The following is a 57671-nucleotide window of genomic DNA, read 5'->3' as shown; positions in this document are numbered from 1 at the left end:
TTCAGTTTATATTCCAGGATCCTTATGCGTCGCTGGACCCGCGCCAGACGGTGGGGTATTCCATTATGGAGCCGCTGTTGGTGCACAAGGTCGCTGGACGGGCGGAGGCGGAACAACGCGCCGCCGCGCTGCTGGAGCGTGTGGGCCTGTTGCCAGAGCACGCGCAGCGCTATCCGCATGAGTTTTCCGGCGGTCAGCGGCAGCGTATCTGCATCGCAAGGGCGCTGGCGCTCAATCCCAAGGTGGTAATCGCCGATGAGTCCGTCTCGGCGCTGGACGTCTCCATTCAGGCGCAAATCGTCAATTTGATGTTGGATATTCAGCGTGAATTCGGCACCGCATTTTTGTTTATTTCCCACGACATGGCGGTGGTAGAGCGCATCAGCCATCGTGTCGCGGTGATGTACATGGGACAGATTGTCGAGATTGGCACGCGACGCGACGTATTCGAAAACCCGCAGCACCCCTACACACGCAAGCTGATGGCGGCGGTGCCCAGTCCCGATCCTTCCCGGCGTCATCAGGATCTGGCGCTACCGGTTGACGAAATACCCAGCCCGATCCGGGCATTGGGCGATGAGCCCGCGACTGCTCCGCTGGTGCAGGTGGGAGAGCGACACTTCGTCGCCCGCCACCGCATCGCCGGCGCCTACTGATAGGGAACACAAGGAGAATGCACAACATGAAAACAGTTAAGACGCCTCACTGGCTGTTGGCCGTGGGCATCGCGGCTTCGATGACCGCAGCGCCGGTATGGGCGGCGAAGGATGCGGTGATCGCCGTCGCCTCCAACTTCACGACGCTCGATCCTTATGACGCTAACGACACGCTGTCTCAGACGGTGGCTAAATCGTTCTATCAGGGCTGTTCGGCTTTGATAAGGACATGAAGCTGACGAACGTGCTGGCGGAAAGCTACCAGGCCAGCCCCGACGGCACCGTGTATACCATCAAATTACGGCCGGGCGTGAAATTCCACGACGGCACCGATTTCAACGCTGAAGCGGTGAAAATCAACTTCGATCGCGCCAGCAACCCGAACAACCACCTCAAGCGTTACAACCTGTTTAAGTCTATCGCCAGCACGGAGGTGGTCGATCCGCTGACGGTGAAAATTACGTTGAAAACGCCGTTCTCCGCGTTCGTCAACAATCTGGCGCATCCGGCGGCGGTCATCATCTCACCGGCGGCGCTGAAACAGTACGGCAAAGAGATCGGCTTCCACCCGGTCGGAACAGGGCCTTATCGCTTTGTGACCTGGAATCAGACCGACTTTGTGAAGGTGGAAAAATTCGCCGGTTACTGGCAGTCCGGCCTGCCTAAGTTGGACAGCATCACCTGGCGTCCGATCGTCGATAACAATACGCGCGCGGCGCTGTTGAAGACCGGCGAGGCGCAGTTCGCTTATCCGATCCCATTCGAGCAGGCCAAGCTGCTGGAAAACGACAAGGCTATCTCGCTGGTGGCGTCGCCGTCGATCCTGCATCGCTACATCAGCTTCAATGTGACGCAGAAGCCGTTCGACAACCCGAAGGTCCGTCAGGCGATCAACTACGCCATCAACAAGGATGCGCTCATTAAGGTCGCGTTCTCGGGCTACGCGGTGCCGTCCGAAGGTCCGCTGCCCGCCGGTATTGACTACGCGGTGCAGTACAAGCCGTGGCCGTACGATCCGGCCAAAGCGCGCGAGTTGCTCAAAGAAGCCGGTTATCCGAACGGTTTCACCACCACGTTATGGTCTTCACATAACCACAGCACAGCGCAGAAAGTGTTGCAGTTCACCCAGCAGCAGCTGGCGCAGGTAGGCATCAAGGTGCAGGTAACGGCGATGGACGCCGGACAGCGCGCTGCTGAAGTCGAAGGCAAAGGCGTGAAGGAGAGCGGGGTAAGAATGTTCTATACCGGCTGGTCCGCTTCCACTGGTGAAGCCGACTGGGCGCTAAGCCGCTGTTCTCGACCGCCGCCTGGCCTCCCGCGCAGTTTAATACGGCGTTCTACAGCAATCCGGCGGTGGACGCCGATCTGGCGAATGCGTTGAAAACGACGGATCGCGCCGAGAAGCAAAAACTCTACGCCGATGCACAGGACAAAATTTGGGCGGATGCGCCCTGGGCGTTCCTGGTGACGGAAAAACTGGTGTCAGCCAATAGCAAGAAACTGACCGGCTTCTACATGATGCCGGACACGTCGTTCAGCTTTGATAATGCCGACCTGACTGAGTAACCAACCTGAGCCGCCGGCTTCCGTCCGGCGGCTTTTCCGTCCGGCGTATGGGCCGGTCGGCGAAATACCGTATGTGGAAAGGCGTCAATGCTGAATTATTTTCTCAAACGTTTACTGGGACTGATCCCAACCTTATTCATCGTCATGGTGCTGGTGTTCCTGTTTGTTCACCTGCTGCCGGGCGATCCCGCGCGTCTGGTGGCCGGACAAGATGCGGATGCCGAAGTGGTGCAGATGGTACGTCAGGAGCTGGGGCTAGACCGGCCGCTACCGCAGCAGTTTTTGCATTTCATGGGGAATGTCTTGCAGGGCGATTTTGGCCATTCAATGGTCTCCAAACGGCCGGTGACCGAAGAGATCGCCACTCGTTTCATGCCCACGTTTTGGCTGACGGTATGCAGCATGGTCTGGGCCACGCTGTTTGGCATGAGCATGGGGATCGTTTCGGCCGTGTGGCGCAACCGCTGGCCGGATCGGGTCGGCATGACGCTGGCGGTGTCGGGCCTCTCTTTTCCTGCCTTCGCGCTGGGTATGCTGCTAATGCAGGTTTTTTCGGTGCAATTGGGCTGGTTGCCGACCGTTGGGGCCGACAGCTGGCGGCACTATATTCTGCCGTCCATCACGCTGGGTGCGGCGGTGGCGGCGGTGATGGCCCGCTTTAGCCGCGCGTCTTTCGTCGAGGTGATGCAGGAAGACTATATGCGCACCGCCCGCGCCAAAGGGGTGAGGGAGTCGCTGGTCATCGTTAAGCACGGGCTGCGCAATGCGCTGATCCCGGTGGTGACGATGATGGGGTTGCAGTTCGGCTTCTTGCTGGGCGGCTCTATTGTGGTGGAAAAAGTGTTCAACTGGCCGGGGCTGGGCCGCTTGCTCGTGGACGCCGTGGAAATGCGCGATTACCCCGTGATTCAGGCGGAGGTGCTGCTGTTTTCGCTGGAGTTTATTCTCATCAATCTGTTGGTGGATATGTTGTATGCGGCCATCAATCCGTCTATTCGTTATCAGTGAGGAACACGATGAAAAACTGGCGACGTAATGCCGCGATGGCGGCGATGCCGACGGCGACGGCGCGGACAAATCGGACGCCGCTGCGGGAGTTCTGGCGGCGCTTCTGCCAACAGCGGGTCGCGCTGGTCGCGGGCCTGTTTGTCGTGCTGCTGGTGCTGGTGGCGGTATTTGCCCCGTATCTGGCGCCTTTCGACGCGGAAAACTACTTCGACTACGACCGCCTGAATGAGGGGCCGTCGGCGCTGCACTGGCTGGGCGTGGATTCGTTGGGGCGGGATATTTTCAGCCGCATCCTGCTGGGCGCGCGGATATCGTTGGTTTCCGGCGTGTGTTCCGTTTTGATTGGTATGGCGATCGGCACGGCGCTGGGGCTCTTGGCTGGCTACTACGAAGGGATGTGGGACCGCATCATTATGCGTATCTGCGACGTGTTGTTCGCGTTTCCGGGGATCCTGCTGGCGATTGCCGTCGTGGCGATTATGGGCAGCGGCATGGCCAACGTGGTGGTGGCGGTAGCGATTTTCAGCATTCCGGCCTTTGCCCGTCTGGTCCGCAGTAACACGCTGGTATTGAAACATCAGACATTTATTGAATCGGCGCGCAGCATTGGGGCATCCGACTGGACCATCGTGCTGCGCCATATTCTGCCTGGCACCGTGTCATCCATCGTGGTGTATTTCACCATGCGCATCGGGATGTCGATTATCACCGCCGCAAGCCTGTCGTTTCTGGGGCTGGGCGCGCAGCCGCCGATGCCGGAGTGGGGCGCGATGCTCAACGAGGCGCGTTCGGATATGGTATTGGCGCCGCACGTGGCGATTTTCCCCAGCCTGGCGATCTTTCTGACGGTGCTGGCTTTCAACCTGTTGGGCGATGGACTGCGCGATGCGCTGGATCACAAGCTCAAGTCCTAGTCGTCTTTTCACCGGTCTGCCTCAGACTGGCTCGTAGGAAAACAAAAACGCCGCGTCGAACAGGACGCGGCGTTTTTCATACATAAAGTCCGCGCGGCGAAGGCGACGCGGACGGACGACATCAGAACGAGGTACGTTTGTAGGTACGGTACTGCGGCTGCCAGAAGTTGTGCTCGATCGCCTTGATCAGCGCTTCTTCAGAGGTGACTTCCGCGACGCCATCTTCTTGCGCCATTTTGGCGACTTCCAGCGCAATGTGGTGCGACACTTCCTGAATTTTCTCGATCTCTGGCAGCAGGCCGCCTTTACCGTCGTTCGCCAGCGGCGAACAGTCGGCCAGCGCGCGACTGGCCGCCATCAGCATACCGTCGGTGATGCGACGCGCGCCGCAGGCCAGTACGCCCAGACCGATCCCTGGGAAGATATAGGAGTTGTTGCACTGGGCAATCGGGTAAATCTCGCCTTTATGCGTCACCGGCGCGAACGGGCTACCGGTCGCAACCAGCGCGGTGCCGTCGGTCCAGTTAAAGATATCTTCCGGACGCGCTTCCACGCGTGACGTCGGGTTAGACAGCGGCATGATGATAGGACGGGCGCAGTTGCTGTTCATTTCACGGATGATCTCTTCCGTAAACAGACCCGGCTGGCCGGAGACGCCGATGAGCACGGTCGGCTTGGCGTTCTGCATCACTTCCAGCAGAGAAATGGCATCGCTGCTGACGTCCCAATGCGCGATTCTCTCGCTCTTCTGTACCAGCGGGCTTTGGAAGTTAAGCAGGTTCGGCAGTTTGTCGGTCAGCAGACCGAAACGGTCGACCATGAAGACGCGAGAGCGGGCTTCTTCATCGGTCAGTCCTTCGGCCACCATCTGGGCGATGATCTGTTCGGCGATACCACACCCGGCGGAACCGGCCCCGAGGAAGGCGACGGTCTGGTCACGCAGCTGGCTGCCGGCGGCGCGGCTGGCGGCAATCAGGCTGCCCAGCGCCACGGCGGCGGTGCCCTGAATGTCGTCGTTAAAGCTACAGATTTCGTCGCGATAGCGGTTCAGCAGCGGCATGGCATTGCCCTGCGCGAAGTCTTCGAATTGCAGCAGAACGTTCGGCCAGCGGCGTTTTACCGCCTGAATGAATTCGTCCACAAAGGCGTAGTATTCGTCGCCGGAAATGCGCGGGTGACGCCAGCCCATGTACAGCGGGTCGTTCAGCAGCTGCTGGTTGTTGGTTCCGGCGTCCAATACCACCGGCAGGGTGTAAGCCGGGCTGATGCCGCCGCAGGCGGTGTACAGCGACAGCTTGCCGATAGGAATGCCCATACCGCCGATGCCCTGATCGCCGAGGCCCAGAATACGCTCGCCGTCGGTCACCACGATGACTTTGACGTTTTGTTTGGTGGCGTTCTGGAGCATATCGTCGATGTGTTCACGGTTCGGGTAGGAGATGAACAGGCCGCGCGCGCGACGATAGATATCGGAGAAGTGTTCGCAAGCTTCGCCGACGGTCGGGGTATAGATGATGGGCATCATTTCGCTCAGATGCCCTTGCAGCAGTCGGTAGAACAGGGTTTCGTTGGTATCCTGAATATTGCGCAGATACACGTGTTTTTCGATATCGTTCTTGAAACCTTCATATTGGCGCCAGGCGCGTTCGGCCTGTTCCTCTATGGTTTCAACCGCTTCCGGCAGCAGACCGGTCAGGTTGAAGTGCGATCGCTCTTCTTCGGTGAAGGCGCTGCCTTTGTTCAGTAACGGAAATTCGAGAAGGATAGGGCCAGCATAAGGTATGTAGAGGGGGCGTTTGCTTTCGTATTCTAATTCCATGACTTTTAGCTCTTTTTTTTAGGGGTAACAGAAATGGGTTCTGGTGCAGCTACGAAACGAAGTGTCTTTAAAATCTTAAAGAACCCAGTGAATATGTACAGGCAATGTTAATTAAAATAATTACATATGGCTTGCATTCAACTAAAAAGTGAGCAAGCTCACACCCTGTTTGGCATTGGGCAACAATCACGCAATAACAACGTACCGTAAATCAACATCTCCCAATGCCCCCAGCATCGACTGTGTCGCGCTCCATTGACTGATGACGGCCTGCTTCTGCTCGACCAGCACCGCATGCCGTAAATCGCTGATTTTTTCCCCTGACAGATTCATCAGATTCAGCGCCGCCTGTAGCGGCGGGAGGCTGGGGTTGAAGGCCGCATTTTCCGCGTAGCAGCCGGTGTAAATCGCCCCGGAGTGAGTTTGCAAGGCGACGCCGCTATAGGCTTCGGTATAGGGCGCGTGACTCCGATTGGCCGCCGCCAGCGCGGCCTGCACCAACGTATCCTCGCTGTAGACTCTCAACCCATGATGAACCTGGTCCATCAGCAGCGTGGCGACATTCAGATCGCGCGGGCCGAAGGCGTCGGGCAGATAATGGGAGAGGGACTGAGGCGTGCGTTCGGGCAAGCTGATAGTGAGCGTCGTCGCCGAGTTCAGTTCGTTGATGAACTGGCGACAGTGCCCGCAGGGTGAATAGTTGACGGTCAGCGTACGCAGCGCGCGTTCATGACGCAGCCAGGCATGAGTGATGGCGCTTTGCTCCGCATGCACGCTTTGTTGCAAGGGCAGGCCGGGGAACTCCATGTTGGCGCCGAAGTAGAGGTTGCCGCTGGCGCCCTGAGCGACCGCACCGACCTGAAAATGCGAGATGGGCGCATGGGCGCAGGCCGCTGCCAGCGGAAGCAGCATCAGCGCGAGCTGAGCCTCATCGACCTGACCGGCGAGACAAAGGCGTCCAACGTCAGCGGCAGACAGCCAGGCGGCGAAATCTCCCCGATTGAGTATTGGGGTGAGTACCGCCTTTATTGCCTCGGGCAGCGGGTTGAGTGCGGCGTGAAACCGTGATTGCATTGACGTCCCCCTTTTCATTGTTCTTTTTTCAAGCATAGCGGACAGCCGAAGTTGAATCGCTTAAATGTGATCTTTAGCACAATGACATGAAATCGAATGAAAAGTTGAGCGCCATTTTTGATCAAAATATGACATGCGCGAGCGCTCATCCGTGCAAGGCGGAGAGCGCTCCTGTCCTTAGTGCGCCATCAGCAGCAATAGCGGGAAGACGAACGGCGCGAGCAGCGACGTCATAATGCCGCAGATCACCAATGCCAGCGAACTGAACGCGCCTTCCTGAAAGTCGACTTCCGCGCAGCGGGCGGTGCCCAGCGCGTGGGACGCGGTGCCCATCGACAGCCCGCGCGCCGACTTCACTGTAATCTTCAGGCGGTTGAGCAGCGCATGGCCCATCACCGCGCCGAGAATGCCGACGAAGATCACGCAGACGGCGCTGATCGCGGGGATGCCGCCTATCGAGCTGGCGACCGCCATCGCGATGGGGGTGGTCACGGATTTGGGCAGGACCGACGCGGCGATTTCCGGCGTCGCGCCCAGCCACAACGCCACCAGCGTGCCGCTGACGATAGCGGTCAGGCTGCCGACAAAGCAGACTGTGATAATGGATTTCCACCGGGCGCGAATTTGATGAATTTGTTCATACAGCGGGAACGCCAGCGCAACCACGGCGGGCTGCAACAGGTTGTTCAGCACCTCGCTGCCTTTGAAATAGTGTTCGTAGGGGATACGCAGCAGCAGCAGAACGGGAATGATGATGAGCATGGACACCAGCAACGGATTCAGCAGCGGCATGTTCAGTTTTATCGCCACCCGGCGCGCGCCGAAAAACACCAGCAGCGTCAGCGGCAAGGACCACCATAAATAGGTCAGCATTGCTCTTTTTCCTTAGTTGCCTGCGTCGCTCCCGGCAGCGTTCTTTCCCTGTGCATGATCTGAGTGCAGTAACCGACCACCACCATCACAACCAGCGTACTGATCAAACACGAGACGACGATAGGACCAAACTGGCTGCGCAACAGATCGAAATAGCTCATCACGCCGACGCCAATGGGGACGAACAGCAAAGCCATATAGCGGATCAGCAGGTGACAACCGGGTCGGACCCAGTCGGCGGGAAGGATTTGCGAAGAGAGCAGGGCGAAAAGGATCAGCATGCCAATGATGCTGCCGGGGATAGTGATAGGCAGTAACGCGGATATCGTATTGCCTGCGTAAAGGCACAGGTAAATCAATACGAAAGCGCGTAAATACTGCCAGCAGAGTGTGATCGTATTACGCATGGGAGGATTCCTGATTAACTGAGGGGATTTATGATAGCGCTAACCGAAAGCCGGTGCTACGGGTTGCGCAGCACCGTTTCCCACAATGTAGAAACCGCTGTATTTTCACCAAGAAAAGCGGATTTAGTCGAACAATTCACTCTGCGATAAGGCTTCGGCGATGGCATCCGTCAGTCGGGATAACGCCTCTGCTGAAATAATATACGGCGGCATGAGATAGATCAGTTTACCGAAGGGGCGTATCCAGACACCTTTGTTAACAAAAAAGCGCTGCAGCCGCGCCATATTCACCGGCGCGACGGTTTCCACCACGCCGATGGCGCCGAGCACGCGGACGTCGGCCACGCGCGGAGAGGCTAGCAGCGGTAGTAGCGCGGCGCGCAGCTGCGCTTCGATGGCGGGCACCTGGGACGACCAGTTCCCTTCCTCTAGCAGCGCCAGGCTGGCGTTAGCGGCGGCGCAGGCAAGCGGGTTGCCCATAAAAGTGGGACCGTGCATGAAGCAGCCCGCGTCGCCGTCGCTGATGGTGTCGGCGATATGCCGGGTGGCGAGCGTCGCCGACAGCGTCATATAGCCGCCGGTCAGCGCCTTACCGAGACAAAGAATGTCCGGCGTGATGCCCGCATGTTCGCAGGCGAACAGCTTGCCGGTGCGGCCGAAGCCGGTGGCGATCTCATCGGCGATCAGCGGAATTCCGTACTGGTCACACAGCTGGCGTACCCGACGCAGATATTCGGGATGGTAGAACCGCATGCCGCCTGCGCCCTGCACGATAGGCTCCAGAATGACGGCTGCGATGCTGTCCGTCTGCTTTTCGATGAGCGCGACCAGTGAATCGGCATCCTCTTCTTGCCAGATATCGTCAAAACGACACTGCGGGGCATCGGCGAACAGGTGCGGCGGCAGATACCCCTGATAGAGGCTGTGCATCGAATTTTGCGGATCGCACACCGACATCGCGCCCAGCGTATCGCCGTGATAGCCGTGACGCAGCGTGACAAACTGGCGACGCGACTGTCCCTGCGCCTGCCAATACTGCAACGCCATCTTCATGGCGACCTCGACCGCCACCGAACCGGAATCCGCCAGAAACACGCACTCCAGCGCGTCCGGCGTCATCGCCACCAGCCGACGACACAGGTCGATGGCGGGCGCATGGGTGATGCCGCCGAACATGACGTGGGACATGTGGCCCAGCTGTTCCGTGACGGCCTGATTGATGCGGGGATGGTTATAGCCGTGGATCGCGGCCCACCAGGAGGACATGCCGTCCACCAGCGTGCGGCCATCCTCCAACTGGAGTTCGACACCGTGCGCGGCGCTCACCGGATAGCAGGGCAGGGGGTGGGTCATGGACGTGTAAGGGTGCCAGATATGGCGTTGGTCAAACTGGAGATCGTCTGGAGTGATCATAACTTGTCAACTAAATCTGTTTCAATTTGGTTGACAGTATATCCGCATAAATTACACTGACGAAATCTTTTTCACCCGGAGTTGTAGTGATGTCAGAACGTGTTCAATGGACGTTGGAACAGGCGCAAGACCTGTTTAATAAGCCCTTTCTGGAGCTGATGTATGAGGCGCAGACCGTTCACCGGCAGCATTTCGATCCGCGCCAGGTTCAGGTCAGCACGCTGCTGTCGATCAAGACCGGCGCCTGCCCCGAAGACTGCAAATATTGCCCCCAGAGTTCCCGTTATCGCACCGGCATCGAAACCGAACGTCTGATGCAGGTGGAGCAGGTGATGACCTCGGCCCGTCAGGCCAAGGCGGCGGGCTCGACCCGTTTCTGTATGGGGGCCGCCTGGAAAAACCCGCATGAGCGCGACATGCCCTATCTGGAAGAGATGGTGCGCGGCGTGAAAGAGCTGGGCATGGAAACCTGCATGACGCTGGGGACGTTGCAGGGCGATCAGGCGGAGCGACTGGCGGAAGCGGGGCTGGATTTTTACAACCATAACCTCGACACCTCGCCGGAATTCTACGGCAGCATCATCACGACCCGGACTTATCAGGAGCGTCTGGATACGCTCGGCAAAGTGCGCGAAGCGGGGATCAAAGTCTGTTCCGGCGGGATCATCGGTCTGGGCGAAACGGTACGCGACCGCGCCGGTCTGCTGGTGCAGCTGGCTAATCTGCCGACACCGCCGGAAAGTGTGCCGATCAACATGCTGGTCAAAGTCAAAGGCACGCCGCTGGCGGAAAACGATGATGTCGATCCGTTTGATTTCGTCCGCACCATCGCCGTCGCCCGCATCATGATGCCGACATCGCACGTCCGTCTGTCCGCCGGGCGCGAGCAGATGAGCGAGCAGACGCAGGCCATGTGCTTCATGGCCGGGGCGAACTCGATTTTCTACGGCTGCAAACTGTTGACCACCCCGAACCCGAAAGAAGACAAAGATTTGCAGCTGTTCCGCAAGCTGGGACTGAACCCGCAGCAGACCAGCACCGAGTACGGCGACAATCAGCAGCAACAGCATCTGACCGAGCAGTTGATGAACGCCGACACCGAGCAGTTCTACAACGCGGCGGTCTGAATGGGCTGGCAGCAACGAATCGAACGAGCGCTGACGCAGCGGCGCGAGGAGGGAGCCTACCGCCAGCGTCAGGTGAATGAATGCGGCGGCGGGCGTTGGCTGGAACGCAATGGTCACGGCTACCTTAATTTTTCCAGTAACGATTATCTCGCATCAGCCAGCATCCCGCGATAGTGCGCGCGTGGCAGCAGGGCGCTGAGCGTTTTGGCGTAGGCAGCGGCGGTTCGGGACATGTGACCGGCTACAGCGTCGCGCACGAAGCGCTGGAGCAGCAGCTGGCGGACTGGCTCGGCTACGATCGCGCGCTGTTGTTTATCTCCGGCTATGCCGCCAATCAGGCCGTGATCGCCGCGCTGGCGGAAGCCGGGGATCGCATCCTGGCGGACAAGCTGAGCCATGCGTCGCTGCTGGAGGCCGCCGCGCTGTCGCCCGCGACGTTACGCCGCTTCCCGCACAATCAGCCGGAGGGGCTGGAGCGTCTGTTGCGCTCGCCGTGCGACGGCCAGACGCTGGCGGTGACGGAAGGCATCTTCAGCATGGATGGGGATGCGGCGCCGCTGCCTGAACTGCAGGCGGCGAGCCGTCAGCACGGCGCGTGGCTGATGGTGGACGATGCGCATGGTATCGGCGTAGTGGGCGAGGAGGGGCGCGGCAGCTGCTGGAATCAGGCATTCAGCCTGAGCTGCTAATCGTCACCTTCGGTAAAGCGTTCGGCGCCAGCGGCGCGGCGGTGCTGTGTCGCCACGACGTCGCGGAGTATCTGACGCAGTTCGCCCGCCACCTCATCTATAGCACCTCAATGCCGCCCGCTCAGGCCTGCGCGCTGAGTGCGGCGCTGGACGTCGTGCGTCATGGCGACGACCTGCGGCAGCGTCTGACGGACAACATCGCCCACTTTCGTCACGGTGCCGCCGGGTTGGCCTATCAACTGCAAACGTCCCAGAGCGCGATCCAACCGCTGATCGTCGGCGACAATCACCACACGCTGGCGCTGTCCCAGACGTTGCGCGATCAGGGGCTGTGGGTCGGCGCGATGCGGCCGCCGACGGTGCCGCCGGGCACCTCTCGTCTGCGTATCACCTTGACCGCGAGTCATACGCCGCAGGACATCGACCGGCTGCTGGAGGTGTTGCATGACGCAGGCTGAGTCCCCCCATAAGCGGGCGATCGCGCGGGCGTTTGGCCGCGCCGCCACCCACTACGACCGCTTTTCCGAGCTACAGCGCGATAGCGGGGAGCGGCTGATGTCGCTGCTGGATGGTCACGCCGGGGTGGAATTGCTGGACGCGGGCTGCGGGACGGGCTATTTCAGCCGCCGCTGGCAGGCGCAGTGCAAACGCGTTACCGCGCTGGACCTGTCGTCGCAGATGTTGGCGGAAGCGCGACAGCAGGCGTCGGCGACCCACTATGTCTTGGGCGACATCGAACATCTGCCGTTACCGACGGCGAGCGTGGACCTGTGCTTCAGCAATCTGGCGATCCAGTGGTGCGACGACCTGTCGCGCGGGCTGGGCGAGCTGCATCGCGTGACGCGTCCTGGCGGCGCTATCGCCTTCTGTACGCTGGCGCAAGGCACGCTGACGGAGCTGGAAAGCGCATGGCAACGTCTGGATGGATCGCGTCGGGTCAATCGTTTCTTGACGGTGCCGGAGATTGAAGCGGCCTGCCAGCCCTATCGCCATCGGTTGGTCAGCGCGCCGATCACCTGCTATTTCCCCGATGTGCTGAGCCTGATGCGCTCGCTGAAGGGCGTCGGCGCGACCTGGCTGCACGAAGGACGCTCTTCCCGAGCCATTAATCGGGAACGGCTGCGGGCGCTGGCGGAGGTCTATCCGCGTGAGCCGCAAGGTTACCCTCTGACTTATCAACGGATGTTGGGAGTGATTGAACATGACTAAGCGCTGGTTCGTGACCGGCACGGACACCGACGTGGGCAAAACGGTCGCCAGCGCCGCGCTGTTACAGGCGGCCGGACGCGACGGGTATCTCACCGCGGGTTACAAGCCTGTGGCCTCCGGCTGCGACATGACGCCTGACGGGCTGCGCAATCGAGATGCATTGTGGCTACAGGCCAACAGTCGGCTGACGATGGCCTATGACGAGGTCAACCCGCTGGCTTTCGCCGAGCCGACATCGCCGCATATCGTCAGCGCAGACGAAGGGCGCCCGATCGAATTCGACGCGCTCAGCGCGGGGCTACGCGCGTTGACGGCCCGTTCGGAGTGGGTGTTAGTGGAAGGCGCTGGCGGATGGTTCACGCCGCTTTCGCCGTATCAGACGTATGCGGACTGGGTCGTGCAGGAGCAACTGCCGGTCATTCTGGTCGTTGGCGTCAAGCTGGGCTGCATCAATCACGCCATGCTCACCGCGCAGGCTGTGCAACAGGCCGGGCTAACGCTGGCGGGATGGATAGCCAATGACGTCGCTCCGCCCGGCAACCGTCATCAGGCTTATTTGCAGTCGCTTCAGCAGCAGATTCCTGCGCCGATGCTGGGTGAAATTCCGCATTTGACCGATCCTGAGCCGGGGCAGAACTTGGGGCAGTATCTGAACCTGGCTGCGCTCAGCACGTAATCGGCGACGAAAAGACTAAAGGTGCTAAAAATTGATAGGAAAAAGCATCTTGAAAAAAACTTTTTCAGGGTGATTTTGGGTGGTTTTTTTGACGTTAATCAACACACAAGCGCCTTTTTTCGCCTCGCCGGATCATCATTACGTCAGAAAATAAAGTTTAAAAAAATGGTTGCATCCCCATACAGTGAGTTCGGGTCTCTATCTCCAACTCAGGACCACCGGGCTCTTGTGGGAGTTATCCACCATTTCTGTGGATAACCGTGTGTATGAGGATTAGAAAAACGCATCCAGACGAGAGCTGGCGCGGGTTTTGCTCAGGTTGACGGTATTCTCGGCTTTTTGGTCAATGTAATAAAAATCAATAGCTTAATTAAAATCAAGCGTCATTTCTCGCGCCGCTGGCGAGTTGTGTAAATTCCGGTCAACGTTCAATACATTTTAATGTCACTGCGGTGACAGCTGGGGATAAGATGCATTTTCGCGCTGGCTAAGGCCATCGCAATATGCTATCGCGGCACACAAAACTTGAGGCTGGGGTTATATCCAGTATCATGTGGCTGGCATTCAACCCGATCGCTTTCCATACTGAGGAAGTCGACTTCGTGACCGACCGTCGTTTCTTTCATCTTCTCCAATCAGGTAGCCCAGCTCATGAGTAAAGAATTTAAACTGCATTCCGCCTACAAACCTGCAGGCGACCAGCCGGAAGCCATTCGCAGGCTAAAGGAAGGTCTGGAAGACGGTCTGGCACACCAGACGCTGCTGGGCGTTACCGGTTCAGGCAAGACCTTCACGGTGGCTAACGTCATCGCCGACCTCAACCGGCCCACGATGGTGCTGGCGCCCAATAAAACCCTGGCGGCGCAGCTGTATGGCGAAATGAAAGAGTTCTTCCCGGAGAACGCGGTGGAATATTTCGTCTCCTACTACGACTACTACCAACCGGAAGCCTACGTACCGAGTTCTGACACTTTCATCGAGAAAGATGCCTCGGTGAACGAGCATATCGAACAGATGCGTCTTTCCGCGACCAAAGCGCTGCTGGAGCGTCGCGATGTCGTGGTGGTGGCCTCCGTCTCGGCAATCTATGGTCTGGGTGACAAGGCGCTGTATCTGAAAATGATATTGCACCTGTCTCAGGGCATGTTGATCGGGCAGCGGGATATCCTGCGTCGATTGGCGGAATTGCAGTATGCCCGTAACGATCAGGCTTTCCAGCGCGGTACCTTTCGGGTACGCGGCGATGTCATCGACATCTATCCGGCGGAATCGGACGACGTGGCGCTCCGCGTGGAGCTGTTTGACGACGAAGTGGAACGGCTGTCGCTGTTTGATTCCCTGACCGGGCAGATCATCAGCAACGTGCCGCGTTTTACCATCTATCCCAAGACGCACTACGTCACGCCGCGCGAGCGTATTCTGCAGGCGATGGAAGAGATTAAGGACGAGCTGGGCGACCGTCGCAAAATCCTGCTCGCCAATAACAAGCTGCTGGAAGAGCAGCGCATTATGCAGCGCACTACGTTCGATCTGGAGATGATGAACGAGCTGGGCTACTGCTCCGGCATCGAAAACTACTCCCGCTATCTGTCCGGTCGCGGCCCGGGCGAGCCGCCGCCGACGCTGTTCGACTACCTGCCGGCGGACGGCCTGCTGGTGATCGATGAATCCCACGTCACAATTCCGCAGCTGGGCGGGATGTATCGCGGCGACCGGGCGCGCAAGGAAACGCTGGTCGAGTACGGTTTCCGTCTGCCGTCGGCGCTGGACAACCGACCGATGAAGTTTGAGGAGTTTGAGGCGCTCGCGCCGCAGAGCATCTATGTGTCGGCGACGCCGGGCAAGTACGAACTGGAGAAGTCTGGCGGCGAAGTTATCGATCAAGTCGTGCGTCCCACCGGTTTATTGGACCCGATCATCGAAGTGCGGCCGGTGTCCACGCAGGTGGACGATCTGCTGTCGGAAATCCGCAAGCGCGTCGCCATCAACGAGCGCGTGCTGGTCACGACGCTGACCAAGCGGATGGCGGAAGACCTGACGGAATATCTGGAGGAGCACGGCGAGCGTGTCCGCTACCTGCACTCGGATATCGATACGGTTGAGCGGGTGGAAATCATCCGCGACCTGCGACTCGGCGAGTTCGACGTGCTGGTCGGGATCAACCTGTTGCGAGAAGGGTTGGATATGCCGGAGGTCTCGCTGGTGGCGATCCTGGATGCGGATAAAGAAGGCTTCCTGCGTTCCGAGCGCTCATTAATTCAGACCATCGGACGTGCCGCGCGTAACCTGAACGGTAAAGCCATTCTTTACGGCGACAAGATCACCCCGTCGATGGAGCGTGCGATCTCGGAAACGCAGCGTCGTAGAGAGAAACAGCAGGAGCACAACGAACAGCACGGCATCGTGCCGCAGAAGCTCAACAAGAAAATCGGCGATATTCTGCAAATCGGCCAGTCGCCGAACCACAAGGGCAAGGGCCGTGGCCGTCAGGCCGCCGAGCCGGATGCGAGTTACGCACTGCTGACCCCGAAGGCGCTGGAGCAAAAGATCGCCCAGTTGGAAGCGCAAATGTTGAAACATGCGCAGAATCTGGAATTCGAGGACGCCGCCAACCTGCGCGACGAGGTTCAGGCGCTGCGGGCGCAGTTTATCGCCGCCTCGTAATGGCGGCATGATGACCTAGACGATCAAAAGGACCCGCGATGGATACGTTAACGTCAGGTATCGATGTGCTGTTTATCGCGGGCTTTGGCCCGATCACGACGTCGGCACCGGACAGCGCCGCGTTTTACGTCGATATGTTGCAGCTCCCTCTAAAACCCTATCCCGACAACCCGGACTATTTGCTCACCGATGCGCTGGATGGGGCGAAGCACTTTGCCCTCTGGCCGTTGGCGCAGGCCAGTGAGTCTTGCTTCGGCGACGAGCGTTGGCCGGAACAGTATCCGGTTCCCCAGAGCTGGCTGGAGTTCGAGGTGAGCGATCTCGCCGAGGCCACACAGCGCCTCAAACAGCAGGGCATTTCACTGCTGGTGGAAAACCGGCTGGAACCCTGGCAGCAACGGGTGACGCGATTCCTGAGTCCCGAGGGGATTTTAGTGGGACTCACCGTGACGCCGTGGCTGTGTCAGCCTGACGATACGCAACGCTAGCGCGGCGAGTCGTCCCGCATGCGCCGGGCGGCCTCCGCCTTCAGCGCGCTGCGGTCAATCTTATTGGTGCCCGCCAGCGGAAAACGGTCGAGCAGCCAGATGCGGCGGGGATGCAGGTAGGCCGCGCCGTGCGTCAGCGCAAACGCTTGAGCGTCTCTTCGTCAGACTGCCGTCCCGGACGTAAAATCACCCAGGCGACCGGCTTGGCGCCCTTGATCTCATCGTCCACCGGCACCACGCAGGCTTGTTGTACGTCCGGGTGGCGTTCCAGCAGTTGCTCCACCTCGCTCGGGTAGATATTTTCCCCTCCGCAGACAAACATATCGTCGTGACGACCCACAAAGGTGTAGAACCCCGCCTCGTCGCGCCGAAATATGTCGCCGGTGCGGTAGAAGCCATCCGGCGTGAACGGTGGGGGAATGTCCGGCCGCTGGTGATAACCCTGCATCAGCGCGGGGCTGTTGATCTCCAGTACGCCGTAGTCCGACAGCGTTCCATGCGCATCTCTCAATCGCAGCTGCACTTCCGGATGCGGATAGCCGGTCGCCAGCGGGGGCGGTTCCAGCCCGTCGGGAGGCGGGCCGAAAACCACCGGACCGCCTTCGGTTGTTCCGTAGGCGTTGATGATGCGGGCGGTGGGCAGTAAACGACGAATTTGCGTCAGCAGGCTGGCGCTGACCGGCGCCGATCCCATTCGCACCACGCGCACGCAGGTCATGTCGCTGCTCGCCAACAGGGCTTTCTCGTGCAGCATCATGGCGATCATCGGCGGCACGGCGGTCAGCCAGCTACAGCGAAAGTCATGAATGGCGCGAATGTAGGCCGGGGCGGTGAACTGCGGCAGGATCACCGCGCTGACGCCGCTTGCCAGCGATAACAGGATCAACGCCAGCGCATTCATATGGTAAAACGGCGCGGCGATCAGCAGCCGTTCCCCCTCAAGTTCGCCTGCGTCGCGGCGCGTCTGGACGACCCACCGGTGGCTGTCGTGCGTCAGACGCACGCCTTTGGGCATCCCGCTGGAGCCGGAGGTATACAGCAGCAGCGCCAGATCCTGCGGACGCGCCTGATACGGCGTCAACGGTCCGGGGTCGGCAAACGCGTGCCATGCGTCATCGCTGAAAGAGACGTACGGCAGCGCGGGCGGGAGACGGTGTCGCTGCGCCTCGTCGGCGAAGGCCAGCACGGCGCCGCTGTCTCGCACAATCGCGTGCAGGGTGTTGGTCGGCAGCTTGATGTTGATCGGGACCGCCACCAGCCCGGCGCGCAGGATGCCGAGCAGCGCGGTGATATAGGGTATGGAATTCAGTCCCAGAATCGCCACCCGACAGCCCGGTTCGAATCCACGCGCCAGCAGCGCGCGACCGATCGCATCGGCCTGTTGATTGAGCTGCTCATAGCGGTAGGTGAGGGCGGGCCCTTCATCCTGCGGGGCGATGAGCGCCGTCAACGGGCTGTTGCGTAGATTGGTGTCCAGTACGCCGAGGTTACGAGCGGTCATGGCAGAAACTCAAGTAGGTGGTTGAACATCGGGAGCGCGACGACCAGTTGTTCGGGCCGTTCGCTGACCGGCAAGCCGAGCGCCCGCGCGTTTTCAGCGATTTGCGGACGGTCGCCGCCGTGAAAACGAAGCGCCGCGAACTGGCTGTCTCGCGCGTCGTCGAGGGCGATCAGCGAGGGATAGCGTTGCGCAAAGGCGTCATGAGGGAGAAACGCCAGCGAGAATGACGGCGTCAGCGCGCCCAGCCCCCGATACTGCTGCGCCAGCGCGTCCGGATCGCGGCCCACCACGGTCAACTGGCCGATGCGCGTGACGCCGTTCGGATGCCGTAGCCACGGATCGCGCCAGACCAGCTCCGGCGTATGGTGCTGGCAGAAATAGATGCGCCCGGCGCTGAAGCTGCCTGCGGCGAGATACACGGTGCTGAAACGCGCCGCCAGCGCCTGTCCGTCCAACGTGACGGGGCGTGAGAAGTGGCTGACCGGCTGGGTGGCGAATCCCGCCGTCTGTAGCTGGTCGACGCTCGCGTCGATGTCCTGACTGCCGAACACCAGCCCGTCCAGACCGCCCGGCCCATCCAGCAGCTCCCGTCGCCGAGGCGCTTCGTCCGGCGGCAGGCCGAGGATCTCCAGATAGTGACCCTCGAACATGATGAGATGATTGATCGATCCCAACGAGTGGCGACCGCGCGGCGTGAGCGTAAAGCCCAGCTGTTGCAGGAGGGTCGCGGCCCGGTCGGTGTCGAATCGGGCATTAAGCACCACATGGTCCAGAGAGAGCGTCATTGATCGTGCCTCACGCGGTCGCCGTTGAATAGAGGCCGCGGCCGCTGGCGACCAGACGTCCCTCGGCGTCAAACAGCTCGGCTTCCGCGCAGGAAACCTGTTTGCCGAGTTTGATCACCCGACCCCGGGCGCGCAGATCGCCACGTGCCGGACGGTGATAGTCCACGTGCAGGTTCAGGGTGGGCACGCCGTGGCCGGTAAAGGCCACCAGCGCCCAGTCGGCGGTGAGGTCGATGAGGGCGGCGAGGATGCCGCCGTGGGTGTAGCCGCCCGCCGGATTAACGACCCACTCTTCACGCCAGCGTGCGGTGAGCTCAATCTCGCCGTCGCCGACGGCGACAACGCTCAGGCCCAGCCACTGATGATAAGGGCCTGCCAGCAGGCGGGCCTGAACGTCGGCGATATCTAAGGGTGTAGAGACTGCGTCATGGGCTTTACCTTTTTAGTCGGAGAATTGCCCTCAGGGCGTCACGATAACCTTGCCGAGGACTTCGCGATCGCGGATCAGCCTCAGCCCTTCCGCTGCCTGTTCCAGCGGGATAATGCGGTCAATCAGCGGGTCGATTTCACCGCGCGCCACCTGATCGAGGAGGGAGACCAAATCTTCCTGGTAGAAGCTGTTGGAGCCTTTGATGTTCAGCTCGAAGCTCCACACGTAGCGTAAATCCTCCTGCGGGTCGTATCCGGCGGTCGCGCCGCAGACCAGCAGCAGGCCGCCGCGTTTCAGGCAGCGCAGCGATGGACGCCAGGTGTCCCCGCCGGTGAAATTGATGACCACGTCCACGCCGCCTTCATAGGTGCGTCGTTGGGGCTTGCCGAAGGTGGCGATGGCCCAGCGCGAGAAGTCCGTTTCCCGGTAGTTGACGATGTGATCGGCACCCAAGGCCCGCAGCGCTCCGCCTTTTTCATCGCTGCCCACGCAGGCGATGACCTCCGCGCCGAGTCGTTTCGCCAGCACCACGCAGGCGGAACCGACGCCGCCGCTGGCGCCAAGGATCAGCACGCGGTCGCCCGACTTGATCGTGTGGTGGGTGATCAGCATGCGATGGGCGGTGCCGTAGGCGACCGGTAAGGCCGCTGCCTGAGCGAAGCTGACGCTGTCGGGCAGGGCGATGAGCTGGGCGGCGTCGGCCAGCGCATACTCGGCCATACCGCCGTCAATCATTTCGCCCATCAGCCCGACATCGGGCTTGAGCGGATTGACCAGCACGCGGTCTCCGATGCGCCAGCCGTCGACGCCGTCGCCGATGTCGACGAGGGTGCCCGCCAAATCCAGACCCGGAACCACGGGCAGTGGAATAGTGATTCCGGGCATGCCTATCACGGTGAAGACGTCGTGATAGTTGAATGACGAGGCGCCCACGCGCAGCACGACGTGGCCGGGTTGCGGCGTCGGCCGCGGATGCGTGTCAACGACCTGTAGCTGGTCGAGATCGCCGTGCTGTGTCAGCACCAGCGCTTTCATATTTTTGCTCACGAAAAGTCTCCTGTCGGGCGGTTAGTTGGCCTGAGGGGCGATGGTTTTTGACTGCTGATACGGACCGGTCACAAACAGGTTGTCGTTCAGCGTGCCTTTGATGGCGCCACTGTCGAGGAACACCTTGTGCTGCAGTTTCAGCGTGTCGATATCCGCCGGTTCAAACGACAGGCGGTTCATGCTCTGCCAACGGCCGACATAGACTTCGGCGTCTTTGCGGGGGAGATTGGCGTGGGTTTGCAGCAGTTGCACCACCTGTTGCGGATGGTCCTGACCCCAGCTCAGCGTATCGCGTAGCGAAGCAATCACGCGGGCCACGGCGTCGGGATGCTGTTCGATAAATTCGCTGCGCACGGCGCCCACGCCGATGTAGGGGACCGCATCGCTGTGCGTAATTTTCCGCCACTCGTCTGCGAAGCTGCCGAGCGGTCGGGTGTGCAGATCGTCCAGCTGTCCGATGGTGACCGAACGCAGCGCGGCGGCGTCTACCTGCTTCTGCGAGAGGAACTGCGCCAGCCGTGATTCGTTGCCCCCGACCAGCGAGAAGTCCGCGGGCTTGATGCCATAGTTGCGGTTAAGGATGGCGCTGGCGATCACTGCGACCGAGGAGCCGGCAGGCGACATGCCGATCTTTTTGCCTTTCAACTGCGCCAACGAGGTGATGGGAGAGTCCTGCGGGACGACAAACTGGACGTCGGCGGGCTGCGTGGCGGCGAAAATCTTCACCGGCACGCCCTCGGCGGCAGTACTGAAGATTCCGGCCAGCGGGGCGCCAAAGGCCAGATCGATAGAGCCGGAGGCCAGCGCCTTCACCGGCGCGTTGACGTCGGGAAAGTGAATGAATTCGGCGTCGATGCCGTGACGCGCCAGAAACTCGGTGCTTTCCAGCACGGCGCCGTACCCGAGGCTGACGCCGCTGGTCCAGTAGCCGATGCGGACTTTCTCCGCCGCCGAGGCGGCATGGGCGAACAGCGTCCCCGCGACCATCAGGGCCGCAACCACTTTTATTTTCATCATGTTATTCCCGGGTCAGTTTTTTCCAGCGGAACAAACGCCGTTCCAGCGGTTTAAGAATTCCCCCCTCTAGCAGCAGCATGAGAGAGACCAGAAGTACCGTCCAGGCGAAGACCTGATCGGTTTGAACCAGATCGCCCGCCTGTCGCAGGCGATAGCCGATGCCGTTGGACGCGCCCAGCGTTTCGGCCACCAGCGAGACGCGCCAGCCGAAGCCAAAGGCCAGTCGCGCGCCGGAGAAGAAGTAGGGCAGGATCGTCGGCAGGTAGATTTTCAGCAGCGTCTGCCAGCGGTTCATGCGGAAGCTGCGCGCCAGTTCGAGATACTGCGACTCCACCGTTTGCGCGCCCTGCCAGACGTTGGTCAGGATCAGCGGCATCGCGGTCATGAACACCACGAACACCGTCGTCGCGTTGGAGATGCCGAACCAGATAATGGCGAAGATCGCCAGATGGCCGAAGAGACGCTGTTGAACACCGCCAGCAGCGGCTCGAAAAACTGCGCCAGACGCCGACTCGCGCCGAGCGCTAAGCCCAACGGCGTACCGACCAGCGTCGCGAAAGCAAAGCCCAACGCCACGCGCGACAGCGTGATGCCGACGTCCTCCAGCAGCGTGCCGCTACGCCAAAGCATGGCCAGCGCCTGCGCGGTTTTTTCCGGCCCCGGCAAGATGAAGGCGGGCATCCGCAGCGCCAATAACCACCACGCCAGCAGGAAAATCGCCAGTAGAGTGACGCGCTGTAAGATCAGCGTGGACAGCGAACGTGAGCGCGTCATGTCAGACCTCCATCCGCAGCAGACGAACCTGTTCGCTGACCGCCTGACTGGTCGGCAGACGCGGGCGCGCGAACTCAATGTGCTGGATGTGATGAACGCGGCCGGGATTGGGTTTGAATATCATCACCCGGTTCGCCAGCACGACGGCCTCTTCGACTTCGTGCGTGACCAGCACGATAGCCATTCCGGTCAGACGCTGGATGCGCAGGATTTCGTCGTGCATGGTGCTGCGCGTTTGCGGGTCCAGTTTGGAGAAGGGTTCGTCCATCAGCAGGATCTCCGGCTGCGTCACCAGACTGCGCGCCAGCGCGACCCGGCTGCGCATTCCGCCGGAGAGCTGATAAGGCCAGTAGCGAGCGAAGGCGGACAGCCCCACCAATTCCAGTGCCTCAGTCACTCGACGTCGCCGTTCGGTCGGACTGAGCCGCAGTGTCTCCAGACCGAAATTCACGTTCTGCTGTACGGTGCGCCACGGCAACAGGCGATCTTCCTGAAACAGATAGCCGATGCGCTGCCAGTGCCGGAAGTGCGCGGCGGGTTCGCCCTGAATCATCAGCGTCCCCTGATCGGCGTCTTCCAGCCCGGACAAGATGTTGAGCAGGGTGCTTTTCCCGCAGCCGGACGGGCCGAGCAGCGCCAGAATTTCTCCCTGACCGAGCGTCAGGGAGACGTTGCGCAGCACCGGGAGCGCGCCGAAGGTTTTATCAATGCCTCGCGCTTCTAGCGGAAATGCAAACGGGGTGTCGTGCGGTTGGAAACTCATGGCTGAAGTCTCCGTTCAAGAATGGGCAGCAATGCGCCGTCGCGGCTCAGCGTGGCGTAGACTTTTTCCAACGTCATCGTCTGAAAGGTTTCGATATGGCGGCGGGCGATTAGCTCTACCCGCTTGGCATCGCCCTGACTGAATGCCTCGATCATCGCATTGTGGTCGTGTTTGATTTCCGGCTTGGTGCCCTGCACGTTGAAGCCCAGCGCCACCAGCCGCGCCATTTCGTCCATCAGGCTCGACAGCATGGCGATCAGATGATGGTTGCCGGAGGCCTGGGCGATGGTCAGATGAAAGCGTTTATTGGCGTTCATGAAGACGTCGATTTGCCGGGAAAGCGGCGCGCTGATCTCCTCCCGGCAGGCGGCCTCCAGACGGCGCAGTTCATCGAGATCGACCCGGCCCACCGCCAGACGCGCGGCCAGCGGTTCCAGCTGAGCGCGGATGGTGAAGATTTCCTCGACGTCCTGCACCGTGACCGGCGCAATCTGATACCCCTTGCGCGGACGGGAACGGATCAGGTTTTCATGGCACAGCCGCGCCAGCGCCACCCGACAGGTGCTTTTGCCGATATCGTAGCGTTCCATCAACGCCTGTTCGGTGATCATGGCCCCCGGTAGCAGCTTGCAGCACAGGACATCGCGACGAATACGTTCCCACGCGCTGTCGGCCTGAGATTGCGGTGCGCTGTCTTTGGCCTGCGATATCACCATCTGGAGATCCTCAATGGACGCTGTGAGCTGCTCACAGAGCGGGGTTGGGACGCTTAATTGAGGGCCAGTCTATGAAGCAGAAAAGAGAACCACCACCAAGAAATATGGCGATAGATATGCACATAAGGTCTTAACTGAGCAGCCCAGACAAAGACCCGTTCGGAATCAACAGGACGCGTGCAATCATCCTGTCATCGCGGCGGCTGAGGGCGCGTTGACGGGGCAAACATGACGGTGAAGGGGATAACATTCAGGGCGGCAAAACGGTCACCGTCGAGATGACGGCAACCTTATCCAAAAGTGTCTGCGTAGGGGTAAATCGGTTCGGAAAACAGGGTCAGGCGGTTTGACGATGAAGGTTTAACGCCAGCTGTTCCTGCGTGTGGGCGATAGCCTCGCGCAGCAATTGACGGTCGTGGTGGTGGGGGACGTCAGCCGCCGCCAACGGTTGCTGGATCAGCAGGCGATCTGAGAGGGCATCCGTGTTCATCTGCGGACCGAGGATCACCGCGTCGATAATCCGTCGACCCACTTTGGCTTCAATCATTTCTATCTGATGTGAGGTGGTGAGCTGCGAAGCCGCCGGGCTGAGCTCCTGATCCAGATTGGCGATATAGACCATCGGCGCGCTGCTGTGGTAGAGGGCGACGGTCAGATCTTCCAGCAGCAGCAAGGGCATCAGGCTGGTCAGGAAACTGCCGGGGCCGATAAGCAGCAGATCGGCGTTGGCGATGGCGTCCAGCGCTTCGCGCGTGGCGGTCACGGCGGGAAACAGGCGCAGATCCTGCGGCAATGTCGCCAGCTGATCGACGGCGACTTCGCCATAGACCGGAAGGCCCTGCGCGTCCGTCGCCAGCAGGTCGGCGGATTGCTCGGACATCGGGATCAGTTCGGCGTCAATCTGTAGCAAATTGCGGATGAGATTAATCGCCTCCAGCGGGCGGACGCTGAGATTGTCCAGCGCCTTGAGCATCAGATTGCCCAGATTGTGCCCGGCCAGTTCGCCGCTGCCGCCGAAGCGGTATTCGAACATGGCGGAGGCCGCGCTAGGCGTGGTGATCAGCTGATTTAGGCAGTTGCGCGTATCGCCCCAGGCGATGCCGCCTTCGGAGCGACGGATGCGGCCGGTCGATCCGCCGTTATCCGTGGTGGTGACGATGCCGGTCAGGCGTGAGCCGAGAAAAGAAAGTGAAGACATTACGCGCCCCAGACCGTGTCCACCTCCCAAAGCCACCACGCGCTGGAGATCGGTCAACGTGAGATTACGCATAGATGCCTCACCTAATTAAATAAATAAAAAAACGTAGCGGATATATATCACACTGCCCGCCGGTCGCGCATCACGCACAAGGAAAATTGTGCTGAAAAAGCGGGGCTTAACGGTGCGGCGCGCGACTTGCCACACGCTCGGGGCAGACACTGTGGGGAACGACCAGGCCGAGTTTTGCCGGGGCGAGCCATGCCATCGGAATAAAAGAAAAATCCGCTATATACAGATATATACACCGTATTTTCAGTGACTCGTCGCCAATATTGGCGATAGACTCTATGCTGAAATCACGGTTTCGTTGACGTTGTCACACCACGCGGAAGCGAAATCAAAACTCCTAGCCTGAATGCCTACGTTATGCCCGGTCGCGTAATAGGGTGCTCAGGCCGTGGCCTGTTCGGTCACCAGGGTGCGCGGTAGAAATGCCCGCATCTCCCGTATTTGGAAAGGTGTTTATGGTGAATCAACTGACCGACGCGTTTGCGCGCAAGTTCTACTACCTGCGCCTGTCGATTACGGACGTCTGCAATTTTCGTTGCACCTACTGTCTGCCCGATGGCTACCGCCCCCAGGGCAAGACTCCGCGTCGCTTTCTGTCGCTGGATGAAATCCGCCGCGTCAGCCGGGCGTTCGCCTCCATGGGGACGGAAAAAGTGCGGCTCACGGGAGGCGAACCCTCGCTGCGCCGCGACTTTATCGACATCATCGCGGCGGTGCGGGAAAACCCGTCGATCCGAACGTTGGCCGTGACCACCAATGGTTATCGGCTGGCGCGTGAGGCGGCGCGTTGGCGCGACGCCGGTCTGACCCATATCAACGTCAGCGTAGACAGCCTCGACGCCCGGCAATTTCACGCGATTACCGGACAGGACAAGTTTCGCGAAGTCATGGCCGGTATTGATGCGGCGTTCGCCGCAGGCTTCCCCAAGGTCAAAATCAACACGGTGTTGATGCGAGACGTCAACGACGGCAGCCTCAACGCCTTTCTTCATTGGATCAAGTCGCGCCCGATACAGCTGCGTTTCATCGAACTGATGGAAACCGGCGAAGGGCGCGAACTGTTTCGTCGTCATCATGTCTCCGGTCAGACGATCCGCACACGTCTCTTGCAGCAAGGCTGGCAACCGCAGGCGCGTCAGCGCAGCGACGGCCCCGCCCAGACATTCTCTCACCCCGACTATCAGGGTGAAGTGGGGCTGATCATGCCGTACGAAAAAAACTTCTGTCAGAGCTGCAACCGGCTGCGCGTTTCGGCGATAGGCAATCTGCATCTGTGCCTGTTCGGCGAGCAGGGGATCCCGCTGCGGGATTTGTTGGCGGATGATAGCCAGTTGGCGGCGTTGCAAGATCGCATCGCGGGCGGCCTGAAGCTGAAAAAAGAGACGCATTTTCTGCACGAAGGCGACAGCGGCATCACGCCCAACTTGTCCTTTATTGGCGGGTGAACCCGTGTTGAACATAGAAGTGAAGTAAGGAGAGAGTATGAGTCAGCCCAGTGAAACATTTATCCCACTGCGTATCGCAGTCATGACCGTGTCCTCGCGTCGCACCGAAGCGGACGACACCTCCGGCGACTATTTGCGCGAAGCCGCGCAGGAAGCGGGACACCAGGTCGTCGCCAGCGCCATCGTGCCGGAAAATCTGTATCAGATCCGCGCCCGAGTCTCTGACTGGATCGCGAGTGACCATGTGCAGGTAGTGCTGATTAACGGCGGCACCGGGTTTACCGACGGAGATAAAGTGCCGGAGGCCATCAGCGTGCTGTTTGACCGTGAAATGGCCGGGTTTGGCGAGCTGTTCCGCATGGTGTCCTATGAAGATATCGGCACGGCGACAATACAGTCGCGCGCGCTGGCCGGTCTGGCGAACGGCACGGTGATTTTTGCGATGCCCGGATCGACCCGCGCCTGCCGCACCGCCTGGGAGCGCGTTCTGCAAGAACAACTGGACGCGCGCCAGAAGCCCTGCAACGTCCATCCACATTTGAAAAAATAACGATAACTATGACTCAATTGACGCACATTAATGCCGCCGGGGAAGCGGCGATGGTGGATGTTTCCGCCAAGGCCGAGACGGTGCGCGAAGCCCGCGCCGAAGCGTTCGTCGCGATGGCCCCTGAAACGCTGTCCATGATTATCGAGGGCCGCCATCACAAGGGCGATGTGTTCGCCACGGCGCGTATCGCCGGTATTCAAGCGGCGAAACGGACCTGGGATCTGATCCCGCTGTGTCACCCATTGCTGCTGACCAAAGTGGCGGTAGAACTGGAAGCGCAGCCGGCGCACAACCGGGTGCGCATCGAATCGCTGTGCCGTCTCACCGGCAAAACCGGCGTTGAGATGGAAGCGCTGACGGCCGCCTCTGTGGCGGCGCTGACGATTTACGATATGTGTAAGGCGGTGCAGAAGGACATGGTCATCGGCCCCGTGAGGCTGCTCGCGAAAAGCGGCGGCAAGTCCGGCGACTTCCAGGCGGAGGACGCATGATCACCGTGCTGTTTTTTGCTCAGGTCAGAGAGCTGATTGGTTCGGAGCGAGAGACGCTGCCCGCGACCTTCCCGACGGTGTCCGCGCTGCGGCAGGCGCTGTGTGAGCGCGGCGATCGCTGGGCGCTGGCGCTCGAAGACGGCAAGCTGCTGGCGGCGGTTAACCAGACGCTGGTGGCGATGAATCATCCGCTGCGCGACGGCGACGAAGTGGCCTTTTTTCCGCCGGTGACGGGAGGATGAGCATGAAAGCGACTCGTATTCGGGTTGGCGCGGACGCGTTCAGCGTGGGCGAAGAGTATGCCTGGCTGGCCGCCTGCGATGAGGATGGCGCGGTCGTCACTTTCACCGGCAAAGTGCGCAATCATAATCTGGGCGAAAACGTCAGCGCCCTGACGCTGGAGCACTATCCCGGCATGACCGAAAAAGCGCTGGCGGAGATCGTCGAGGAAGCGCGCGAACGCTGGCCGCTACAGCGTGTCAGCGTGGTGCATCGCATCGGCGCGCTCTATCCGGGCGACGAAATTGTCTTCGTCGGCGTTACCGGCGCGCACCGGGGCGCGGCGTTTGAAGCCGCTGAGTTCATCATGGACCTGTTGAAAACCCGTGCGCCGTTCTGGAAGCGGGAATCGACGGAGGAGGGCGACCGGTGGGTGGCATCGCGAGACAGCGATCGTGAGGCCGCCCGGCGCTGGACGCGATAAAAGCCGTGCCGGGCGGCGTGTGTCTGGCCGGTGGCCGGGCGATTTTGTGGTAAACTTTAGCTCGGAGGGCAATTATTTGCCTGGGATCGTTTACTCAACACAAAGGAAGCATCATGGATCGATATCCACGTTCCAATGACTCGATTGTTCAGCGTGCTGGCACCAGCATGCAGACCTATATGGCGCAGGTTTATGGTTGGATGACCTGCGGCCTGCTGCTGACGGCATTTGTCGCTTGGTATGCGGCGAATACGCCTGCCGTGCTGAAGCTGGTTTTCTCAAGTCAGATCACCTTTTACGGGCTGATCATCGCGCAGCTGGGCCTGGTCTTCGTAATTTCCGGCATGGTGAACCGTCTTAGCGGAACGGTGGCGACCGGTCTGTTCATGCTCTATTCGGCGTTGACCGGATTGACGCTGTCCAGCATTTTCATCGTCTACAGCGGCGGCTCTATCGCCAGTACCTTCGTCATCAGCGCCGGGATGTTCGGTGCGATGAGCCTGTACGGCTACGTGACCAAACGCGACCTGAGCGGACTGGGCAGCATCCTGTTCATGGGACTGATCGGCATCCTGCTGGCGACGCTGGTCAACTTCTGGCTGAAAAGCGATGCGCTGACGCGCGCCGTCACTTACATCGGCGTGGTCGTGTTCGTCGGTCTGACTGCGTACGACACGCAGAAGCTGAAAAATATCGGCGAGCAGCTCTCTTCCGATGACAAAGATAATTTCCGGAAATACTCCATCGTCGGCGCGCTGACGCTGTATCTGGACTTCATCAACCTGTTCCTGATGATGCTGCGTTTACTGGGCAACCGCCGCTAATCGCACTCGGACAGTGGCGTGAAAGGAAAACAGGGAGCTGAGGCTCCCTGTTTTTTTGTGAAGAGAAACGGCGTCGTGATGCGGGTCACAGCGACTTTTCCGGCTCCTTCGCCAGCGCCTGAAGGTTCTTCACCCGCAGTTTTTTGGCGCGGCCTTCCAGCCACAGGTAAGGCCCCAGCGCGAGGATTAACGGCGCGATATAGTACAGCGCCCGGTAGGCCAGCAGCGCGGCGATGATCTCCCCGTGAGTGAACGGCCTGCCCGCCAGCAACGCCATGAATATCGCCTCTAATACGCCAATCCCCGCAGGCACGTTGGCGACCAGACAGGCGATGCTGGCGATCAACAGAACGCCGAACACCAAAATGAAATCGACTCTCTGGCCCAGCAGCAGCCAATTAATCGCGCCCATGATTAGCCAGTTCAGCGATGACACCAGCAGTTGCAGGAAGGCCATTTTCAACGACGGCAGCGAGAACTTCATCCCGCGAAACGGCAGACGACGGCGGTGAGAAAAGGCGCAGAGCCATAGATAGCCGACGATCACCAGCAGCAGCGTGTAGCCAATCAGACGCAGGGCGACGTCGCCGATCACCCAGTTTCCCGGCATGTGCAACGGGCCGAAGGCAAACACGCCGCCAGCCAGCAGGATATAGCCCAGCCAGTTAGTGGCGATGCTGAGGGAAAACATTTTCGTGATGGTGCTGCTTTTCAGTCCCAGCCGGGAGTAAAGCCGAAAGCGCATGCCCACGCCGCCCACCCAAGCGCCGAGCGTGAAATTGAACGCGTAGCAGATCATCGAGACCAGCAGCACCTGCAAGCGCGGGAGCGGATGACGGCAGTAGGCGCGTCCAAGCAGATCGTAAACGCCGTAGAGCAGATAGCTGACGACGACCAGACCGGCGATGAGGTACACCACCTGTCGGTTGTAGCTCAGAATCGCATGCAGGACCTCCGTCCAATCCACCTGCCGCGCAAAGATGACCAGCAGAACAACCACCGCAATGAGAAACAGCGTGGCGATACTCTTTTTGAGCAGCGTTTTCTTCTTGTTCTTCTTGCGACTACGAACATTCATGGACGCGTGATCTCCTGTTGTGGTGTCGTTAATTCCTTTGCAGTCTCGTCAGGCGGGCTGAGCAGTTTGAGTCGCGGCGTATGCGCGGGCAGCCAGCCGACCAAGGCGGGGAAATGGCGTAAAAAGTGGAACACCACGACGTTTTGCATCAGCCGCCAGTAAGACTGCTTAGGCAAATGGTCCGGCTCCACGCGCAGAGAATCCTCCGTCATTAGTGAGTACAGATGTTCGCGCAACTGCTGGTTGAAGTCGCGATCATGAATGATCAGATTAGCCTCCAGATTGAGCGCCAGACTCAGCGGGTCCAGATTGCTGGAGCCGACGGTGGTCCATTGATCATCCTGCAACGCGATTTTCCCGTGAAGCGGGCGGCGGCGATACTCGTAGATCTCCACGCCCGCGCGCAGCAGATAGTGGTACAGCATGCGGGCGCCGACCAGCACGATCGGCATGTCCGGCTGGCCCTGAACGATGAGGCGCACGCGCACGCCGCGGCGTGCGGCTTTACGCATTGAACGCAGCAATCGATAGCCAGGGAAAAAATAGGCGTTGGCGATCACGACCTCTCGCTTGGCCTGACGGAGCATATAAAGATAATGCTTTTCGATATCGTCACGGTGAGAGGCATTATCGCGATAGACGAACAGCGCCTGTGCGTCGCTCGGATGGCGGTTGCGCACCGGGCGACGGAAGCGGTTACGCCACCAGCGTTTCGGCGGCTCTTCACGCGCCAACACGTCCATGACATAGCGATAAATGTCTTGTACTACGGGTCCGCGCACTTTGACGGCATAGTCCTGCTTGGCGTCTGGCCCCGCATCGGTCATGTGGTCTTCGCCATAGTTGATGCCGCCAACCCAGGCGGCCGTGCCGTCAACCACCACAATTTTGCGGTGCAGACGGCGGAACAGATTAGTGCGCATGCCGAGCAGTCGCGGACGCGGGTCGTAGAAACGCACGTGGACGCCCGCCTCAATCATCGGCGCTAAAAAGCCTGCGGACAGATCGTGAGAGCCGAAACCATCCGCCAGCACATCCACGCTGACGCCGCGCCGCGCAGCATCGGCCAGCACATCGCGCAGTTCGGTGCCGATCGTATCCTCGAACCAGATGAAGGTTTCCAATACCACGTGGCGCTGGGCCTGGCGAATGGCGGAAAAAACGCTGGGATAGAAAGCGTCGCCGTTGACCAGTAGCTCGAACTGATTGTCATCACGCCATGTCGCTTTCATCCATTTTTCTCCTGGTAGAGCTGGAAGGCACACCGCCGACGGAGGCGCGCGATGCCCGTGACAAAGTGTAGACTGTGGCATAGACGACGTACCCAGATCCATCCTAAATTCAGTAGGATCGGACCGCTGTCCGTGTGTCGCTGAGTGTCAGGCGGCGGCGGGGACCTACTGGCTTGCGGGGCGGCGGTTGGGTGACGGCCATACGGTAAAATCGCGCTCAGATTCATGGCGGTGAAAATCGCCAATCGACGAAATCGTAGGGCGTAGGAGGCGTTTCTCGCCTTAAACTGTGACGCAGGTAGAAAAATCCCTGATAGTCATCATTTCCTGATACAATCATTGGCAGTTATGCACCGTAGTTTGTGCCCATTCATCTGGGTTAGCGCATCGCGTACGCACACCGAACGTCGCGCCGATACCCATCTTGTTATCGCCCTGGAAACTACGCCGACTTATGTCCGGTCAGGGTCGATCTGGAGTTGTTCTCAATATGTCTTTTGAATCTCTCGGCCTGAGCGCCGATATTTTACGTGCCGTGGAAGAGCAGGGTTATCGTGAGCCGACGCCGGTACAGAGTCAGGCGATCCCGCTGGTATTGGCTGGCCGCGACCTGATGGCAAGCGCTCAGACCGGTACGGGCAAAACGGCGGGCTTTACGTTGCCGCTGCTGCAAATGCTCAGTTCGAAGCCTATGTCGAAGGGCCGTCGCCCGGTTCGTGCGCTGATCCTGACGCCGACCCGTGAACTGGCGGCGCAGATTGGCGAAAACGTCCAGTCTTACAGTAAGTACCTGAGCCTGCGTTCGCTGGTCGTGTTCGGCGGCGTCAGCATCAATCCCCAGATGATGAAATTGCGCGGCGGCGTGGATATTCTGGTGGCGACCCCGGGTCGACTGCTGGATCTGGAACATCAGAATGCGGTAGACCTGTCTCAGGTCGAGGTGCTGGTTCTGGATGAAGCCGACCGTATGCTGGATATGGGCTTTATCCATGACATTCGTCGCGTGCTGTCGAAATTGCCGACACGCCGTCAGAACCTGATGTTCTCCGCGACCTTCTCTGATGACATCAAAGGGTTGGCCAACTCTCTGCTGAACAATCCGGCCTCCGTCGAAGTGGTGCGTCGCAACACGCCGTCAGAACTGGTGACGCAGCATGTGCACATGGTCGACAAAAAACGCAAACGCGAACTGCTGTCTCAGCTGATTGGTCAAAACGAATGGCGTCAGGTGCTGGTCTTCACCCGGACCAAACACGGTGCTAACCATCTGGCTGAACAGCTGGAAAAAGACGGTATCACCGCCGCGGCGATCCACGGCAACAAGAGCCAGGGCGCACGTACCCGGCGCTGGCCAACTTCAAAGACGGTTCCATTCGTGTGCTGGTGGCGACCGATATCGCGGCCCGTGGTCTGGATATCGACCATCTGCCGCACGTCGTGAACTATGAGCTGCCGAACGTACCGGAAGATTACGTTCACCGTATCGGCCGTACCGGCCGTGCCGCCTCTACCGGTGAAGCGCTGTCGCTGGTCTGTGTCGATGAGCACAAACTGCTGCGCGACATCGAACGTCTGCTGAAGCGTGAGATCCCGCGTATGGCCGTTCCGGGCTACGAACCGGACCCGACGATTAAGGCCGATCCTATCCAGAACGGTCGTCAGGGTGGCCGTGGCGGTCGTCCGTCATCGGCTCCTCGTGGCGGCGGCGGTGCGCGTCAGGGTAATCACCGTGGCGGCGCCGGTGAGGGTGGTCGTCCGGCTCGTCAGGGCGCGCCTCGCTCCGGCGGTGGCGCGCGTGACGGCCAGGCTCGTCGCGCTCGTCCGAGCCACAAACCGGCGTCCAAAGCCTAGTTTGTGTGACAGGCGGCCCTCGGGCCGCCTGTTTCTTCAGGTGTCCACTCAGACTGCCTGCTGGGACGTTAGCGCCGTTTTACGGCGTGGACGGTAAAACATCACCGCATTGCCCGCCAGAATCAACACCAGCCCTAACACCGCATTCGCCCGCCACTGATAGCCTTCGAATACCGTTGAGAGCGAGAGCGCCACCAGCGGGAACAACAGCGTGGCATAAGCCGCCTGACTCGCACCGATACGACCTACCAGCAGGAAATAAGCCCCAAAGCCGACGACCGATCCCACAACGGCGAGATACCCCAGCGATCCCAAATAGCGTGCCGTCAATTCGGGGGTGAAGTCATAGCCCATGAATACTCCAGCCATGCCTACGGCCAGCGCCCCGTAGCACATGCCCCAGCCGTTGGTCGCCATAATGTCGCGCCCCTGCCGTTGATGCTGGATGCTGATAATGTTGCCCAGCGAAAAGCAGTAGGTCGCCAGCAGGCATAATCCGGCTCCCATCAGTAAATGCGAGCCTGCGTCGATCTGCGTCAGGTCGTGCCAGAACAGCAGGACGACGCCCGCCAAACCCAGCGGCGCAGCCAGCCACACATTGCGCGTCAGCCGCTGGCCCAGCATCAGCCGGGCATTAAACGCGTTGAACAAGACCGCCATCGAGAAAATCACCGATTCAAGACCACTCGAAATCCAGACGATGGCATGATAGAAACAGATCATATTGATGCCGAAGACGGTGACGCCCTGCACCATGCAAAGCAGATGTCCGCGCCACGATAGGGGCCGCAGGCGACCGGTCAGTTTCAGGAACGATAACAGCAGTGCGGAGGCGATGGCGAAACGCCAAAAGACCGACACTTCCGGCGGCACGCTGCCATGCTGTAGGCTGATCGCCAGCCAGGTGGTGCCCCAAATTAGGACGACGAGTAAATAAAGCACGATATTCATGGAGGACTCTCTGTTACGGCGGATACCCTTTAATATCCAGCTGAACAGGCAGGCGCGCTGTCACGGATTTGCGCTGGTTACCATCAAATTGCGGTTTTTTCATAGGGGACATCATGGCGAGCTATGAGGCACTGAACGTTTTGCAGCACTATAAAACGCGTTTGCGGGATTCGGTGGACCTCAATAACGGCGTCAGTCTAGCGTCGTGGCAGAACAGCCACGACCGTGTCACGCTGGAAAATACCAATCATCACACCCTGAGCCTGTATATCGCCGGGGGCTATGAGTCCTACCATAAACGGCCGGACGGCTGGTTCAACGGCGGCGGCCCGGATCGCTTTTGCCTGATGCCGAAACACAGCGTTTCCACGTGGGATATCCGCGGCGATTTGCAGTTCGTTCACCTTTATTACACCGACGACCACCTGCGCGAGCTGGCTGAGCAGATCTGGGATCGCAGTCCGGCGAGCCTGCGACTGGAAGAACGGGTCTTTGGCGACGATGCGCAGATTGTCAGTCTCTATCGACACTTTCTGCTGCAGCACAGCTGGCAAGACGCCGCTGACCGGCTCACGCTGACGACCGCCTCGACGCTGTTGATGACTCACGTGCTGCGGCGCTATACCCAGTTGCAGTGGGCGCTGCCGACGGTGCGTGGCGGACTGGCGCCAATGGTTCGTCAGCGCATTCGGGCGCTGATCGACGCGCGGCTGGCGGAACCGCTGACGCTGGCGGACCTAGCCACCGAGGCCGGGCTGAGTGAATTTCACTTTGCGCGCATGTTCCGTCACAGCGAGGGGATGGCGCCGCATCAGTTTGTGATGCGGATTCGCCTCGAACGTGCGCACCATCTGGTTCGCCATACCGCGCTGCCGATGACGGACATTGCGTTGGCATGCGGATTCAGTTCCTCCAGCCACTTCAGCCAGCGCTTTCGGGCCGCGTATGGCGTCACGCCTTCGGTGATGCGGCAAAAAAGCGAATAGGGATCGCCGCGAGAGACGGTGTTTTCCGTTGCGTTGGCTCGTCTGCTGACAGTACCATTGCGTGCCGATGTTGATGTGAGCTGAATAATAACTATGCGCGTGCTGCTGGCCCGATGGAAGGGGTGTTGGACTCTCTGGTCCGTGAACTGCTGACTGAAGTGAATGATTACGATCTGTGCATTACAGAATTCCTGCGCGTGGTCGATCAGCGGCTGCCGGTCAAATCCTTTTATCGCCTGTGCCCTGAACTGCATCATGCTAGCCGCACGCCGTCGGGGACGCGGGTGCGTGTTCAGCTGTTGGGGCAGTATCCACACTGGCTGGCCGAAAATGCGGCCCGCGCGGTGGAACTGGGCTCCTACGGCGTCGATCTGAACTGCGGATGTCCGTCGAAGCTCGTGAACGGCAGCGGCGGCGGGGCCACGCTGCTCAAAGATCCGGAACTGATTTATCAGGGCGTCAAAGCGATGCGCGCGGCGGTGCCGGAGACGATGCCGGTAACGGCGAAAGTCCGGCTGGGCTGGGCGTCCGACAGCCATCGTTTCGAAATCGCCGATGCCGTGCAGCAGGCGGGGGCCACCGAGCTGGCGGTCCACGGTCGCACCAAAGAGGACGGCTATCGGGCGGATCGCATCAACTGGGACGCGATTGGCGAGATCCGCCAGCGGCTGACCATCCCGGTGATCGCCAACGGCGAAATCTGGGATTATGCGAGCGCGCAGGCCTGCATGCAGGTAACGGGGTGCGATTCGGTGATGCTGGGGCGCGGGGCGTTGAACGTTCCCAACCTGAGCCGGGTCATCAAATATAATGAACCCCGGATGCCGTGGCCGGACGTGGTCCGGCTGCTGCAAAAATACGTGAGGCTAGAAAAGCAAGGCGATACGGGCATGTATCATGTCGCGCGCATCAAGCAGTGGCTGGGTTATCTGCGTAAAGAGTATGACGAAGCCGCTGGCCTGTTCGCCGAAGTGCGCGCGCTGACGTCCTCCGGCGCGATTGCCCGCGTTATCGACGCCGCGCATTAATCCTTTCCTGCCGGCCGGCGCATCGGTTCAGCCACGTTGAACAAGGTACTATCCCCTCCGTAGGCGCTTGCCAGCCCTTTCTCAAGATAGGGCTGGCAAGCGCAGGTCGTTATATCCAGACGTCATTAGCGCAAAGTCAGACTTTTGTTGATAATAGCCGCGATCTTCATAGCGCGTTCAAATGCGCCATTGCAGCTGCCTGCTCCATGCCTTATTTGGCGTCGCGGTCAGCGCCGTTTTTTTTCGTCAATTTTTAGCCTGTAATAAGGCGTTTACGGTTATCTACCGCTGTTATTCATGGCAATGCCGCAATGAAAAAATTAATTAAAACACATTTCTTTCTGGGAATGATTTTCTAGCCAGGGTCGCCTGTAATGGAGAAAGCCAGTGATTGAACATTTCAGAGGAAAATATGAGGTTGCATTAAAGTTCAGCATTCAAGATATTGCCGCTTTCCGCGAAAGATTATTCAGCCTGCATCCTGAGTCTTTTGTTTTTGAAAATAAAGAAAGCGATATCTATTACGATACGGTGGAACAATCGTTAAGTCATAAAAATATCAGCATGTTATTACGATGTATGGTGCCCTCCGGCATTAAGCTGTGGATCGTCAAAGGGCCGCGCTCCGGCTGCAGCGAGACGGTGAACGTGGAGTCATTTGAACGCACCGACAGTATGCTGAAAACGCTAGGATTCCAGCCGGTATTCGAAGTGAATAAAACACGAAGTATTTATTTTTTAGATACTTTTCAAATCACGCTGGATTATATCGAGTCGCTTGGTCATTACGTCGGAATATCTTGCATGACGGAGTATGAATCGGAATTAGATCGTCTGGGCGAAAAATGTCAGGAGTGTGCGCTAAGGCTTGGGTTGCAGCTGGATAATATTGAATATCGCTCTTATCGTCACTTATTGGGGCATTAATTATCGGAGTGAAAACGCGCTGCTCTGATTCGAGCAGCGCGGGGCTTTTGAGCGTTGATTCACAGGCAATGCCGGAGTGATCAGGACGCGGGCTCGTCGCCGTAAAAGAGTTTGCCGATGCGGATGATATCCCGGCCTTGCGATTTACGGTGTTTATTGGCATCGCGCAGCGAATAAATACAGCCGCAGTATTCCTGCTGGTAGAAACGCTCTTGCTTGCTGATTTCGACCATGCGCGCCGAGCCGCCCTGTTTGCGCCAGTTGTAATCCCAGTACACCACGCCAGGGTATTTTTGCGCCGCGTTGATCCCGCACTGGTTGACCTGCTGCATGTTCTTCCAGCGGGAGATGCCGAGCGAGCTGCTGATGGCGCCAAAGCCGTTTTCATGCGCGTACAGCGCCGCGCGTTCAAACCGCATATCAAAGCACATGGTGCAGCGTTCGCCGCGCTCCGGTTCCCACTCCATGCCTTTCGCTCGCTCAAACCAGTTATCTGCATCGTAGTCGGCGTCGACAAACGGTACGCCGTGTTTTTCGGCGAAGCGAATGTTTTCCTCTTTGCGGATCAGGTACTCCCGCTGAGGGTGAATGTTCGGATTATAGAAAAAGATCGTGTAATCAATGCCGGAAGCGCTCAACGCCTCCATCACTTCGCCGGAACAGGGGGCGCAGCAGGAGTGAAGCAACAGCTTATCCGCCTCGTTAGGCAGCTCAAGTTTCGGGCGTTCGAAGGTTTTGACGGGGTGTGCATTGGACATAAAGCAATCCACTAATAATGAGAAGAAATTAACCTTATTGAGATAAATTATTAACTATCGCAACAACAATTACAATCGGTCGTCCATGACGACCTCGGGCGAAAAATGAAGATGCCGCCGGGGCGACGTTTAGCCGGGGCATGATGTTATCGGGATGCGTCCGGGCATGCCAGCCTAATCTGCCTGCGAGGGCGCCAATCCGCCCCGCAACGGCCTGTCAAACTTTGTCACAAAGCTTTTACCGTTGTCCCGATGCGCGGGGGAAGGGGCGCAACTATAATGCCCGGGTCGTCCTGAACCCTTTCCGCCAAATCAATTTATAAGCTACTGAATAATGAATAAAAAAATACAGCTTTCGCTTTTAAGTCTGGTGCTGATGTCCGCATCGGTCTGGGTCGCCTCGCCCGCGGCGGCTAAAACGGTGGCCGCCTCATCCGCGGCCTCGCATCAGGAAATCGCCTCCGGCAGCGCGATGGTGGTCGATTTACTGAATAACAAGGTGCTGTATTCGAGCAACCCAGATGTGGTGGTGCCGATCGCTTCAGTGAGTAAGCTGATGACGGCGCTGGTGGTATTGGACGCCAATCAGCCGTTCGACGAAATGCTGACGGTAGATATCAGCCAGACAAAAGAGATGCAGGGGGTCTATTCCCGCGTGCGTCTTGGCAGCGAAGCTACCCGCCACGACCTGCTGCTGCTGGCGTTGATGTCCTCGGAAAACCGGGCCGCCGCCACGTTGGCTCATCATTACCGCGGCGGTTATAAGGCGTTTATCACCGCGATGAATGCCAAAGCTCGCGCGCTGGGCATGATGCATACCTATTATGTGGAGCCGACCGGGCTGTCGACGGAAAACGTGTCTACGGCGCGTGATCTGACCAAGCTGCTGGTCGCCAGCCGACAATATCCGATGCTCAGCCAGCTGAGCACCACGCACGAGAAAATGGTGACCTTCGCTCATCCGGCTTATACGTTGCCGTTCCGTAATACCAACCATCTGGTCTACCGCCCGGACTGGAATATTCAACTGACCAAAACGGGTTTTACCAATGAGGCTGGCCACTGTCTGGTGATGCGAACCGTCATCAATCAGCGGCCGGTGGCGCTGGTGGTATTGGATGCTTACGGTAAATATACCCACTTCGCCGATGCCAATCGGCTGCGTAACTGGCTGGAAAGCGGCAAGGTCAGCCCGGTGCCGCCCGCCGCGTTAAGCTATAAAAAACAAAAGGCGATTGCCCAAAGCTCGCCTCAGCGGTCTTCCTCCGAGATCGCGTTGACGTCGGCGGAGTAGTCTCCGCCGTTCGGGCGGTCGGCGTTATCAGCCGACCGTGCGTTCATCCTGCTCCAGCGTGCCGTATCTCGCCCATGTCGCTTCGTGCTCCTGCTCACGCCACGGTTCAAGCTGGGCCTGTTCCAGCCATTGCTGCATAGCCGGCAGCGCCAGCAGGGTGGTGTAATACTGCTTCGCCAGCGGCGTCAACGGCAGCCCATAGGTTCGGATGCGAAAGACTACCGGCGCGAAGAAGGCGTCGACCGCGCTGAACTGCACACCGGCCAGGAACGGTCCCTTGAACCGGGTCAATCCCTCTTCCCACAGCTGATTCACCCGCGCGACATCGCGCTGCAGCTCCGGCGTAATCTCATGCAGTTTGACGCGAATACCGCAGTTCATCCCGCAGACTTCGCGCAGGGTGGGAAATCCTGAATGCATTTCCGCCGAGGCGCATCGCGCCCACGCTCGCGCGGCGACGTCATCTGGCCAGACATCCGGATGACGTTCCGCCAGATATTCCACAATAGCCAGCGAATCCCACACGGTGAGATCGCCATCGACGAGACAGGGCACCTTACCTGACGGCGAAAATGTCTTGAAAGCGGGCTGACTGATACCGGGGGAAAAAGGCACCAGCGTCTCCTCGAACGGGATATCCAGTTCTTGTAACAGCACCCACGGGCGTAGTGACCAGGAAGAATAATTTTTATTGGCGATATAAAGCTGATACATGGCGGAGCCTCACAGGCAGATAGCGTTCAGATTTGGGGTATCGGTGCTGCGGGTGGAGTGAAACCGGAATTCACTATGCCTCACGCCCGCAGACTACACAATGCGCCAACGGGCCGTTCGGGCTACATCAGGCGAGGATCACCTGTTGGCAGATGTCTTTCAGGGCGGAATAGTCGCGGTTGAATTCGGCGGCGGCGTCAGTGACTACCATATCAATTTGTGACATCGGGGCATAAACCACACGGCTGGTGACCCCGATCTTGGTGTGATCGGCCAGAATAATGGCGGTCGTGGCAAATTCGATCATCGCGCTCGCAATCGCCGCCTCGGTGTGAGAGAAGCTGCTGGCGCCCGCGGCGCTGGAGATGCCGACCGGCGACATCAGGCGACATCGGCCCGGTAGCGTCGCAACTCGTTGGCCGTTTGCGCGCCGATGGTGGCCTGGATGGAAGCGCCGACGTGGCCGCCCAGTAGAATCACCTCGTGCAGTAGACGGTCTTCTGCTTCCTGCGCGGTCAGTTTGAGAGCGACGTTCAGACTGTTGGTGATGATGGTCATCCCCGGCATGGACAGCAGCTCCTCAGCGAGCAGTGTGGTGGTGGTGCCGGCATCGACGAAAATGGTTTGTCCCGGCTGAAGCTGCTGCACCGCCGCGCGGGCGATGGCCTGCTTCTCTTTTTCACGCACCGTACGGCGTACCGATAAAGGCGGCTCCGGCTCGGGACCGGTGGCGACGATCCCGCCGTGGACGCGTCGCAGCATTCCCCGGGCTTCGAGTTTAAGAATGTCTCGCCTGACCGTTTCGCGTGAAACGCCGAGATGTTGAATAATCTGCTCTGTACTGACCCGGTTTAACGTCGACAGTAATGCACGGATACGGTGCAACCGCGTTTCTTCTAACATGAGATTCTTTTCCTGAGGGTAATACACCCACTAATGGTGTTAACAATAGGCGGTGAGCTTCCGCTATTGCGCCGGATAAGCCATAGGGAACGCCGCGTAAAGCGCCGTCCGGCGGCCGCACAATATCACTTAAGGCGCATTTTCACTCCCTTATTGCCGAATTCCTGTGGCCGTTTTGCCGGCTGTCCGAGGTGCAATGAGGAGTCTATGGAATAGGGCTGTGTGTTTTTGTGCGTATTTGGGGGTTTCGTGTCGAAGGCTGTGCGTAAAAACGTCCCCGGTGTATCAATCATATAGCCGTCGTGAATCATACACGTTGATCCTGACTTAGGACAAATGCACAAACCAAGCGTAGTTTTTCTGTGTGTTAAATTCAAAAAAGCAGATGCGAAGGCGCGTCGCCGTGCATTCACTGGCACCAAAATAGTGCATATTTTTGCGTTTGTGTATTTTATTGCTTTTGGTATACAGTGGCTTCCACCGGATCGTGCTAAGCGGCTCTGCAGCAGGCGGCGTTCACCTGATCCACCGTTCATTTTTCAGGGGAGTAGTTATGGCGACACGTTCAACCATCATGGATACCAACAGCTTTCGGGCGGAACACGCCGACGCGCTGAGCCAGGATATCCGCCAACTTACCGAGAAACGCAGCAAAGTGCTCGGGGAATCCTACCGCCTGTTCTACCGTAATCCAGTGCATCTGGTCCGCGGCGAGGGCCAGTACCTGTGGGATGCCAGCGGCAAACAGTATTTGGATGTTTACAACAATGTCGCCAGTATCGGCCATTGCCATCCCGCCGTGATTGCGGCGGTGCAAGAGCAGATGAGTCAGTTGAATACCCATACTCGCTACCTGCATGAACGCATTCTGGACTACACCGAAGACTTGCTGACGACCCTGCCGCCCGACATGACCAAAGCGATGTACATGTGTACTGGCTCTGAGGCCAACGATCTGGCGATCCGCGTGGCGCGCGCCTACAGCGGCGGCACCGGGATTATCGTCAGTCAGGAGGCATATCACGGCACCAGCGACTTGACCTCCGGCGCGTCTCCCGCGCTCGGCAGCGGGCAGCCGCTGGCGGCCACTACGCGCTTGGTGCCTGCGCCGGATCGCTACCGGGTGAATGCGCCGGATCTCGGCATCTGGTTCGCCAACGAAATCCAGAAACAGATCGATGATATGGCCGCTCACGGCATCAAGTTCGCCGGTTTTCTGGCCGACTCGATCTTTTCATCGGACGGCGTCTTGCCGGACCCGGTGGGTTTCCTTCAGCCAGCCATCGACGTGGTACACGCCAACGGCGGTATTTTCATCGCGGATGAGGTTCAACCGGGATTTGCCCGCACCGGCGACACGTTCTGGGGTTTTGCGCGCCACGGCGTCGTGCCGGATATTGTGACGATGGGGAAACCGATGGGGAACGGCATTCCGGTCTCCGGGCTGTTTGCGAAGGCTGACGTGCTGGCCGCGTTTAGCGATGAGATCCCGTATTTCAACACCTTCGGCGGCAACCCGGTGTCGATGGCCGCTGCGCAGGCGGTGCTGAAAGTGATTCGAGACGAAGGGTTGCAAGCGCACAGTAAAACCGTTGGTGCGCGCCTCAAGCAAGAGCTGGCCACGCTGGCGCAGCGTCACGAGTGCGTCGGCGATGTACGCGGCGCGGGACTGTTCATCGGCTTTGAACTGGTCAGCGATCGGGAGAACAAAACGGCGGACAAACCGCTGGCGCTCGCGGTGATCGAACACCTGCGCGAAGAGCGGGTGCTGACCTCCGTCGCGGGGCCTTACGGCAACGTCCTTAAGCTGCGCCCACCGTTGGCATTCCAGACGCAAGACATCGACTGGCTGGTGGGCGCGCTGGATAAAGCGCTGACGCGGGCTCGTCGTTAATCGACCACGGTATCCTTTCTGAGTGTGTCGCCTGTCATCAGTCAGGCGACACATTTTTTTACGTTCTCTTCATGCACACTTCCCCGCCTATTACACGTTGTTTTTTCGGGTAAATTCTCCTATTTATTCGACAACCCGATAAAATTTCGTACTGAAATCAACTATGATTAAGCGCGGAAAAACCGCATTGTCCACAAGGTAGCTACGCTGGAACATCGCCTCTGATCGTTCGGGAGGAAAAGCCGATGACTCCTCTGTCCCCAACCGTATCCTGAGTTCTGGCACGCGTGACTGAAACGGGATTGATTAGGTCCGTAAACATAATGAAATGGCTGACTTCACTGACGATTGCAATGGGAATTGCTTGCCATCCCGCCGCCGCACAGACGACGGCGTTGACGACACCTCCGACCGCCTTAACCGCCTCTTCGCAACAGCGTGATGCCTACGTCAACGATCTGCTGAAGAAAATGACGCTGGAAGAGAAGATCGGACAGCTTCGCTTAATCAGTGTCGGCGCGGATAACCCGAAAGCCGCCATTAAAGAGATGATTCGTCAAGGGCAGGTCGGTGGGATTTTTAACACCGTCACGCGCCAGGATATCCGCGCGATGCAGGATCAGGTGATGCAGCTCAGCCGCCTCAAGATCCCGCTCTTTTTCGCCTACGACGTGGTACACGGCCAGCGCACGATCTTTCCGATCGCGCTAGGGCTGGCGTCAAGTTGGGATGAGGCGGCGATTGCTACCTCCGCGCGCGTTTCCGCCTATGAAGCGACCGAGGACGGCCTCAACATGACCTGGGCGCCGATGGTCGACATCACCCGTGATCCGCGCTGGGGACGGGTATCGGAAGGGTTCGGCGAAGACACCTGGCTGACGGCGGACATCGCACAGATCATGGTCAAAGCCTTTCAGGGCGATGATTTGACGTCGCGTCATTCGCTAATGACCAGCGTCAAACACTTTGCGTTGTACGGCGCGGTGGAAGGCGGACGGGATTACAACACCGTCGACATGAGCCCGCAGCGCATGTTCCAGGACTACATGCCGCCTTACAAAGCGGCGATTGATGCGGGCAGCGGCGGCGTAATGGTCTCGCTGAACAGCATTAACGGCGTACCGGCCACGGCTAACCGCTGGCTACTGAAAGAGTTATTGCGCGACCAGTGGCACTTCTCGGGGATCGCCGTCAGCGACCACGGCGCGATTAAAGAACTGATCAAACACGGCGTGGCGACCGACCCGCGCGATGCTTCGCGCATTGCATTGCAGTCCGGGATTGGTATGAGCATGAGCGATGAGTATTTCATCCGCTATCTGCCCGAGCTGGTGAAAACGGGCGCGGTCAGCCAGAGCGACATTGATGACGCCTGCCGTCAGGTGTTGAACGTCAAATACGATATGGGCTTGTTCCAGGATCCGTACCGTCATCTGGGCGCAGCAGAGTCTGACCCGCCGGACACCAACGCGGAAAGCCGTTTACATCGGACGGAAGCGCGTGACGTCGCTCGTAAAAGTCTGGTGCTGTTGAAAAACCGACTCAATACCTTACCGTTGGCTAAAAGTGGCACCATTGCCGTGATCGGACCGCTGGCGGATAGCAAACGCGACATCATGGGCAGCTGGTCGGCCGCCGGTGTCGCCGCACAGTCGATTACGGTGTATCAGGGGATGCGCAACGTCGTCGGCGACAAGGCGCGTTTGCTGTATGCCAAAGGCGCGAATGTGACCGACCATGCGGGGATCGTCCAATATCTCAACCAGTATGAAGCCGCGGTGAAAATGGACCCGCGTTCCCCGCAGGTCATGCTGGATGAAGCTGTGAAAACAGCGCAGCAGGCCGATGTCATCGTCGCCGTTGTCGGCGAAGCGCAGGGGATGGCGCACGAGGCATCCAGCCGTTCCAATATCACGCTGCCGGACAGCCAGAAAACGCTGATCGACGCGTTGAAGAAGACCGGCAAACCGCTGGTGCTGGTGCTGATGAACGGGCGGCCCCTGTCGTTGGTGCGCGAGGATCAGCAGGCGGATGCGCTGCTAGAAACCTGGTTCAGCGGCACCGAGGGCGGCAACGCCATAGCCGATGTGCTGTTCGGCGACTACAACCCGTCCGGCAAGCTGCCGATGTCGTTCCCACGTTCGGTGGGGCAGATCCCGATTTACTATAACCACCTGCCGACGGGCCGCCCTTACACCCCGGAGAATCCCGGCAAGTACACGTCGCACTATTACGACGAGGCTAACGGGCCGCTTTATCCCTTCGGCTATGGGTTGAGCTACACCACGTTTGACGTTTCCGACGTGCGTCTGTCTCGTCCGGTCATGCCGCGCAACGGCACGTTAACCGCGTCCGTCAGCGTGAAAAATACCGGCAAGCGGGCGGGGGAAACCGTCGTGCAGCTGTATCTGCACGATGTGGTGGCCTCGGTAAGCCGCCCGGTGAAAGAGCTGCGGGGATATCGCAAGGTGATGTTGCAGCCGGGTGAAACGCAGACCGTCAGCTTTACGGTGACGCCGCAGGACCTGATGTTCTACAACATGCAACTGCGGCAGGTCGCCGAGCCGGGCGATTTCGATGTGATGATTGGACTGGATTCACAGCGGGTGAAAAGCCAGCGTTTCAGGCTGCTTTAACCCTACATACGGCGGCCGGGGATGGCTGCCGTAAAAACCGTTGCCCTGAATGCCTGTCTGGATTCAGGCAACGTCGTTATGAAGGAAAGGGCGCCGCAAAGCGTCTTACGGTTGGCCGCTGCGTGACCGTCAGGCTCCGGAAGTGAGAACGATATAGCCGACCAGCATGACCCCGCCAATTCCCCCGAGCGCGCACAGTCCAAACACGCCGATGGCGCATAGTTTGCGTAACTTCATCCGTTTATCCTTTTATATGTCCCCTGCGATTATAGATTTTCAGCCCGGGGATACAAGCTGACGGCTTGTGTGGGCATCTTTCGTCGCTGAGACAGTGGCGATAGTGGCAAGCGCGTTGAGGAGGCGTCGTCATCGGAACAGCAGATATCCGCCCAATCCAAACAGGACGATTCCCGCGCCGCGTTCCAGCCAGCCTATCGATCCCGCCAGACGGCGTTGCAGCGCGGGGCGGCCAATCAACATGGCGATAGACAGATCCCAGACCAATACCACCAGCACCATCCATGTTCCGCTGACTGCCTGTTGCAGCCGGGTTGCCTGTGGGCCGAGCAACGTCGTCATCAGGCTGAGGTAAAACAGCATGTTTTTCGGGTTCAGCAGGGCGGAGCCGAGCCCCAGCGCCAGTTGGCGCAACAGTCCGGGGCACCCAGACGACGTGTTGGCACGTGGCAAATTCACGTTGCCTTTGGAACGCATCAGATGAAAGCCAATCCAGAGCAAATAGAGCGCGCCCGCCACTTCGACGAGTTGAAACCATCCGTATGATTGCTGCAAGCCGGTCCAGCCTAGCGCCGCCAGAACAATATAGAGGGCATTGCCTAACGCAATGCCGACACAAATACCCACACTGCCGCAGAGGCGAAAGCGTATGGCATATGCCGAGATCAGAAAGAAGTCCGGACCGGGGCTTAACAACGCCACGAAGTGCGCCAGGGCCAGGGCAGGGAAATGCTCGGGAAACAGAGTGTTAATCATAGTGCGGACCGCGTTGAATCAAACCGGCGGCCAGTCTAGAACACGGTGGGGACTAATTATTGTGAAAAATTGATCGCGCCTGACGGTATTGGCCCGGGGTGGCGGCAGTGAAGTTGACAAAGGTATGGTGGAAGTGACTTTGGTCGCTGAAACCGCAGGTATAACCGGTGTCTGCCAGCGGCACGCCCTGACGAATCAGGATTTTGGCATGTTCGACGCGGGCGTTGTTGAGATACGCCATGGGCGTCATACCGGTGTCTTGCCGAAATCGGCGCAACACGGTTTCCGGGCGCAGCGCCAGCTCTTGCGCCAATAACGTCAGCGAGGGCGCGTCCTGAAGGTTTCCCCGCAATCGCCGCTGTACATAACGGGTAGCGTCGGAACACGCGGATGTATCGATAGCCGACGCCACGCGGGGATGACACAGGACGGCGAACAGGCGTTGCAGATTGTGCTCAATCCCGGCCAACTGAGAGGCGTGAAGACGGCGAATTATCTGCATAACCTGTTGAAATAGCACCGCGGATGAGTAAGTGACAATGTCACCATTGAGTTGATCGCTGTCAAAACCGGCCAGTGTAAGCTGACGCGCGCACCACGATGCATCGAGATACAGCATATGATAACTGCGGGTTTTCCCCGGCAGTGGATGACAGCTATGCGGTCGTTCCGGCGGGATCACGATCACATCCCCCGCGTTGAGCAAATAGGTGTTTTCGCCTGAGTGGCACTCTGTGCTGCCGTCCTCAAGACAGCCGATGGACAGCTGCGCATGGCTATGCATTTTATACGGCTGACGGCTCTGCCAGGTGGAACGGCACTCCAGAAACGGCAATTGGGGTGAAAACCAATAGCGCTGTCGCAGGGTTCGAATCGGGGGCATGGGCAGTCAGCAAGAAAAATGAACGGGTTCATCAACCTAATTCGTTTTCGCTTTTTTGTCGAGCCGCGTCGCGGCATTATAGGCTGACGCAGGGGGGAGGTCTGTGGGACAATACGGGCCGAATGAAATCAGATGTTGAGTAGGCATGACCCTTTCCCCCGCAATTAAACAGCAGATAGGCCAGTGGTATAAGGCCTTGCAGGAACAGATCCCCGACTTCGTTTCACGACCGCCCCAGCGGCAGATGATCGCCGAGGTCGCGCGCACGCTGGCGGGCGATTATCCACGTCATTTGGCGATAGAAGCGCCGACTGGCGTCGGCAAAACGTTGTCATATCTGATCCCCGGCATCGCGGTGGGAAGAGCGGAAACCAAGACGCTGGTCGTCAGTACCGCCAACGTGGCGCTACAGGACCAGATATTCAGCAAAGACCTGCCGCTGCTGCGTAAATTTATTCCCGACCTGACCTTTACCGCCGCTTTCGGCCGAGGGCGCTACGTCTGTCCACGTAACCTGTCTGTGCTGGCGACCGACGCCGACGCGCAGGGCGATCTGTTGCTCTTTCTGGACGAGAAACAGGCGCCCTCCAGCCGGGAAGAGCAAGAGACCTGTGCGCAGTTGGAGAAAGATCTGCACACCGGGAAGTGGGACGGCCTGCGGGACCATCATCAGAAAACGCTCAGCGATGGGCTGTGGCGTCGGCTGAGTACCGACAAAGCCAACTGTCTGGGGCGCAACTGCCACTATTATCGTGATTGTCCTTTCTTTCTGGCGCGACGGGAGATTGAGGATGCGGATGTGGTGGTCACCAACCATGCGCTGGTGATGGCGGCGATGGAAAGCGACTCGGTTCTGCCGAGCGCCAAGAACCTGCTGTTGGTGCTTGATGAAGGCCATCATATTCCAGACGTCGCTCGCGACGCGCTGGAGATGTCGGGCGAGGTGACGATTGGCGCGGTGCAGCATCAGATGGATCAGTTCATCCAGCAGATGGGCGTTTGTCTGGCGCAGTTCTCCCCCAAATCGCCGCCGCGGCTGAGCCAACCGGACCGGCTGGCCGAACACTGCGCCGAAATTCGAGAGCTGATTCAGTCCTTTGAACGCATGAGCACGCTGTTTCTACCGGCTTCGTCACCTGCGGCGGATTACCGTTTCCCGATGGGGAAGTTGCCCGATGAGATGCGCGAGCTTTGCTCCCGCCTGTTCAAGCTGACCGACAGTCTGCGGGGACTGACGGAGTATATGCTCAACGATCTGGCGGAAAAAACCGGCAAGCATGACGTCGTGCGACTACATCAGACGATGCTGCGCATGAGTCGGCTGCTGGGGTACTTCGAATCTCAAAGCAAACTGTGGCGGCTCGCGGCGCTGGAACAGGCCTCGCAGGCGCCGGTTTCCAAGTGGCTGGTGCGAGAAGTCCGCGACGGTCAGCTTCATCTCTATCTGCACTGCGCGGGTATCCGCGTCTCGGATCAGCTTGACCGTCTGCTGTGGCGTAACTTGTCTCATGTGGTGATCACCTCCGCCACGCTGCGCTCGCTGAACAGTTTTTCGCGGCTTAAAGAGTTAACGGGGCTGGGCGAGGACGATGGCGATACTTTCATCGCGCTGGACTCCCCCTTCAATCATCGCGATCAGGGCAAGCTGGTGATCCCCAAGATGAGCTATGAGCCGTTGATGGCGCAGGAAGAGGATCACCTTGCCGAAATGGCGCGTTTCTTCCGCGCCGAGCTGAAACGCGATGCGCATAAAGGCATGCTGATGCTGTTCGCCAGCCAGCGCGCGATGCAGCAGTTTCTGACGCAGGTGACCGATCTGCGATTGATGCTGTTAGTGCAGGGCGACAAACCGCGTTATCGGCTGGTGGAACTCCACCGTCAGCGGGTTGAGCAAGGGCAAACCAGCGTGCTGATCGGACTGCAGTCTTTCTCAGAAGGGCTGGATTTGAAAGGCGAACTGCTCTCGCAGGTACACATCCACAAAATTGCGTTCCCGCCGATCGACAGCCCGGTGATCTTGACCGAAGGCGAATGGCTGAAAAGCCTGAAGCGGCACCCGTTCGTGGTACAGAGTCTGCCGAGCGCATCGTTCAGCCTGATCCAGCAGGTGGGTCGCCTGATTCGAAGCCATACCTGCTTCGGCGAAATCATCATCTACGATCGTCGCCTGTTGACCAAGGGCTATGGCGCCCAGCTGCTGGCCGCGCTGCCGGTCTTCCCCATCGAACAACGGGATATGCCCGCGCCCTGATTTTCCCTGTCAGCGCCGCTCGGACAGCCGCCGCGTATTCGCTCTGCGACGCGCGGCAAACGCTGCTCAACGCGATAAAACATGCTATTTTCACTGCAAACGATTCGTGTTAACGCTTGGAAACGTCATGGATTACACCAAAATTATTAAAGAGGTCGGGCGGGGAAAAAATCATGCCCGCGATTTGGATCAGGAGACGGCGCGCGCGCTCTATGAGGCGATGCTGAACGATGCCGTTCCGGAGCTTGAATTGGGCGGATTGCTGATCGCCTTTCGCATCAAAGGCGAGGCGGAAGCGGAAATGCGCGGTTTCTATCAGGCGATGGCGGCTCAGACGTTATCGCTGACGCCGCCGGTCGACCGTCCGCTGCCGGTGGTGATCCCCACCTATAACGGCGCGCGCCGACAGGCCAATTTGACTCCGCTGCTGGCGCTATTGCTGCACAAAATGGGGTTGCCGGTCGTGGTGCAGGGCGTGAGAACCGATCCGACGCGCGTGACCACGTGCTCCATCCTGCAAGAGCTGGGCGTGGCTCCGGCGGAGTCTCAAGACGAAGCGCAACGGCAGCTGGATCGCGGCGAGCTGGTGTTCCTGCCTATCGACGTACTGTGTCCGCCGATGGAGCGGCAGCTGAACATGCGCTGGCGGATGGGCGTGCGTAACAGCGCGCATACGCTGGCGAAAGTCGCCACGCCGTTTGGGCCCTCGGCCGCGCTGCGGCTGGCCAGCGTGTCGCATCCTGAATATATCGCGCGCCTCGGGACGTTTTTTGAAGATATCGACGGGCGTGCGTTGCTGATGCCGGGCACCGAGGGCGAAGTTTATGCCAATCCCCGCCGCTTTCCTGAAACCTATTTCATTCATCGCCAGCAGCAGCAACCGCTGCAGGCGCGGCAGGATATGCTTATCGAACGGTCGGCGTTGCCCGCGACCTCCGACGCGTCGCGACGGCGCAGTGGACGACCGCTTGTTTGACCGGAGAACAGCCGGTGCCGCAGGCCATCATCATGCAGCTGGCGTGTTGCCTGGTCGGCTGCGGCGAAGCTGAGTCGCTGACGTTGGCCGTGGACGAAGTGGTTCGTCGGTTGGCGGCGTAGTCGTCGGTCGTGGATGGTTCGGGCCTACGCGCTCGTGCCGTCGCCGTGTTCTATGCTTGAAAAAAACATCTTAAAGATTGGCCGTTTAATCACTGTGATTGGATGAGGTTGGCGCGGTAGCGGAAAGTGACTGCGGCGCCTGAGTCTGCATTGACGTAAAGGAGCAGCCATGCAGCAGATAGTGAAATATTTCAACGCGCTGAATCGCGATTATCTCGCCGTCCATCAGGCGAAAGAAGATCTGTTTTGGCAGCTGTATATGGGCATTGGCGACGACGATGTGGCGGCGCGCTTCTCTGCCGCAGAAAGCGCCTATAAGCGATTCATCGCCCAGCCGCAGAAACTGGCGGAGCTGCGTGAGCAGATCTCGGCGCTGGAAGCGTTACCGGAATCAGCGCAGCAGCAGGCGTTGCTGCACGGCCTGCAAGGCTGGTATCGCTTCTTCGACTGCAACGTGATTGAAGATCCGGAAGCACAGTCGCTGATGGAGGCGCTGATTGCGGCGGAAAGCGATTTGTACGCGCATCGTCAGACCTATCAACCCACACACCTGAATGCTGACGGCGAACGCGTTCCTGCGTCGTTGGGCGAGCTGCTGACCAATCAGGCGACGAACGATAACGAAAGCTATCGCCGTAGCTCGCAGGAGGCGCTGCGCGACCTGGAGCAGTGGCTGCTGAATAACGGCTTCCCTGAACTGGTGCGGCTGCGCAACCGCTTCGCCCGACAGATGGGCTATCGCAACTACTTCGATTACAAGGTGAACAAAACCGAGCGCATGACGCCGGAGCAGCTGTTCGCCATTCTTGACCGCTTCGAAGCCGAGACGCGCGAGGCTAATCAGCGCAGTCTCGAACAGCTGGCGACGGAAAAGGGCGCGGAAGCGCTGTCGCCGTGGAATATTCGCTACGCCAGCGCGGGCGACGTGACGCGCCAGCTCGATCCCTATTTTCCCTTCGCCGCGTCACTGGAGCGCTGGGTCGATAGCTTTAAAAGATTGCACATCGGTTTTAACGGCGCGGAGCTGAACCTCGATCTGCTGGTGCGGAAAGGGAAATATGAGAACGGCTTCATGCACCAGCCCGTGCCGCCGTTTGTGAATCAGGGTCAGTGGGTCCCGGCGCGTATCAACTTCACCAGTCTGGCAAAACCGGATCAGGTTGGCAGCGGAGCGCACGGCATCAATACGCTGTTCCACGAAGGCGGGCACGCCGCGCACTTCGCCAATATTCGTCAAAATGCGCCTTGTTTCGCACAGGAGTATCCGCCGACGTCCATGGCCTACGCGGAAACCCAATCCATGTTCTGCGACAGCCTGCTACAGGACGCCGACTGGCTGAAACGTTATGCCCGCAGCCGCAACGGCGAGACGATCCCCGACGCGCTGATTCAGGAAGATATCCGCACGCGTCAGCCGATGCGCGCCTTCAACGAGCGTCACATTCTGCTGGTGCCGTACTTCGAATGGCAGCTTTATCAGTGGGATGATGCGCAGCTGACGCCGGAGGCCATCACCCGGCTGGCGCGCGAAACCGAACAGCGCATCATTGGCATTGAAGGCAGTCCGCGTCCGACGATGGCGATCCCGCATCTGCTGTCGATGGAATCTGCCTGCTCGTATCAGGGCTATTTGCTGGCGCTGATGGCCGTCGAGCAGACGCGAGCCTTTTTCCTGAATCGCGATGGCTACCTGACGGATAACCCCGCGATCGGACCGGATCTGGCCCGCCACTACTGGCAGCCGGGTAACAGCGTCAGCCACGATGAGACATTGCGCAGCCTGACGGGCGAGGGCTTCAACCCCGATTATCTGGCTCAGGCCTGCACCATGACGGTGGAACAGGCGTGGCAGGAAGCGCAGGCAATGATGACATCGGCGGCGGCGCGCCCGCAGCCCGCGGCTGATTTTGACCTGCAGGCGCATATCCGCGTCGTGGACGGTGAACGGGTACTGGCGGATAATCGTCAGGGCGATGCGGCGATGTGTCAGGCGTTTGCCGCTGAGATCGAGCACGAGTACCCGGTCACGAAATAACCCCCAGCCCACTTCATCCTCACGCAATCCTGTACGGCAGCAATAGCTGCCGTAACAACCCGTCTCCCGTTCGGTGAGGCGGTCCTTTCCCGATGTTCTTAGAGCATTTACCCCATGTTGTAGGGCGTCGTTTCGTATGATGCCTGAATGTCAGCGCTGTCACGGAACGGTCACAATGACGATCTAGGCTGTCTGGCATGTGAATTTTCTGCGTTGTGTTTTGCCCGTGTAGGGAATGAACCGACCGTCCTTCTCTCTGAAATTCAAGGAAATATCATGCGTTACTCTTCTCTCTTCGTTGCCGTCGCCTGCGCCTTGACCATTCCTCACGCTCCCGCCGCCTTGCCCGAACCTACGCTGCACGTGGCGATGACGGAGGTGCAATCCACCACGGAGGCCAACGCCAGCCCGGAATACGTCGCTCTGGAAAAGAGCGCACAGCAACATTTACAGGACATGCTGCGCGGCCACGCGCAGACGCTGACCCGAGCGCAGTTGGATAGCGCACAGCAGGCATCGCCTCAGGCTGATACGGCATGGCTGAAAGCGGCAGGCTACGACTTCCAGAAGGAAGCGCGTGAACAAGACAGCATCACATTGCTGTCGGCGTTTAACTCGCTGACGCCGACATTGCTGCGTCAAAACCGCGCCACGGTGGAGCGTATCAATCAGGATGCGTCGGACGCACTGCGTCAGAAGGCACTGGTCGATGCGGAGAACATTCGCTATTTCTACGCGTTGGCGGAAGCGCTGGGACCCCGTTTGGGTAATGCCTTCATCGACGTTTATCAGCGTGGTGAGATGGGCAAAGCTGCTGCTTTGATCAAAGCCAGCGCCGTGAGCACGTCGCCCGCGAAGCAGTTCTATCACTATCCGCGTCCGTTTAAACAGCCGGGGAACGCGATTCATTTGGTCCCGGATACGGCGGTCGTCAATGATTCCGTGCCTTATACCGCGTCAGGCGACGCGTTCCCAAGCGGTCACACCAACAGCGGCTACAACGATGCGCTTCTGCTGGCGGAAATGTTGCCTGAACGGTTCGTTCCGCTGATTGACCGCGCGGCGACTTACGGTTACTCACGTGTCGTGCTGGGCGTGCATTACCCGCTGGATGTGATGGGCGGACGAATGACGGCGGAGCATCAGATCGCCACGCTGATGAACGATCCTGAATTCAAGAAGCTGTTCACCGAAGCCAAAACCCAGATGCGTACCGCGCTGGAGCAGGCCTGTGGCATGAGTTTGGCGCAGTGCGCCCGGCCGCAGGGTAAAGACGATCCCTACACTCATCCCGTTATGCGTCAGTTCTATCGCTTTACGATGAGCTATGGTCTGCCCGCGACGAAAGTGGCCGCACGGCCGGTCAGCGTGCCAAAAGGCGCAGAAGTGTTGCTGGAGGGTCCCTTGCCGGAGTTAAGCGCGGAGCAGCGTCGTGCGCTGATGGTGAAAACGGCGGAAGCTAATGGCTATCCGCTGTCGGGAAGCCGCGAGGGCAACTTCTGGCAGCGCCTGAACCTGCACGATGCCGTGCTGGCCAGCAAACAGTAATGACTCACGGACTTGTCGCATCGGCTATGTAGGAAATGAGTGAGGTAAGACAAACAGAACGTATCCTTGCGGATACGTTCTGTTTTTTTGGGCAGATTACGCCACGTGCTGTAGGAACTCGCGCAGACGTTCGCTAGGCGGATGGCTGATCAACGCATCCGGTTCTCCGTCTTCCGCAATACGGCCTTTATCGATGAAGATGAGGCGCGACGCGACTTTCTGAGCAAAGCCGACTTCGTGAGTGACGATGACCATTGTCATCCCTTCTTCCGCCAGATCTTTCATCACGGTCAGGACCTCGTGACGCAGCTCCGGGTCGAGCGCCGAGGTGGGCTCATCAAACAGCATCATCTTCGGTTTCACCGCCAGCGCGCGGGCAATCGCTACGCGCTGCTGCTGTCCACCGGAAAGCTCGGAAGGGTAGTGGTGCGCCCGTTCGGACAGCCCCACTTTTTTCAGCAGCGCCATCGCCTGCTTCTCCGCCTCTTCCTTTTTGATACCGCGAACGCGAATTGGGCCGAAAGCCACGTTTTCCAGCGCCGTCATCTGCGGGAACAGATAGAACTGCTGAAAGACCATACCGGCTTCCTGACGGATCAGACGTTCGTCCACGTTGGGATCGTTCACCTTTAACCCGTCGACCACCAGTTCTCCGCTGGTAATCTCTTCGAGTTTGTTGATGCAGCGCAGCAGGGTGGATTTCCCTGAGCCGGACGGGCCAATAATCACCACGACTTCGCCTGATTGATTTTCAGGTCGATATCATGGAGAACCTGTGTTTGCCCATAGTGTTTAGAAACGTTTTTAAATTCAATCATATAATTTTAAGTCTTCTTTCCAGACGGCGCAGAAGGAAGCTCAGCACCAGCGTGATAACCAGATAAATCACGGCGACCGCGCTCCAGATTTCCAGTGCGCGGAAGTTCCCGGCGATGATCTCCATCCCCTGACGGGTGAGTTCAGCGACGCCGATGACGATAAACAGCGACGTATCTTTGATGCTGATAATCCATTGGTTGCCCAACGGCGGCAGCATCCGACGCAGCGCCAGCGGCGCAACGACATAACGCAATGTGTCACGGCGAGACAGGCCCAGCGCCATACCGGCTTCCGAGAAGCCCTTATTAATAGACAAAACCGAACCACGCGTGATCTCGGCGATATACGCCCCCGAGTTGATCATGATGGTGACGACGGCGGCGGCAAATGGGTCGATGCGAACCGAGGTCAAGATCATCGGCAACGCGAAGTAGATGAACATGACCTGTACGACAATCGGTGTGCCGCGAATGATTTCGATAAACACCAGCGCGATACGGCTAGATATCCAGTTGCCGTAGACGCGAACGAACCCCGCGAATACGCCGATAATGACGCCTCCCAGCAGGCCCAGAACCGAAATCAACAGGGTCATTTTGGCCCCTTCCAGAAGAAGGGGCAGGGAAGGCCAAATGGCACTCCAATCAAACTGCATGAACTTTCTCCACAAACGAACGGCGATTATTTCGGTTCAGTACCGAACCATTTTAGATAGATAGCTGCATAGGTGCCGTTTTCACGCAGGGTTTTCAGCGCACCGTTCACACGTTCGCGCAAATCGCTGTTTTTCGGGAAAGCGATGCCGTACTGCTGGGCTTTGATGGAGTCGCCGACGGCTTTGAACTGGCCGTGGCCGGCGGTTTTGATGAAATATAGAATATTAGGCGTGTCGTGCAGTACCGCGTCGGCACGATTCGTGGCCAGCTCCATGTAGGCGTTGTCGATGTTCGGGAACTGACGCAGGCTTTTGGTTTTGATATTGGCTTTCGCATAGTCCACGGAACCGGTGCCGCCTTTGACCGCGACAATTTTGTCGGTCAGGTCTTGCTCGCCTTTGATCTGCTGATTATCGGCTTTAACCATGACCAGCAAACCGCTGTTGTAATAGCCGTCGGAGAAATCAATCGCCTGTTTGCGTGCGTCGGTAATGGTGATACCGGCTAACGCCAGGTCGATGTTGCGGGTCTGCAACGCAGGAATGATGCCGCTGAAATCCATCGGCTTCAGGGTGTAGTTGAGATTCAACTGTTTGGCGATGGCGTCCCACAGATCGATATCGAAGCCAACGTACTTATCGCCTTGCTTGAATTCAAAAGGAACAAACGCGGTATCGGTTGCTACGATCAGCGGTTTATCCGCTGCATGACTGCTAAAGCTACAGGCGAGCACAAGTGCGGCAACGGAAGCTTTAAGAAATGATTTCATGAGTTGTTTCCTATAAATACAGCTTTATTTCACTGTTTTTGAGGAGTGAGGCTGTTGCCGCGAGCGGTAATCACACAGCGCCGACAGCCGGTTTTGGAGCGGTACAGCCTGTGTTGTTGAACATAGGCTTTTTATGTGCACACTGCACCGATATCATTAACTTAATTGACTTGGAGTGACAACTATTGATTAGCGTGAGGGGCTAAATATTGGGGGTTTGAGGTTTTTTTTTGTACATCCTGGCGGGAAAAGCTTCAGGAAAAGAAATGTCAGCAGGGGAAGGCGTGGTGAACGCCAAAAACAGGCAGACCGCCCATAGGGGCGGTCTGATGCAGCATCAACAATGCCAAAAATTATTCGATATTGGATTCGATGAACCACAGGAATTTGTCCAGGTCACGAGAAGCGGCGGTCAGAATGTCTGCCGTATCTTCATCTTCAGTCTGAACAATACCTTTACGGGTTTCGTTAGCCACGATACCGTAACGTTCTGCCAGAGCTTTCAGGTGATCCTGCACGTTGTGAATATCGGTCGGGTAGCTTTTCAGCGAAGTATTCGCGTTGATAGCCTGTGTGGTGCCCAGCGCTACGCCGCCCAGCTGTACGACACGTTCTGCGATGGTGTCCAGATGGTCGACAACGGTTGTGCGGAACGTATCCAGCATTTCATGAACACCGATGAAGTTAGCGCCACGCATGTTCCAGTGAGCCTGTTTGGTGATCAGAGACAGGTCGGTGAAGTCGACAACCAGCTGGTTCAGCAGCTTGATGGTGGAAACTTTAATTTCGTCATCCTGATCGTTAAGCGTGTAACGTAGTCTGAAGAGGTGGGTTTTACCAGTTTAGCTGTACGCATAAGTGTTGCCCTCTTAATTTCATTAATCATTAGTATTGATGTTCAACGGGGATAATTATAGCAGCTCCGCTGGCTCCGTTTGTAAAAATTTGCCTATTGAACAGATAGACACTAACGTTAAAGTTTAATGACATCAAAATGTTATCGAAAATCACACGCATTCTCGTCGTCCGTATTTATCTAAAGCCCCTGTTTTTTATCAGCTATTTTATTTGCGATTTATCCTCCTCGCGTTGAAATAAAACCGTAAAGAAGATCGTAGGTTTTTCATCCCTTCATTCACGACGACAGCCAGTCGAGCGACTCTTTTCTGAAGTGTGTTTTTTGACGATTGCAGCTGACATGGTGGTGTCTCCAGTGGGCTAGCATTAAAAAACAGAAATACGCAGACTGGCCATATGGAAGAACAAACAAATAAGCCTCGGACACGGCGATAGTCCGAGTAGTAGGCATGAGAAAGATAATCCGGATAGAATAATTTTGTTGAAAAAGCGTTCGCAATGTAACAGACCGTTTTTGCGTGATTGTCGGGAAAGAACCATTGTGATAGTGGTAATGTCAGTGACGTGCTACCGCTTTTTAACCGCATGCTTAGAGGGTGAAGTAGAAAGG

At 58.6% G+C, this 57671-nt stretch carries 47 protein-coding genes, 8 pseudogenes and 1 riboswitch (1 of these 56 only partly in view); of the genes and pseudogenes, 27 read left to right on the top strand and 28 right to left on the bottom strand.

What is annotated here, in order from left to right; genetic code table 11:
* The 4 genes and pseudogenes from AU509_RS09545 to gsiD form a co-directional block, all read left to right on the top strand.
* Nucleotides 1-656 carry the 3' portion of a dipeptide ABC transporter ATP-binding protein gene (locus AU509_RS09545; protein WP_085651548.1) on the top strand. Its footprint begins 1243 nt before the window's first position, so the window shows 656 of its 1899 coding nt (coding positions 1244-1899); the start codon falls outside the window, past its left edge; its stop codon occupies nucleotides 654-656.
* A 26-nt stretch (nucleotides 657-682) separates the two neighbouring features.
* Nucleotides 683-2222 (top strand): annotated as a pseudogene (gene gsiB / locus AU509_RS09540) (glutathione ABC transporter substrate-binding protein GsiB).
* Nucleotides 2223-2309: 87 nt separating this feature from the next.
* Entirely contained in the window at nucleotides 2310-3230 is a 921-nt protein-coding gene (gsiC, locus tag AU509_RS09535; RefSeq protein WP_085651550.1) for a glutathione ABC transporter permease GsiC, read from the top strand.
* A gap of 8 nt (nucleotides 3231-3238) precedes the next feature.
* Entirely contained in the window at nucleotides 3239-4144 is a 906-nt protein-coding gene (gene gsiD / locus AU509_RS09530) for a glutathione ABC transporter permease GsiD (protein WP_085651551.1), read from the top strand.
* A gap of 121 nt (nucleotides 4145-4265) precedes the next feature.
* On the opposite strand, the gene AU509_RS09525 is transcribed toward gsiD, so the two are convergent.
* From AU509_RS09525 to bioA, 5 genes are all read right to left on the bottom strand, one after another.
* Entirely contained in the window at nucleotides 4266-5963 is a 1698-nt protein-coding gene (locus AU509_RS09525; RefSeq protein ID WP_094118215.1) for an NAD-dependent malic enzyme, read from the bottom strand.
* Between the two features lie 186 nt (nucleotides 5964-6149).
* On the bottom strand, nucleotides 6150-7037 hold the full coding sequence (gene cdd / locus AU509_RS09520; protein ID WP_085651553.1) for a cytidine deaminase: 888 nt from the start codon (nucleotides 7035-7037) through the stop codon (nucleotides 6150-6152).
* 177 nt (nucleotides 7038-7214) lie between these two features.
* Nucleotides 7215-7910, bottom strand: coding sequence for a CidB/LrgB family autolysis modulator (locus tag AU509_RS09515; RefSeq protein WP_085651554.1), 696 nt, complete (start codon nucleotides 7908-7910; stop codon nucleotides 7215-7217).
* Nucleotides 7904-8317: a CidA/LrgA family protein gene (locus tag AU509_RS09510; protein ID WP_085651555.1), complete on the bottom strand. Its 414-nt coding sequence runs from the start codon at nucleotides 8315-8317 to the stop codon at nucleotides 7904-7906. The genes AU509_RS09515 and AU509_RS09510 overlap by 7 nt, the downstream gene beginning before the upstream one ends.
* Nucleotides 8318-8440: 123 nt before the next feature.
* Complete coding sequence (gene bioA, locus AU509_RS09505; RefSeq protein ID WP_100053513.1) at nucleotides 8441-9727, bottom strand: adenosylmethionine--8-amino-7-oxononanoate transaminase; 1287 nt, start codon at nucleotides 9725-9727, stop codon at nucleotides 8441-8443.
* A gap of 92 nt (nucleotides 9728-9819) precedes the next feature.
* Here bioA and bioB point away from each other — a divergent pair, with 92 nt between their 5' ends.
* The 6 genes and pseudogenes from bioB to AU509_RS09475 all read left to right on the top strand — a co-directional run bounded on the left by bioB (nucleotide 9820) and on the right by AU509_RS09475 (nucleotide 16583).
* Nucleotides 9820-10857 carry a biotin synthase BioB gene (bioB, locus tag AU509_RS09500; protein ID WP_085651557.1) on the top strand — a complete coding sequence of 346 codons (1038 nt, stop codon included), beginning with the start codon at nucleotides 9820-9822 and terminating at the stop codon, nucleotides 10855-10857.
* Nucleotides 10858-12004, top strand: a pseudogene (gene bioF, locus AU509_RS09495) (8-amino-7-oxononanoate synthase).
* Entirely contained in the window at nucleotides 11991-12755 is a 765-nt protein-coding gene (gene bioC, locus AU509_RS09490) for a malonyl-ACP O-methyltransferase BioC (RefSeq protein WP_094118213.1), read from the top strand. Before bioF ends, bioC begins: the two are co-directional and overlap by 14 nt.
* Nucleotides 12748-13431: a dethiobiotin synthase gene (gene bioD, locus AU509_RS09485; protein WP_094118212.1), complete on the top strand. Its 684-nt coding sequence runs from the start codon at nucleotides 12748-12750 to the stop codon at nucleotides 13429-13431. Before bioC ends, bioD begins: the two co-directional genes overlap by 8 nt.
* 651 nt (nucleotides 13432-14082) lie before the next feature.
* Nucleotides 14083-16095, top strand: a complete 2013-nt coding sequence (gene uvrB / locus AU509_RS09480; protein ID WP_094118211.1) for an excinuclease ABC subunit UvrB — start codon at nucleotides 14083-14085, stop codon at nucleotides 16093-16095.
* 38 nt (nucleotides 16096-16133) lie between these two features.
* On the top strand, nucleotides 16134-16583 hold the full coding sequence (locus tag AU509_RS09475; protein ID WP_094118210.1) for a VOC family protein: 450 nt from the start codon (nucleotides 16134-16136) through the stop codon (nucleotides 16581-16583).
* A gap of 133 nt (nucleotides 16584-16716) precedes the next feature.
* Here the strand turns inward: AU509_RS09475 and AU509_RS09470 are convergent, their stop codons facing one another.
* The 10 genes from AU509_RS09470 to yvcK all read right to left on the bottom strand — a co-directional run bounded on the left by AU509_RS09470 (nucleotide 16717) and on the right by yvcK (nucleotide 24886).
* Nucleotides 16717-18084, bottom strand: a complete 1368-nt coding sequence (locus AU509_RS09470; RefSeq protein ID WP_217809659.1) for a class I adenylate-forming enzyme family protein — start codon at nucleotides 18082-18084, stop codon at nucleotides 16717-16719.
* Nucleotides 18081-18869 carry a VOC family protein gene (locus AU509_RS09465; RefSeq protein ID WP_094118209.1) on the bottom strand — a complete coding sequence of 263 codons (789 nt, stop codon included), beginning with the start codon at nucleotides 18867-18869 and terminating at the stop codon, nucleotides 18081-18083. The genes AU509_RS09470 and AU509_RS09465 overlap by 4 nt, the downstream gene beginning before the upstream one ends.
* A 10-nt stretch (nucleotides 18870-18879) precedes the next feature.
* The gene (locus tag AU509_RS09460; protein ID WP_254901555.1) at nucleotides 18880-19188 is read right to left on the bottom strand and encodes a PaaI family thioesterase; all 309 of its coding nucleotides are present in this window, start codon (nucleotides 19186-19188) and stop codon (nucleotides 18880-18882) included.
* Nucleotides 19189-19329: 141 nt separating this feature from the next.
* Nucleotides 19330-20346, bottom strand: coding sequence for a quinone oxidoreductase family protein (locus AU509_RS09455; protein ID WP_094118207.1), 1017 nt, complete (start codon nucleotides 20344-20346; stop codon nucleotides 19330-19332).
* A 21-nt stretch (nucleotides 20347-20367) separates the two neighbouring features.
* Entirely contained in the window at nucleotides 20368-21363 is a 996-nt protein-coding gene (locus tag AU509_RS09450; protein ID WP_244200962.1) for an ABC transporter substrate-binding protein, read from the bottom strand.
* 1 nt (nucleotide 21364) lies between these two features.
* The gene (locus AU509_RS18310; RefSeq protein WP_254901554.1) at nucleotides 21365-21748 is read right to left on the bottom strand and encodes an ABC transporter permease; all 384 of its coding nucleotides are present in this window, start codon (nucleotides 21746-21748) and stop codon (nucleotides 21365-21367) included.
* Nucleotides 21745-22137, bottom strand: coding sequence for an ABC transporter permease (locus tag AU509_RS18305; RefSeq protein WP_217809658.1), 393 nt, complete (start codon nucleotides 22135-22137; stop codon nucleotides 21745-21747). Before AU509_RS18305 ends, AU509_RS18310 begins: the two co-directional genes overlap by 4 nt.
* A gap of 1 nt (nucleotide 22138) precedes the next feature.
* Nucleotides 22139-22900 (bottom strand): ABC transporter ATP-binding protein, encoded by a 762-nt coding sequence (locus AU509_RS09440; protein WP_094118206.1) that lies wholly within the window; start codon nucleotides 22898-22900, stop codon nucleotides 22139-22141.
* Complete coding sequence (locus AU509_RS09435) at nucleotides 22897-23616, bottom strand: GntR family transcriptional regulator (protein WP_094118205.1); 720 nt, start codon at nucleotides 23614-23616, stop codon at nucleotides 22897-22899. Before AU509_RS09435 ends, AU509_RS09440 begins: the two co-directional genes overlap by 4 nt.
* Nucleotides 23617-23953: 337 nt before the next feature.
* Nucleotides 23954-24886, bottom strand: a complete 933-nt coding sequence (gene yvcK, locus AU509_RS09430; RefSeq protein ID WP_085651570.1) for a uridine diphosphate-N-acetylglucosamine-binding protein YvcK — start codon at nucleotides 24884-24886, stop codon at nucleotides 23954-23956.
* Nucleotides 24887-25208: 322 nt separating this feature from the next.
* A riboswitch (molybdenum cofactor riboswitch) is annotated at nucleotides 25209-25354 on the top strand.
* Between yvcK and moaA the strand changes: the two genes are divergently transcribed.
* From moaA to AU509_RS09400, 6 genes are all read left to right on the top strand, one after another.
* Entirely contained in the window at nucleotides 25342-26331 is a 990-nt protein-coding gene (gene moaA / locus AU509_RS09425) for a GTP 3',8-cyclase MoaA (protein WP_094118204.1), read from the top strand. It overlaps the preceding riboswitch by 13 nt.
* A 37-nt stretch (nucleotides 26332-26368) precedes the next feature.
* Nucleotides 26369-26881, top strand: coding sequence for a molybdenum cofactor biosynthesis protein B (gene moaB, locus AU509_RS09420; protein WP_085651572.1), 513 nt, complete (start codon nucleotides 26369-26371; stop codon nucleotides 26879-26881).
* Nucleotides 26882-26889: 8 nt separating this feature from the next.
* Nucleotides 26890-27372 carry a cyclic pyranopterin monophosphate synthase MoaC gene (gene moaC / locus AU509_RS09415; protein ID WP_085651573.1) on the top strand — a complete coding sequence of 161 codons (483 nt, stop codon included), beginning with the start codon at nucleotides 26890-26892 and terminating at the stop codon, nucleotides 27370-27372.
* Complete coding sequence (gene moaD, locus AU509_RS09410; protein ID WP_085651574.1) at nucleotides 27369-27614, top strand: molybdopterin synthase sulfur carrier subunit; 246 nt, start codon at nucleotides 27369-27371, stop codon at nucleotides 27612-27614. Before moaC ends, moaD begins: the two co-directional genes overlap by 4 nt.
* Before the next feature lie 2 nt (nucleotides 27615-27616).
* Nucleotides 27617-28075, top strand: a complete 459-nt coding sequence (gene moaE, locus AU509_RS09405) for a molybdopterin synthase catalytic subunit MoaE (RefSeq protein WP_085651575.1) — start codon at nucleotides 27617-27619, stop codon at nucleotides 28073-28075.
* A 113-nt stretch (nucleotides 28076-28188) separates the two neighbouring features.
* Nucleotides 28189-28899, top strand: a complete 711-nt coding sequence (locus tag AU509_RS09400; RefSeq protein ID WP_085651576.1) for a Bax inhibitor-1/YccA family protein — start codon at nucleotides 28189-28191, stop codon at nucleotides 28897-28899.
* A gap of 85 nt (nucleotides 28900-28984) precedes the next feature.
* Here AU509_RS09400 and AU509_RS09395 read toward each other — a convergent pair whose 3' ends face one another.
* Together AU509_RS09395 and clsB are read right to left on the bottom strand one after the other, a co-directional pair.
* Nucleotides 28985-29977 carry a lysylphosphatidylglycerol synthase domain-containing protein gene (locus AU509_RS09395; RefSeq protein ID WP_094118203.1) on the bottom strand — a complete coding sequence of 331 codons (993 nt, stop codon included), beginning with the start codon at nucleotides 29975-29977 and terminating at the stop codon, nucleotides 28985-28987.
* Nucleotides 29974-31209, bottom strand: a complete 1236-nt coding sequence (gene clsB, locus AU509_RS09390; protein ID WP_094118202.1) for a cardiolipin synthase ClsB — start codon at nucleotides 31207-31209, stop codon at nucleotides 29974-29976. Before clsB ends, AU509_RS09395 begins: the two co-directional genes overlap by 4 nt.
* Nucleotides 31210-31699: 490 nt before the next feature.
* Here clsB and rhlE point away from each other — a divergent pair.
* Nucleotides 31700-33060: pseudogene (gene rhlE / locus AU509_RS09385) on the top strand (ATP-dependent RNA helicase RhlE).
* A 48-nt stretch (nucleotides 33061-33108) separates the two neighbouring features.
* Here rhlE and AU509_RS09380 read toward each other — a convergent pair.
* Nucleotides 33109-34011 (bottom strand): DMT family transporter, encoded by a 903-nt coding sequence (locus AU509_RS09380; protein ID WP_085651466.1) that lies wholly within the window; start codon nucleotides 34009-34011, stop codon nucleotides 33109-33111.
* 113 nt (nucleotides 34012-34124) lie between these two features.
* Between AU509_RS09380 and AU509_RS09375 the strand changes: the two genes are divergently transcribed.
* The 3 genes and pseudogenes from AU509_RS09375 (at nucleotide 34125) to cyaB (ending at nucleotide 36952) form a co-directional block, all read left to right on the top strand.
* Entirely contained in the window at nucleotides 34125-34997 is an 873-nt protein-coding gene (locus AU509_RS09375) for an AraC family transcriptional regulator (protein WP_094118201.1), read from the top strand.
* A gap of 93 nt (nucleotides 34998-35090) precedes the next feature.
* A pseudogene (gene dusC, locus AU509_RS09370) lies at nucleotides 35091-36025 on the top strand (tRNA dihydrouridine(16) synthase DusC).
* A 387-nt stretch (nucleotides 36026-36412) separates the two neighbouring features.
* Complete coding sequence (gene cyaB / locus AU509_RS09365) at nucleotides 36413-36952, top strand: class IV adenylate cyclase (protein ID WP_085651463.1); 540 nt, start codon at nucleotides 36413-36415, stop codon at nucleotides 36950-36952.
* An 80-nt stretch (nucleotides 36953-37032) separates the two neighbouring features.
* Here cyaB and AU509_RS09360 read toward each other — a convergent pair whose 3' ends face one another.
* Nucleotides 37033-37710: an epoxyqueuosine reductase QueH gene (locus AU509_RS09360; protein WP_085651462.1), complete on the bottom strand. Its 678-nt coding sequence runs from the start codon at nucleotides 37708-37710 to the stop codon at nucleotides 37033-37035.
* A 334-nt stretch (nucleotides 37711-38044) separates the two neighbouring features.
* Here AU509_RS09360 and pbpG point away from each other — a divergent pair, with 334 nt between their 5' ends.
* Nucleotides 38045-39004, top strand: coding sequence for a D-alanyl-D-alanine endopeptidase (pbpG, locus tag AU509_RS09355; RefSeq protein ID WP_094118199.1), 960 nt, complete (start codon nucleotides 38045-38047; stop codon nucleotides 39002-39004).
* 27 nt (nucleotides 39005-39031) lie between these two features.
* Here pbpG and AU509_RS09350 read toward each other — a convergent pair whose 3' ends face one another.
* Nucleotides 39032-39718, bottom strand: a complete 687-nt coding sequence (locus AU509_RS09350; RefSeq protein ID WP_094118198.1) for a glutathione S-transferase family protein — start codon at nucleotides 39716-39718, stop codon at nucleotides 39032-39034.
* Between the two features lie 127 nt (nucleotides 39719-39845).
* Nucleotides 39846-40621, bottom strand: a pseudogene (locus AU509_RS09345) (DeoR/GlpR family DNA-binding transcription regulator).
* A 553-nt stretch (nucleotides 40622-41174) separates the two neighbouring features.
* On the opposite strand from AU509_RS09345, the gene AU509_RS09335 reads away from it, so the two are divergent.
* Nucleotides 41175-42515, top strand: coding sequence for an aspartate aminotransferase family protein (locus AU509_RS09335; RefSeq protein ID WP_085651457.1), 1341 nt, complete (start codon nucleotides 41175-41177; stop codon nucleotides 42513-42515).
* Between the two features lie 323 nt (nucleotides 42516-42838).
* Nucleotides 42839-45151 (top strand): beta-glucosidase BglX, encoded by a 2313-nt coding sequence (bglX, locus tag AU509_RS09330; protein WP_094118197.1) that lies wholly within the window; start codon nucleotides 42839-42841, stop codon nucleotides 45149-45151.
* Between the two features lie 129 nt (nucleotides 45152-45280).
* Here the strand turns inward: bglX and AU509_RS18625 are convergent, their stop codons facing one another.
* The 3 genes from AU509_RS18625 to AU509_RS09320 all read right to left on the bottom strand — a co-directional run bounded on the left by AU509_RS18625 (nucleotide 45281) and on the right by AU509_RS09320 (nucleotide 47027).
* The gene (locus AU509_RS18625; protein ID WP_244200961.1) at nucleotides 45281-45388 is read right to left on the bottom strand and encodes a hypothetical protein; all 108 of its coding nucleotides are present in this window, start codon (nucleotides 45386-45388) and stop codon (nucleotides 45281-45283) included.
* Between the two features lie 129 nt (nucleotides 45389-45517).
* Nucleotides 45518-46144 (bottom strand): LysE family translocator, encoded by a 627-nt coding sequence (locus AU509_RS09325; protein ID WP_094118196.1) that lies wholly within the window; start codon nucleotides 46142-46144, stop codon nucleotides 45518-45520.
* 52 nt (nucleotides 46145-46196) lie between these two features.
* The gene (locus tag AU509_RS09320; RefSeq protein WP_094118195.1) at nucleotides 46197-47027 is read right to left on the bottom strand and encodes an AraC family transcriptional regulator; all 831 of its coding nucleotides are present in this window, start codon (nucleotides 47025-47027) and stop codon (nucleotides 46197-46199) included.
* Nucleotides 47028-47172: 145 nt separating this feature from the next.
* Between AU509_RS09320 and dinG the strand changes: the two genes are divergently transcribed.
* The 4 genes and pseudogenes from dinG to AU509_RS09300 all read left to right on the top strand — a co-directional run bounded on the left by dinG (nucleotide 47173) and on the right by AU509_RS09300 (nucleotide 53959).
* Nucleotides 47173-49278 carry an ATP-dependent DNA helicase DinG gene (gene dinG, locus AU509_RS09315; RefSeq protein WP_094118194.1) on the top strand — a complete coding sequence of 702 codons (2106 nt, stop codon included), beginning with the start codon at nucleotides 47173-47175 and terminating at the stop codon, nucleotides 49276-49278.
* A 127-nt stretch (nucleotides 49279-49405) separates the two neighbouring features.
* Nucleotides 49406-50376 (top strand): annotated as a pseudogene (gene ybiB, locus AU509_RS09310) (DNA-binding protein YbiB).
* 169 nt (nucleotides 50377-50545) lie between these two features.
* Nucleotides 50546-52411: a M3 family metallopeptidase gene (locus AU509_RS09305; protein ID WP_094118193.1), complete on the top strand. Its 1866-nt coding sequence runs from the start codon at nucleotides 50546-50548 to the stop codon at nucleotides 52409-52411.
* A 276-nt stretch (nucleotides 52412-52687) separates the two neighbouring features.
* Nucleotides 52688-53959, top strand: coding sequence for an acid phosphatase (locus AU509_RS09300; protein ID WP_094118192.1), 1272 nt, complete (start codon nucleotides 52688-52690; stop codon nucleotides 53957-53959).
* A gap of 96 nt (nucleotides 53960-54055) precedes the next feature.
* On the opposite strand, the pseudogene glnQ reads toward AU509_RS09300, so the two are convergent.
* The 4 genes and pseudogenes from glnQ to dps form a co-directional block, all read right to left on the bottom strand.
* A pseudogene (gene glnQ / locus AU509_RS09295) lies at nucleotides 54056-54777 on the bottom strand (glutamine ABC transporter ATP-binding protein GlnQ).
* Nucleotides 54774-55433: a glutamine ABC transporter permease GlnP gene (glnP, locus tag AU509_RS09290; protein ID WP_094118190.1), complete on the bottom strand. Its 660-nt coding sequence runs from the start codon at nucleotides 55431-55433 to the stop codon at nucleotides 54774-54776. Before glnP ends, glnQ begins: the two are co-directional and overlap by 4 nt.
* A gap of 26 nt (nucleotides 55434-55459) precedes the next feature.
* Nucleotides 55460-56203, bottom strand: coding sequence for a glutamine ABC transporter substrate-binding protein GlnH (gene glnH, locus AU509_RS09285; RefSeq protein WP_085651447.1), 744 nt, complete (start codon nucleotides 56201-56203; stop codon nucleotides 55460-55462).
* Nucleotides 56204-56556: 353 nt separating this feature from the next.
* Nucleotides 56557-57059, bottom strand: a pseudogene (gene dps, locus AU509_RS09280) (DNA starvation/stationary phase protection protein Dps).
* Nucleotides 57060-57671: the final 612 nt, after the last annotated feature.

The organism is Lonsdalea britannica (assembly GCF_002111595.1).
Taxonomy (GTDB): domain Bacteria; phylum Pseudomonadota; class Gammaproteobacteria; order Enterobacterales; family Enterobacteriaceae; genus Lonsdalea; species Lonsdalea britannica.
This window is presented reverse-complemented; position numbering and strand designations above follow the sequence as displayed.

Bases quoted from the DNA above. Each gene is read 5' to 3' on its own strand.
- gsiC (WP_085651550.1), top strand. From the start codon at position 2,310: ATGCTGAATTATTTTCTCAAACGTTTACTGGGACTGATCCCAACCTTA.
- gsiD (WP_085651551.1), top strand. From the start codon at position 3,239: ATGAAAAACTGGCGACGTAATGCCGCGATGGCGGCGATGCCGACGGCG.
- AU509_RS09525 (WP_094118215.1), bottom strand. From the start codon at position 5,963: ATGGAATTAGAATACGAAAGCAAACGCCCCCTCTACATACCTTATGCT.
- cdd (WP_085651553.1), bottom strand. From the start codon at position 7,037: ATGCAATCACGGTTTCACGCCGCACTCAACCCGCTGCCCGAGGCAATA.
- AU509_RS09515 (WP_085651554.1), bottom strand. From the start codon at position 7,910: ATGCTGACCTATTTATGGTGGTCCTTGCCGCTGACGCTGCTGGTGTTT.
- AU509_RS09510 (WP_085651555.1), bottom strand. From the start codon at position 8,317: ATGCGTAATACGATCACACTCTGCTGGCAGTATTTACGCGCTTTCGTA.
- bioB (WP_085651557.1), top strand. From the start codon at position 9,820: ATGTCAGAACGTGTTCAATGGACGTTGGAACAGGCGCAAGACCTGTTT.
- bioC (WP_094118213.1), top strand. From the start codon at position 11,991: ATGACGCAGGCTGAGTCCCCCCATAAGCGGGCGATCGCGCGGGCGTTT.
- bioD (WP_094118212.1), top strand. From the start codon at position 12,748: ATGACTAAGCGCTGGTTCGTGACCGGCACGGACACCGACGTGGGCAAA.
- uvrB (WP_094118211.1), top strand. From the start codon at position 14,083: ATGAGTAAAGAATTTAAACTGCATTCCGCCTACAAACCTGCAGGCGAC.
- AU509_RS09475 (WP_094118210.1), top strand. From the start codon at position 16,134: ATGGATACGTTAACGTCAGGTATCGATGTGCTGTTTATCGCGGGCTTT.
- AU509_RS09470 (WP_217809659.1), bottom strand. From the start codon at position 18,084: ATGACCGCTCGTAACCTCGGCGTACTGGACACCAATCTACGCAACAGC.
- AU509_RS09465 (WP_094118209.1), bottom strand. From the start codon at position 18,869: ATGACGCTCTCTCTGGACCATGTGGTGCTTAATGCCCGATTCGACACC.
- AU509_RS09450 (WP_244200962.1), bottom strand. From the start codon at position 21,363: ATGATGAAAATAAAAGTGGTTGCGGCCCTGATGGTCGCGGGGACGCTG.
- AU509_RS18310 (WP_254901554.1), bottom strand. From the start codon at position 21,748: ATGACCGCGATGCCGCTGATCCTGACCAACGTCTGGCAGGGCGCGCAA.
- AU509_RS18305 (WP_217809658.1), bottom strand. From the start codon at position 22,137: ATGACGCGCTCACGTTCGCTGTCCACGCTGATCTTACAGCGCGTCACT.
- AU509_RS09440 (WP_094118206.1), bottom strand. From the start codon at position 22,900: ATGAGTTTCCAACCGCACGACACCCCGTTTGCATTTCCGCTAGAAGCG.
- AU509_RS09435 (WP_094118205.1), bottom strand. From the start codon at position 23,616: ATGGTGATATCGCAGGCCAAAGACAGCGCACCGCAATCTCAGGCCGAC.
- yvcK (WP_085651570.1), bottom strand. From the start codon at position 24,886: ATGCGTAATCTCACGTTGACCGATCTCCAGCGCGTGGTGGCTTTGGGA.
- moaA (WP_094118204.1), top strand. From the start codon at position 25,342: ATGGTGAATCAACTGACCGACGCGTTTGCGCGCAAGTTCTACTACCTG.
- moaB (WP_085651572.1), top strand. From the start codon at position 26,369: ATGAGTCAGCCCAGTGAAACATTTATCCCACTGCGTATCGCAGTCATG.
- moaC (WP_085651573.1), top strand. From the start codon at position 26,890: ATGACTCAATTGACGCACATTAATGCCGCCGGGGAAGCGGCGATGGTG.
- moaD (WP_085651574.1), top strand. From the start codon at position 27,369: ATGATCACCGTGCTGTTTTTTGCTCAGGTCAGAGAGCTGATTGGTTCG.
- moaE (WP_085651575.1), top strand. From the start codon at position 27,617: ATGAAAGCGACTCGTATTCGGGTTGGCGCGGACGCGTTCAGCGTGGGC.
- AU509_RS09400 (WP_085651576.1), top strand. From the start codon at position 28,189: ATGGATCGATATCCACGTTCCAATGACTCGATTGTTCAGCGTGCTGGC.
- AU509_RS09395 (WP_094118203.1), bottom strand. From the start codon at position 29,977: ATGAATGTTCGTAGTCGCAAGAAGAACAAGAAGAAAACGCTGCTCAAA.
- clsB (WP_094118202.1), bottom strand. From the start codon at position 31,209: ATGAAAGCGACATGGCGTGATGACAATCAGTTCGAGCTACTGGTCAAC.
- AU509_RS09380 (WP_085651466.1), bottom strand. From the start codon at position 34,011: ATGAATATCGTGCTTTATTTACTCGTCGTCCTAATTTGGGGCACCACC.
- AU509_RS09375 (WP_094118201.1), top strand. From the start codon at position 34,125: ATGGCGAGCTATGAGGCACTGAACGTTTTGCAGCACTATAAAACGCGT.
- AU509_RS09360 (WP_085651462.1), bottom strand. From the start codon at position 37,710: ATGTCCAATGCACACCCCGTCAAAACCTTCGAACGCCCGAAACTTGAG.
- pbpG (WP_094118199.1), top strand. From the start codon at position 38,045: ATGAATAAAAAAATACAGCTTTCGCTTTTAAGTCTGGTGCTGATGTCC.
- AU509_RS09350 (WP_094118198.1), bottom strand. From the start codon at position 39,718: ATGTATCAGCTTTATATCGCCAATAAAAATTATTCTTCCTGGTCACTA.
- AU509_RS09335 (WP_085651457.1), top strand. From the start codon at position 41,175: ATGGCGACACGTTCAACCATCATGGATACCAACAGCTTTCGGGCGGAA.
- bglX (WP_094118197.1), top strand. From the start codon at position 42,839: ATGAAATGGCTGACTTCACTGACGATTGCAATGGGAATTGCTTGCCAT.
- AU509_RS18625 (WP_244200961.1), bottom strand. From the start codon at position 45,388: ATGAAGTTACGCAAACTATGCGCCATCGGCGTGTTTGGACTGTGCGCG.
- AU509_RS09325 (WP_094118196.1), bottom strand. From the start codon at position 46,144: ATGATTAACACTCTGTTTCCCGAGCATTTCCCTGCCCTGGCCCTGGCG.
- AU509_RS09320 (WP_094118195.1), bottom strand. From the start codon at position 47,027: ATGCCCCCGATTCGAACCCTGCGACAGCGCTATTGGTTTTCACCCCAA.
- dinG (WP_094118194.1), top strand. From the start codon at position 47,173: ATGACCCTTTCCCCCGCAATTAAACAGCAGATAGGCCAGTGGTATAAG.
- AU509_RS09305 (WP_094118193.1), top strand. From the start codon at position 50,546: ATGCAGCAGATAGTGAAATATTTCAACGCGCTGAATCGCGATTATCTC.
- AU509_RS09300 (WP_094118192.1), top strand. From the start codon at position 52,688: ATGCGTTACTCTTCTCTCTTCGTTGCCGTCGCCTGCGCCTTGACCATT.
- glnP (WP_094118190.1), bottom strand. From the start codon at position 55,433: ATGCAGTTTGATTGGAGTGCCATTTGGCCTTCCCTGCCCCTTCTTCTG.
- glnH (WP_085651447.1), bottom strand. From the start codon at position 56,203: ATGAAATCATTTCTTAAAGCTTCCGTTGCCGCACTTGTGCTCGCCTGT.